A 56,028-nucleotide genomic window follows, 5' to 3' on the forward strand; every position below is an offset into this window, starting at 1 on the left:
GATCGACGGCGCGCCGGCCCGCGTCCACGGCGACACGGAGCCGCTGCATTTGGGCACCATCCACAAACGGGTGCCACGTGGTCCCGACCCGCTCGGCGGCTACGGCGTCCCGACCGGCGAGGTCATCGGCTGAGCACGGTCACGTCGTCGCCGACGCTGATGGTGCCCAGGGCGCGGGGGATGGCGTTCTGGCCGAAGATGACGCCGCGGTCGCCGTCGGGGAACGTGTGCGTCCGGTAGGTCGCCAGGGTGCGCAGCGGCTCCCGGCTCTTCACGGCCGTCTCCTGGTCGGTGGTCGTGATGACGCAGCGGGCGCAGGGCTTGACCAGCTCCAGTTCGACCTCGCCGATCCGAAGGAACCGCACGGTGTCCTCGCCCCACGCGCCGAGGCCCTCGAGCACGATGCTGGGCCGGAAGCGGTTCATCGGCAGCGGCTCGTCCAGGCGGGAGTTCAGCTCCGCCAGGGACTCCGCCGAGACGACGAGCAAGGGGAACCCGTCGGCGAACTTGACCGTGCCGCCGCCGATGCCGGTCTCACGCCGGCCGGTGAACCCTACGAGGCGGCAGTCGCGGCCGAGCGCGGCGGTGAACCAGGCGGCCGCCTCGTCGCCCTGGTCGACGCCCTGGCACGGGTCGCCGTGCACCGTGACGTCCAGCACCGGCCCGTCGGCCGGGACCGCGTGCGCGAGCGGTGCGCCCGGGCCGGTCCCGGCGAACTCCACGGTCAGTTTCACGCCGTCGTACGACGGGCGCAGCAGCGCCATCCGCGGGACCTCCCGCTGCGACAGGTGCCGCCCGTCCGGGCGGACCAGCATGAACGCGCGGTCGTGCCGGAACCCCTCCGGGAGCACCTCGGCCCCGGTCAGCGGCGTGCCGCCCGCGCTCTTCACGGGATAGACGTTCAGCTCGCGGACCACGATCGTCATGGCGGGGCTCCCTTCCGTCCCCGCCATGATCGCATTCCGGCCTCTGTCAGCTCAGTTCGGCCAGGCGCTGGAACACCCCGTCGAGGCGCTCGACGTACCGCTCCGGACGGCAGACCTCGTCGAGCCGCGCCTCGTCGAGCGTCAGCCCGGCCGCCGCGGCCTGCGTGCGCAGCGTCTCGCGGAACGGCGTCCCGGTCTCCCAGGTCTCCATCGCGGCCCGCTGGACGAGCGGGTACGCCTCGTCGTCGCGGGACATCCCCGCGCCCACGAGCTCCAGCAGGACCGTGCTCGTGTAGATCAGGCCGCCGGTCGACTCGAGGTTGGCGCGCATCCGCTCGGCGTCGACGACGAGGCCGGTGACCAGGCGGTGCGTCAGGTTGAGCATGTAGTCGAGCGCGATGGAGGCGTCGGGCAGCGCGATCCGCTCGGTGGAGGAGTGCGAGATGTCCCGCTCGTGCCACAGCGGGATGCCCTCCAGGACCGGGGTCACCTGGGCGCGGACGATCCGGGCCATCCCGGCGAGCCGCTCGGAGATGATCGGGTTCTTCTTGTGCGGCATCGCGGAGGAGCCCTTCTGGCCCTTCCCGAACGGCTCCCACAGCTCGCGTACCTCGGTGCGCTGGCCGTGCCGGACCTCCAGCGCGATCGCCTCGCACACCGTGGCCATGATCGCCAGCGCGGAGACCCACTCGCTGATGCCGTCGCGGATCACCACCTGGGTGGACACGTCCGCGGGCGCCAGCCCGAGCTCGGCGGCGACGTACCGCTCGACGTCCGGGTCGATGTTCGAGTAGGTGCCGACGGCGCCGGAGATCGCGCAGACCCCGACGGCGGCCCGGGCGCGGCGCAGCCGGTCCCGGGAGCGCGCCATCGCGAACGCGAAGTCGGCGACCCGGTGCCCCCAGACGTCGGGCTCGCCGTGGATGCCGTGGGTGCGGCCGACGCGCAGCGTGTCGCGGTGCGCCAGGCCGTGGTCGCGCAGCGCCGCGACCAGGGCGTCCGCCTTGGCGAGCAGGATGTCGGTGGCCTCCACGAGCTGCACCGCGAGAGCGGTGTCGAGCAGGTCCGAGGACGTCATGCCGAAGTGCACGTACGCCGCGGCCTCGCGGGGCTTGGTGTTGTCGGCCCACGCGGACAGGAACGCGATCACGTCGTGCTGGGTCGTCGCCTCGATCTCGGCGACCCGCTCCGGGGTCGGCGGTGGAGCGACGCGCACCGGCTCGACGACGTCCGCCGGGACGGTGCCCGCCTTCGCGTGCGCCTCGAGCACCAGGGTCTCGACCCGGCACCACAGCTCGTACTTGTGCGCGTCACTCCAGACGCGGCCCATCTCCGGAAGGGTGTAGCGCTCGATCACCCTTCCAGTGTCCCAGCCGTCAGAACAGGTAGCTCACCCAGGACCGCCAGTTCTCATTCGCGTCGACCATGCTGAACGGCCCGTCGCCGCCCTCGGAGGAGTACTCCCACCAGGCGTAGTCGAGGCCCTTGGACTTGTAGAGGGCGACCTTGTCCTTGATGTACTGGTCGTGGCCGGTGGCGCCGCCGCCGATGCCGAACTCCCCGATCCAGACCGGCAGGCTCTCGGCCTTGGCCATGTCGAGCTGGACCTGCAGGTGCGAGGCGAGCCCGGCCTTGTTCGCCGCGTTGTAGCCGGTGGTGCCGTCGGAGGGGTTCGGGACCATGCCCAGGCCGGTGGAGTTGTTGTAGCCGTTCGTGTAGCCGCTCGCGGCGGCCCCGTTGTAGTAGTCGTGGACCGACCAGATGAGGTTGCTGCGGCTGGTCGGCGTGAAGGACGAGAACGACGAGGTGGGCACCTTCGAGTCGCCGTAGGACGGCTCCAGCATGATGCCGGTGGTGCTGTCCTTGGCGCGGATCGCGTTGACGATCTGGGTGTAGTCGGACAGCAGCCGCGCGGACTTGGTGGAAGAGCGGAACGGCTCGTTGACCGGGTCGTACGCCGCGATCGCCGGCTCGTCCTTGTACCGGTTGGCGATGGTCTGCAGGAAGCCCAGGCCGTTCTCGACGACGGCGTCCAGGCCCTCGACCGAGCCGTCGTCCGTGGGCGTCACCTGGGCCCAGCCCGGCACGTGCTCCTGGCCGTCGTTGGCGCCGGACATGTGGACGCAGTCGAGGATGACGTACAGGCCGGCGGCCTTCGCCCTCGTGACCGCCGTGGCGAGGGTGGAGAACGCCGTCTCGTTCCACTCCGCCTCGGTCGGCTGGAACATGTCCCAGAACAGGACCATGCGGACCGCCGTGAAGCCCTTGGCCTTGATCGAGTCGTAGGTCGACTGTCCCCACGTGTCGGTGTCGTACGCGTCCCAGACCGGCTGGATGTTCGGGCCGATCAGCAGGTGGGTGGTCCCGGCGGAGTCGACGAACGCGTGGGACGACGTGGCGTGCAGCCGGGTGAGCGAGGCGGCGGCCCGGGTCGTCGCGGTGGAGGTGCGCGCGGCGGCGACCTGCCCACGGGCCGGGGTTCCGGCGAGGGCGGTGCCGCAGGTACCGGCCGTCATGAGGAGCGTGGCGAGGGCGAGCCCGACTGATCGGCGCATGGACCGTCTTCCCTTCAGGGGGATCAACGGATCCTAGATCAACTTCTCCGCTCCGTCAGGAGAGCCGCGACGATGATCGAAAAGAGCGCCACGCGACACCGCCGCCGTCGAAGGCGCGCGGGGTGGCCAGACGGGGGACAGTTCGTGGGCGAGCACGCCGGTGAGCTGCGTGATCGTGAAGACGAAGACCAGGTCGAAGAACAGCTCCAGGGTGGTGACCCGGTACGCCTCCTGCGGCGCCTCGGCCGTCACCGCCGAGGCGCCGCCGTGCGGCTCCATCCGCCCGTCAGACCTTGGCGGCGATGTCCGTGCGGTAGTGCGCGCCGCGCAGCCGGATGCGCTCCGCGGCGGTGTACGCCGCCGCACGGGCGGCGGCCAGGTCCGGGCCGGTGCCGACCACGTCGAGCACCCGCCCGCCGCCGGAGACCGGCAGCCCCTTGTGCAGCTTGGTGCCCGCGTGCAGGACGTACGCGCCCTCCACCGCGTCGGCCTCCTCGAGCCCGGCGATGGGGTCGTCGACGGTCGGCTTGCCCGGGTAGTTCTCCGCCGCGATCACGACGGTGACCGCCGCGCCCGGCCGCCACTCCAGCGCCGGGGCGGATCCCAGCCCGCCGACCGCGCACGCCTGCAGCAGCGAGCCGAGCGGCGTCGCCAGCCGGTCCAGGACGACCTGGGTCTCCGGGTCGCCGAACCGGGCGTTGAACTCGATCACCCGGACGCCCTTCGACGTCAGCGCCAGCCCGGCGTACAGCACGCCGGTGTAGGGCGTCTCGCGGCGCCGCATCTCGTCCACGGTCGGCTGGATGATCGTCTGGACGACCTCGTCGACCAGGCCCGGCGGCGCCCAGGGCAGCGGGGTGTACGCCCCCATGCCGCCGGTGTTGGGCCCCTGGTCGTCGTCGTAGGCGCGCTTGAAATCCTGCGCCGGCAGCAGCGGGACGACCGTGGTGCCGTCGGTCAGCGCGAACAGCGAGACCTCGGGCCCGTCGAGGTACTCCTCGATCACCACCCGCTGGCACTCGGCGGCATGCCGCTCGGCGACCGCCCGGTCCTCGGTGACGACGACGCCCTTGCCGGCGGCCAGCCCGTCGTCCTTCACGACGTACGGCGGCCCGAATTCGTCGAGCGCGGCGTTTATGCCGTCGGTGCTCTCACAGACCCGGGCGGCGGCGGTCGGGACGCCGGCCGCGGCCATGATCTCCTTGGCGAACGCCTTAGAGCCCTCGATCTTCGCCGCGGCGGCGTCGGGGCCGAAGCACAGCAGCCCGGCGCGGCGCAGGGCGTCGCCCACGCCCGCGACCAGCGGTGCCTCGGGGCCGATCACGACGAGCTGCGCCATCAGGCGCTGCGCGAGCTCGACCACGGCGACCGGATCGGTGGGGTCCAGGACATGGTTGTCCGCGAGCGCACCGGTGCCGGCGTTGCCGGGGGCGCAGTGCAGCGCGGTGACGTCGGGGTCTTGGGAAAGGGAGCGGACCAGCGCGTGTTCGCGCCCGCCCGAGCCGAGAACGAGGACTCGCACGTTCGAAGCCTATCGAGATCTGGGAGATTTTCCGGGTCCGGGACGGAAGTGACGAAGGGCCGCCGACGTTGATCCCTACAGCAGTGATTTTTCGGATGATCCGGGAACCCTGTGAACCGGTGGCCGCCGCCGGGCGTCCTTATTACCCGGTGTAACCTCAGAGCCCGTGCTCTGACGCCGACGAACCTAAGGAGGTGGTCGAAATGAGTCCTGGCGATCCTTGCGGTAACGCCGAGCCTCCTCACAGTCCGACCATCTCTACTCGGCGTCCGGCCGCCTCCGGCGCGCGCTCCCCGCTCTGATCACGGGTCGACGCGCGCCGTCGCGCGTGCGGCCGGGCCAGGGAAGGATCCCCCATGGCCATGACCAGGGTTCGCCCCGGGCGCGCCACCCGCGTCCTGTTCAAGCCGCTCGCCCGCCCCGGCCGCATCTCGGCCGGTGAGTCGATCAACCAGCGCTCCGCCCTCATCGACTGGGCCGCGTACGTCGACGGCAAGCGCGTCGACACCGACAGCCTCGCCGAGGCCGTCGAGCTGGTCCGCGCCCCCGACGATCTCCCCGAGGGCGCCGAGCCGCGCAACCGCTTCGTCTGGGTCGGGCTGCACGAGCCCGACGCCGCCGAGCTGGAGCGGCTGTCGGAGGTGTTCGGCCTGCACCCGCTCGCCGTCGAGGACGCCGTCCACGCCCACCAGCGGCCGAAGCTGGAGCGCTACGACGACGTGCAGTTCATCGTCATGAAGACGGTCGGCTACGTCGAGCGCGCCGGCACGGAGACCGTGCGCACCGGCGAGATCATGATCTTCTGCGGACCCGACTTCATCGTGACCGTGCGGCACGGCGAGCACGGCGCGCTCGCCCCCGTCCGGCGGCGTCTCGAGGACACCCCCGAGCGCCTGGCCCTCGGCCCCGCCGCCGTCCTGCACGCGATCATCGACCGGGTGGTCGACGACTACATCTCCGTCGGCGACGCCGTCCAGCAGGACATCGACGAGGTCGAAGAGAACGTCTTCTCCGCCGACGCCACCAACCAGGCCGAGCGGATCTACCGGTTGAAGCGCGAGGTCATCCAGCTCAAGCGCGCCGTCGGCCCCCTGTCCGGTCCGCTGCGCAACCTCGCGGCCCGCCGGTTCGTCCCGGCCGAGATCCGCGAGTACTTCCGCGACGTCGACGACCACCTCGCCCGCGTGCGCGAGCAGGTCGAGTCCTGCGACGAGCTGCTCACCCCGATCCTCCAGGCGCACCTGACCCAGGTGACCGTCACCGACAACCACGACATGCGCAAGATCTCCGCGTGGGCGGCGATCCTCGCGATGCCGACGGCGATCACCGGGGTGTACGGCATGAACTTCAAGTACATGCCGGAGCTGCACTGGAAGTACGGCTACCTGCTGGCCGTCGGCGTCATCGCGACGGCCTGTTTCGTCCTCTACCGCGGCTTCCGCCGCAACGGCTGGCTCTGAGCGCCGCCGATCCCACCGGCGCCGTGCCGTGCCGCCCCGTACGGGGGGCGCCGCGTCTGAGTCCGGCTCCGGCTCAGCGGCCCAGCACCGTCCGGAGGCGGTCGGGGTAGTCGGTGACGATCGCGTCCACGCCGAACGCGATGTGCCGTCGCATCTCCGCCGGCTCGTTGACCGTCCAGGGGACGACGCGCAGGTCCCGCGCGTGCGCCGCCGCGACCAGTTCCGGGACGACCATGACCCGCTTGGGGGAGATCATGGTCGCCCCGGCGTCGGCCGCGGCGGCGATCAGGCCGCCCGCCGGATCCCGCCCGGCCATCCATGACGCGTCGAGCGTGTCCGGCTCGACCAGCGCGACGCGGTCCCCGCCGGGCAGCAGCTCGCGCGCCACGCCCAGCACCCGCCAGTCGAACGCCAGCAGCCGCGACCGCTCCGCCAGGCCGTAGGACTCCAGCACCTTCACGGCCGCGACCGTGATCGTCTCGACGTCCGGCCAGGACGGGTCGGTCTTGATCTCCACGGCCAGCCGTACGTCGTGCGGGGCGACCAGCTCGCACAGCTCCGCCAGCGTCGGCACCTCCGCGCCGGGGATCGGCGTCTGCGTCGCCGCGAACCGCTTGTTCTGGATCCCCGCGTCGAGCGTCTTGATCTGCGCGAGCGTGAGCTCCCCGATCGGCCGGCCGACGTACGGGAACAGCGGGTCGCGCGGCCGGCACGGCCCCCGGTCCCGTACGGTCCCGGCGTTCAGCGCCTGGTCGTGATGGAGCACCGGGACGCCGTCCGCGGTGAGCGCGACGTCCAGCTCCAGCACGTCGACACCAAGCTCGATCGTTCTCGCGAACCCCGGGATGGTGTTCTCCGGCCACAGTCCCCGCGCCCCGCGGTGCCCTTGGATCTCCACCCGCCCCAGCGTACGGGCCCGGTTCGCCGCCTTTGTGCCGCACCGGAGGCGGCGTGGCCGCCCCAAACACTCGGCGAACGCCCGACCTCAGCGGCGACTTGCGGTGTTCGCCCTGTTTCGCGCTCGCGTTCACCGAGCATTCCGCGGTTGCGGACTGGTCATGGGGTTGTGTGCTGTTCCCGTGCGTCGAGTGGTTCGTCCCAGTGGTCCGTCACCCACGCGCATGCGGCGTACAGCGGCTCCAGCATGCTGGACCCAGCGGCGTCAGCGCGTACTCCACCCCCGGTTTCGGGCCGGTGTGCACCGTGCGGGAGACGAGCCCGTCTCGCTCCAGACGGCGCAGCGACCGGGGGCCGGGCCGGCCGGCAGGCCGTCGCCGAAGCGCGCCGGCGTGGACATCAGGTCACCGCGGTGGTCCGTGACCCGTCCCGCTACGGCGGCCTGGCGGATGGCGGTGTGAAGGTCACCGCCGGGGACGTCACCGACGCGGCCGACGTCGCCGCCCTCGCGGCCGGGCACGACGCCGCGATCAACACGGCCGCGGTGTACGGTGCGGGCACCGACCCGGACGCCTTCTTCACCGATGCCGCACACGCCCTGGTCAAGGGCTTGCGGCAGGCCGGTGTGGACCGGCTCGTCGCGGTCGGGCTGTCGGTGTTGCTGCCCGGCCTCGATGGGATCCGGCAACTGGACGCGCCCGGTTTCCCCGCCGAGTTCCGGCCCTTCTGCCTGGCCCACGCCGCCGGTCTGGAGGTGCTTCGTGGCGCAGGCGGCGCGCTGGACTGGGTGTACGTCAGCCCGGCCGGCGACTTCGACCATGAGAGGGAGCGCACCGGCCACTATGAGATCCGCGAACACGGTGACGCCGCGGCGCGCATCTCCTACGCGGACTTCGCCCTCGTCCTGCTCGACGAGGCCGAGACCCCACGGCACCACCGCAGGCACCTGGCCGTGACCTGACGACCTGGCCGCTGGCCGTACGGAAGGCTCGGTGAACGCATGAAGCGGGCGGCGATCTGCGGGATTCGCCCTGATCCACGCTCGTGTTCACCGAGCATTCCGTACCGCCACATGGGATCCCCGAGCTCAAGATGCCGTACGGGGCTGGGAATCTGTCGCGCTATGCGATGCGCCGCGCACCCGGCCCCGCCGTCACGGGGTGGCGAGGGCCTCGGTGGGGGAGAGTCGGGCGGCGCGGATGGCGGGGTACAGGCCGGCGATCCCGCCGATGACCAGCGTGGCGCCGACCCCGCCGGCCATCGCCCACGGCGGGACGACCGTCGGCCAGCCCTGCGTCACCGCGAACACCGCCGTGACGAGGATGCCCAGCGTCACGCCGCCCACGCCGCCGAGCGCCGCCAGCAACTGGGACTCGGTGAGGAACTGCAGCCCGACCTGACCGCGCGTCGCGCCCAGGGAGCGCCGCAGGCCGATCTCGGCGCGGCGTTCCAGCACCGAGATGACCATGGTGTTCGCGACTCCCACCCCGCCCACCAGGAGCGCCACCGAGCCCAGCCCGAGGAGGAGACCGGTGAACGCCTTGTCGCCGGCGTTCTGCGCGGCCAGCGCGTCGGACGGGCGGCTGACCTCGACCGCGGTCGGCGACTGGGGGTTGGCGGTGGCGGCGAGCAGGTCCCGTACGCGCTGCACCGCGTCCTTCTTCGCCCGCGTGTAGACGGTGGTCGGGTGGCCGTCGAAGCCGAGCCGCGCGACCGCCACGTCCCAGCCGACCAGCGCGGCGGAGTCCAGTTCCGGCGCGAGCGGTGCGTGGTCCAGGATGCCGACGACGGTGAACCACTGTGAGCCGAGCCAGACCTGGACGTTCGGCTGTGCGACGCCGAGGGCGTCCGCCGCGTCCGAACCGAGCACGACGGCCGGGTACCGGCTCGTGGCCGCGTTGAGCCAGGTCCCGGCGGCCACGCTCAGGCCGGCCGTACGGGGCAGGTCGAGGCGGCTCGCGAGGACGGCGATGCCGCCGGTCTCCCCGGCGTTGATGTGATCGTTGCGATAGACGTTCGTGTCGGGGACCTTGCCGGTGGCGGACGCGGACAGAACGCCGGTCATCCGGTCGATCATCGCGACCGACTCTTCGGGGAGTTCCGCGTCGGAGCCGAAGAAGTCCTTGCCGGGCGCGACGGTGAGCATGTTCGTGCCCAGCCGGTCCAGCGTGGCCTGGAGCTGTGCCCGGCTGGAGGTGGAGATCCCGACCACGCCGACCATCGCCGCGATGCCGATCGCGATCCCCAGGGCGGACAGGAACACCCGCAGCGGGCGGGCGCGCAGCCCCGCCGCGCCGGCCCGGACCACGTCCCGGGGGCCCAGTCGCGCCGGCTCTTCTCCACTCATCATGGTGCGGCCTCCACCCGTACGTCATCCGCCACGACCCGGCCGTCGCGCATCCGGATCTGGCGGGGCAGCGTCGCGGCGATGTCGCGATCGTGGGTGATCACGATGACCGTGGTGCCGCCCGCGGCCAGTTCGCGGAGCAGGTCCATCACGCCGGCGCCGGTGCCGGTGTCCAGCGCGCCGGTCGGCTCGTCGGCCAGCAGCAACGCCGGTTCGCCGACCACAGCGCGGGCGATCGCCACCCGCTGCTTCTCCCCGCCCGAGAGCTGGTGCGGCCGGTGGCCGAGCCGGTGGGCCAGGCCGACCCGTTCGAGGGCCAGGCGCGCCCGGCGCCGACGGTCCGCCAGGGGGACACCGGCGTACAGCAGGCCGTCGGCGACGTTGTCCAGCGCACTGACCCCGGCGGCGAGGTGGAACTGCTGGAAGACGAAGCCGATCCGCCGGGCCCGCAGCGCGGAGAGCCGTCGATCCGACATCGTCGACACGTCGCGGCCCTCGATGCGCACCGTGCCGGCGCTGGGCCGGTCCAGCGTGCCGATGAGGTGCAGCAACGTCGACTTACCGGAGCCGGACGGCCCGACGATCGCGGCCGCCTCACCGGCCTCGACCCGAAGCGTGACCCCGTCCAGGGCCGTGACCTCTCCCGGGTACTCCTTGCGGACCTCGCGCAGCTCCACGACCGGTTCGTTCACCACGGGTCCGCTCACTTCGGCACCCCCACGCTCATGCCCTCGGACAGGCCGGAGCCGGAGATCTCCACCTTGCCCTGGGTGAACGCTCCGGTCTCCACGGGCACCGTACGGACGCGCCCGCCCTCGACGACCTGCACGCCGTAGCCGCCGTCGGACTGGGCGAGCAGCGCCTCGATCGGGACGGCGAGGACGTTCGCGTGGCGTTCGCTGGTGAGGTACACCGCCACCGGCGCCTTGTCGAAGGAGCCCAGGGAACCCTGGTCGTCGACGGTGACGGTCACCGCGACGGTGGTGGGGTCGTCGCCGTGGCCCGCCGTGGCGACCTTGCCGACCTTGGTGATCCGGCCCTTGGTCGTTCCGCCGCCGGAGAGTTCGATCGACACCGTGGCGCCCTTCTTGGCGAGCCGCTGATACCGCACGTCGAGGGCGACGTCCACCTGCCGGGTGGTGCCGGTGTAGGTGAGCACCGGGCCGGCCGCCCGGTCCCCGATCTGTGCCTTCCGCTCGGCGACCCGGAGCGCGCCTGGCGCGATGAGGATGGATCCGGGCGCGACCTTGCCCGTCTGGTCGAGTCCGAGGTCCTTCTGCCAGCGCTTCACCGCCGCCGCGGTGGCGGCGGTGTAGGTCTTGTCGACCGTGAACCCCGTGTAGCCCAGGGCCTGGAGGTTCCGCTCGAACTGCAGGACGTCCCGGCCCTTCGTGCCGTCGGCGAGGGTCCGGTACAGCGGCAGCGACCCGTACAGCAGCGGCACCGGGTGGTCGTCGACCCGGTAGGCGGACCGGCCGCGCGACACGACGCTGCCGGGCGCGGCCAGCCAGGTCAGGACGCCGTGGCCGCCCGCGCCGGCCAGGGTGTGCATCGTGCCGTACCCGAGCGTGCCGTCCACCTTCTGGGTCTCCACCAGAGTCGTCCGTTCGATCCGCGCGGTCCCGGGCGGCAGGGAACCGCGTCCGGTGGGCGTGCCGCCTCCGCCGCCCAGGCCGGCCGCCGCCAGGCCGGCGACGCCGACCAGGGCCACGCCGGCGACGCTCAGGACCGCGAGGCGGACCCTGCTCAATTCACGCTCCGGGTCACGGCTCGGCTACTGCCGCCGCCCGGCCGGTACTGGGCGCAGGCCTTGTCGGCGTCCTTGGTCTGACTGTCGGGATCGCCGTCACCGGAGGCGCTCTGAGAGCCCTGTCCGCTGTTTCGCTTGATCAGGATGCCGCCGTCGGGATTCGGGTCGGGCATGTCGACGCCGTGCTGGCGCATGCACTTGGCGTAGGCGCGCAACTTCGCCAGATCCGCCGCACTGAGCTTCTTCGGCTTCCCGCCTTTCGGCCGAAGCCTGCCGCACTTGGCCTCGGCGGCCTTCAGCGTGTCGTCGTCCGTACTCTGCGACTTGCCGCTGCCGCCCCGCACGGCGATCCCCCCGATCCCACCGTTCCCATCGGACTGCGGGTCGGTCATGTCGACGCCGTTGGCCCGCATGCATCTCGCGAAGGCGCGCATCTTCGCCAGATCGCTCGAGGCACTGGCCTGGGCGTTCGCCGGCTTGTTCCCGGACCCGCAGGCCGGCAGGCCAAGGAGGAGCGCGGGTGCCAGGACCAGCGCCGCGACCGTCTTCTCTCGCATTCGTCGTCTCCCCACGACTCCGCCGGGCGGATCCCGGCGAAAACACGAGGAGTCAATTCCTTGACCGATAACCCGGACGTAACCGGTTCTGGTTATGCCGACGTTATGCCTGATGGGGCACGCTGTCCCGGGATGTTCGCCGAACGAGCTCTGGACGGGACGCATGCGCGTACTCATCGCCGAGGACGAGCGGATGCTCGCCGATTCGATCACCGAGGGGCTGCGGGCGGAGGCCCTCGCCGTGGACGTGGCCTACGACGGGGACGCCGCGCTCGAACTCCTCGGCGTCAACGACTACGACGTGCTCGTGCTCGACCGCGACCTGCCCGTCGTGCACGGCGACGACGTCTGCCGGGCCGTCGTGGAGTCCGGGGCGCACGTGCGGGTGCTGATGCTCACCGCCGCCGTCGCCGTACGGGCGCGGGTGGAGGGGCTCGGGCTCGGCGCGGACGACTACCTGACCAAGCCGTTCGCGTTCGAGGAACTGGTGGCCCGGATCCACGCGCTCGGCCGACGCGCGCGCCCGGCGGACCCGCCCGCGCTGCGGCGAGCCGGGATCCGGCTCGACCCCGCCCGTCGGGAGGCCTACCGGGACGGGCGCTACGTGCACCTGGCGCGCAAGGAGTTCGGCCTGCTGGCCGAGTTGCTGCGCGCGGACGGCGCGGTCGTCTCGGCGGAGCGGCTCCTGGAGAAGGTCTGGGACGAGCACACCGACCCGTTCACCAACACCGTACGGGTGACGATGATGAAGCTTCGCCGCAAGCTCGGCGACCCGCCCGTCGTCGAGACCGTCCCGGGAGTGGGGTACCGGATCAAGTGACGACACTCGCGCAGCGGTTGCAGCCGACGATCCGCGTCCGGCTCATGCTGGTGTACGGCGGGCTGTTCATCGTCGGCGGCCTCGTGCTGCTGACAGTGACCTATCTCCTCGTCAAGAACAACATCCAGCAGCACCAGTCGGCCGGCGTGACCGCCGTCAAGGTCGGCGAGGCCGACGCGGCCGACACGGTGAGCGTGAGAGCGTCCACCTCCAACCCGTTGTACACGGCCAGGGAGACGAATGGCATGCTCATCAGGGCCCGGGAGGACTCGGCGCGGCAGACGCTCGACTCGTTGCTCACCCAGGGCGGTATCGCGCTGGCGGTCGTGGGCGGGGCCGCGCTCGGACTCGGCTGGTTCTTCGCCGACCGGGCACTGCGGCCCGTCCACCGGATCACCGAGACCGCCCGGCGCGTGGCGCACAGCCGCGACCTCACCGAGCGGATCGCCTACACCGGGCCGCGCGACGACGTGAAAGAGCTGGCCGACACGTTCGACACGATGCTGGAGCGGCTGGCTCGGGCCTTCGAGGGGCAGCGAAGGTTCGTCGACAACGCCTCCCACGAGCTGCGTACGCCCCTGGCCATCAACCGGACCCTCATCGACGTGGCCGTACGCCGCCCGGACGCCGGCGAGGACGTCAAGCGACTCGGCGAGTCGCTGCTCGTCGTCGGCGATCGGCACGAACGGCTCATCGAAGGGCTGCTCACCCTCGCCGGCAGCGAGAACTCCGTCGTCGACACGTCACCGCTCGACCTCGCCGACGTGGGCGCGCACGTCCTCGACCAGGCCAAGGCCGAGACGGACGGCCGCGGCCTGACCGTGCACCGCGCCCTCGACGGGGCCCCGACCGAGGGCGACCCGGTCCTCGTCGAACGGCTCGTGCAGAACCTGGTCGAGAACGCGACCAGATACAACGTCGACGGCGGTGGAGTATGGCTGTCCACCCGGCGGAGCGAGCGGTTCGCCGAGATCGTCGTCGCCAACACCGGCCCGGTCGTCCCGGCGTACGAGGTCGAGACGCTGTTCGAACCGTTCCGGCGGCTGCGGAGCGACCGGGTGCGCTCCGACCGGGGCACCGGCCTGGGCCTGTCGATCGTCCGCGCCATCGCCACCGCCCACGGCGGTACCGTGACCGCCATCCCTCGGGAGGACGGCGGTCTCGTCGTGACGGCGCGGCTGCCGCCCGCCGGCTGAGCGCGGGGACCGGCTTAGTCGCCGCGCGAAGGCAGGCTCAGTCGCCGCGCGAAGGCAGGCTCAGTCGCCGCGCGAAGGCAGGCTCAGTCGCCGCGCCACCAGCGGACCAGGGCGTTGCTCCGCCGGGGAGCGGCGTTGCGCAGCGCCGTCGCCAGGCCGCCGGCCAGGCCCATCTCCTGACCGCCCGGGGTCGGCGGCGGCGGAACGTGAATGGGCGAGAAGCGCACCGGCAGCGAGACCAGCGCGCGCTGGGCGAACCCGGGCCGCCACTGCAGCCGACTCGCGGGGACGGCCAGCTCCATGTCCGGCAGGGCGTCGAGCACTTTCTCGATGGCGACCGAGGCGATCATGCGCGCCTCGCCCTGCGACGGGCACTTGTGCGGACCCGCCCCCCAGGCCAGGTGGGCTCGGTTGCCCGCCCGGTTCGTGGACGCGGCGGCCGGGTCGGTGTTGGCGGCCGCGAAGCCGATGACGACCGGCTGGTCCGCCGGCAGCCGTACGCCGCGCAGGTCGACGTCCTGCGTGGGGTAGCTGATCGCCCAGTTCGCCAGCGGCGGGTCGGCCCACAGGACCTCGTCGATCGCGTCCTCGACGGGCAGGCTGCCGCCGGACAGGTCGCCGGCGAACCGGTCGTCGGACAGCAGCAGGAGCAGCGCGTTGGCGATGAGGTTCTGCTCCGGCTCGGTGGCGAGGCCCACGAGCAGGGCGATCTGCTCGATCAGCTCCTCGTCGGTCAGCTGGGCCGGGTGGGCGATCAGCCACGACGTCAGGTCCTGGTCCGGTCGGGCGCGCTTGAGCGCGACCAGTTCGGCCACGGCCTTCATCATGATCTGGTTGCTGTTCGCCGTGTCGACGTTCTCGACGAAACCCCGCATCCCGACGACGATGCGGGTTCCGATGTCGGACGGGCAGCCCAGGATCTCGTTGAACACCAGAACGGGCAGGAGCAGCGCGTACTCGGCGCGCAGGTCCACCGCGCCCTTCTCGGAGAACCCTCGGATGAGCGCCTCGGCGTTGCGTTCGACGGACTCGCGCAGGATGGTCCCGTCGACCCTGGACAGGCTGTCGGCGATCGCCGTGCGCAGCCGGACGTGCGCGGCGCCGTCCGACAGGTTGCAGGCCGGCCGGTACATCATGAACGGCAGGACCGGGCAGTCGGGCGGGACGCTCTGCTGCCATCGGCCGGCGTTCTTCGGGAAGGTGACGGGGTCGCGCAGCACGTCGAGGGCGGCGCTGTACGAGATGACGAGGGACGCCGGCACACCCGGGGCCAGCTCGACGGGAGCGACCGGACCGTATCGGCGTAGCGACTCGTAGACGCGCTGCGGGCGGGCTGCGAAATCCGGACCGTACAGCGGCGTCCGTCCGGCGTGGGCGGGACATCCGGCCGCGAACGCGTCAGAACTCACGAATGCTCCCGTTCTGGAGCGCGATGAGGTACTCGACGAGAGTGATCAGCGCGCGGGTCGAGGACACCCGGTCCCGGGCGTCGCAGGTGATCAGCGGCGTCGAGGGCAGCAGGTCGAGGGCTTCGCGCAGTTCCTCCTCGGCGAAGGTCGGCGCGCCGTCGAACTGGTTGATGGCGACGGCGTACCGCAGCTTCTGCTCCTCGAGGAAGCCCATGATGTCGAAGGACTGCTCGAGCCGTCGGGTGTCCGCCAGCACGAGCGCGCCGAGGGCCCCGCGCGACAGGTCGTGCCACAGCTGCGTGAACCGGTGCTGTCCGGGAGTGCCGAACAGGTACAGCACGAGGTCGTCGGTCAGCGTCAGCCGGCCGAAGTCCATGGCGACGGTGGTCGTCTCCTTGTCGGGGACCCCGGCGAGGTCGTCGATCAAGGCACCGGCCTGCGTCATCCGCTCCTCGGTGCGCAGCGGCCGGATCTCCGACAGCGTGCCGACCAGCGTCGTCTTGCCGACGGCGAAGTGACCGACGATCAGCAGCTTGACCGAGGTCCGTACGGTCTCGCGCACATAGGTGCCATCAGAGACGAGCGCGGAGTCCATTCAGCACCTCCTGGAGAAGCCGGGTCGAGGTCTCGCCGTCGTCCGGCCCGCCGACCCGGGTCACGATGTGGCCGCTGTCGACCAGGTCCGAGAGCAGGACCTTGACGACGCTGAGGGGGAGGGAGAGGTGACCGGCGACCTCGGCCACCGAGAGGGCGCCGCCCCGGCACAGCTCCAGGACCCGGCGTTTCTCCGGGTTGAGGCCGGTCATGTCCGAGCGCGCGGCCATGACGAGTGTGACGAGGTCGAAGATGTTGCGGGTCGGGCGGGCACGCCCGCCCGTCACCACGTGCGGCCGGACCAGAGCGCGTTCCCGACGGATGGGAGTCATGCGTCCTCCCTCGTCGGAGGCGCGACCAGAGGCGCCGTGCTCTCGCTTCGCTCGCTCATGGGCCCTCCTTCGTCGGGGGAGGGACCGGAGACGCTGTGTTCTCGATTCGCTCGCTTCGCTCACTCATGGGCCCTCCTTCGTCGGGGGAGGGACCGGAGACGCTGTGTTCTCGATTCGCTCGCTTCGCTCACTCATGCCGTGATGCCGCCCGGGGTCTGTCTCGGCGGAGCGGTCAGCTCCTTGCCCAGGCGCTGGACGAGTTCCTGCAGGCGGAAGGAGATCGCCTCCATGTCGACGCGTTCCGTCGTCGAGACCGCGAGGTACGCGCCGGGACCGGCGGCGACGAGGAAGACGTATCCGTTGTCGAACTCGGTCACGGTCTGCCGCCAGGGGGTGCGCGAGTCGCCGCAGAACTCCGCCGAGCTGCGCGCCAGCGACTGCAGCCCGGACATCCCGGCCGCGTGGCGTTCGGCGTCGTCACGGTTGATGCGCTCGGAGTAGGCCATCAGCAGGCCGTCCGCGGACAGCAGGATGGCGTGCCGGGTCTCCGGCATTTTCAGGGCGTCGTCGAGCATCCAGCCGAGCTTGTTGTTCGCGTCCTGCGTCATTCGGCGATATTCCCTTCGGACTCCGGAGAACCAGTGGCGCGGCCGGCTCGGGTGCCGCGCTGCCAGGCGCCCATCCCGGCGGCGACATCCCGCGGCGGGCGGATGGAGGGCGACGACTCGATCGACGGTGCGGGCCGCTCGCCCGTGTCGGTGACGCGCCGACGCTTCGGCAGGCCGTTCGCGGTGACCGGGCGCTCCTCTCGCGTGGACGAGACCGGGCTCGGCGTGGTCGGCCGGCTGGGAGCGGGCGGCGCGGGCGGCATCGGCGGCGCGGGCGGTGCGGGGGGTCGGCTCGGCATGGCGGGAAGGCTGGGCGCGGGCGGCGCGGTCGGGAGGCTGGGCGCGGTCGGCAGGCTCGGCGCGGGCTGCTCGGCGCGTACGGGCTGCGGCTCGCTTCGTGTCGGGGCCGGCTCGGTGTCGAGCTGGGTGAGCAGCTCGCTGGGGAGGAACAGGACGGCGCGCACCCCGCCGTACGGCGAGCTGCTGTCGACGGTCACCCGGAATCCGTACCGCGCGGCGAGTACGCCGACGACGGCGAAGCCGACCTGCGGCGGGTCGCCGAGCCGGTTGATGTCCACGGAGTCCCGCCCGGCCAGCATCCGCTCGGCCCGCTGGATCTCCTCCGCGTCCATGCCGACGCCCGCGTCGTCGATCACGACGGCGACGCCGTTGTGGGCCTGCCGGAAGTTGACCTCGACGGTGGTGTTCGGCTGGGAGTGGCGGGCGGCGTTGTCCAGGAGCTCGGCGACCGCCAGAACCACCGGCTCGACCACGCGGCTGACGACGGCGACGTTCGACTGCGGCTGGACCTCGATGCGAAGGTAGTCGCGGATGCGGGAGGTGGCTCCGCGTACGACGTCGACCAGTCCGGCAGCGGACCGCTGCTGGCCCGGCCACGACCCGCAGAGCACGGCGGTGGCCTGGGCGCGCCGGCCGAGCTGGGCGTTCATGTGGTCGACCTTCATGAGACCTTCGAGGACGTCGGGGTCGTCGTGACGTTCCTGCATGGTGGAGATGGCGAGCTGCTGCTCGTTGGCCAGGCTCTGCACGGCGCGCATCATGGCCTTCACCGTGACCTTGGCCGCCTGGTCGGCCCGCTCCTTCGCGCGCTCGGCGTATTCCGAGAATGTCGCCAGGATCGCCCGAATGCCCTGTTCGGCGCTGGTTCCGGCGAAACTCGCGTTGCGCGGGCCGGGAACCGCGACCGGCTTGCCGTAAAGGGACTCCACCAGCGCAGGGACGCGGACGGTGACCAGGTAGCGCAGTTCCTCGTTACGGATGCGGGCCGTCTCCTCCAGCATGTCGGCCCGCCGACGCTGCCGTGAGGCGATCTGCCGCTCCCGTACGAGCAGCACCACGGCGACCAGTAGCCCGGCCGTGAGGCACACGAAGGCGACCGCCGTCATGTATCGCTCCTCAGATCCTCGATGCGGGAAGGGGGAAACGCGAGCGCGCCACATTTGGGGCAGTACTCATATAAGTCGCAAAGACTACAGCCCGTGATCTTGGTGTACCAGGGCATCACGAAAAAAGACCAGCCCGAAGATGGACTGGTCGCGCACGACTTGACGGCCCTGCGAGCGACAGGGCCGTCAAGTCGGCAGGTCAGACGAGGGAGCGCAGTTGAAGTGTCTGATCGCGGCCGGGTCCGACACCGATGGCGCTGATCTGGGCGCCCGACATCTCCTCCAGCGCCCGGACGTAGTCCTGCGCCTTCTTAGGCAGGTCGTCGAACGTCTTGCAGTCGGAGATGTCCTCCTGCCAGCCGTCCAGCTCCTCGTAGATCGGCTTGGCGTGGTGGAACCCGGTCTGCGTCATCGGGAGCTCGTCACAGCGCTCGCCGTCGATGTCGTACGCCACGCAGACCGGGATCTTCTCCAGGCCCGACAGCACGTCGAGCTTGGTGAGGAAGTAGTCGGTCACGCCGTTGACGCGCGTGGCGTACCGGGCGATCACCGCGTCGAACCAGCCGCAGCGGCGGTTCCGGCCCGTCGTCACGCCGTACTCGCCGCCGGTCGTGCGCAGCCAGTCGCCCGTCTCATCGAGCAGCTCGGTGGGGAACGGCCCGGAGCCGACGCGGGTGGTGTACGCCTTCAGGATGCCGATGACCTTGGTGATGCGGGTCGGGCCGACGCCCGAGCCCGCGCACGCCCCGCCCGAGGTCGGGCTGGAGGACGTGACGAAGGGGTATGTGCCGTGGTCGACGTCGAGGAGCGTGCCCTGGGCGCCCTCGAGCAGGACCAGCTTGCCCTCCTCGAGCGCCTTGTTCACGACGAGCGCGGTGTCGGCGATGTGCGGGCGCAGCCGCTCGCCGTACGCGACGTACTCCTCGATGATCGGGTCGATCTCGATGGCACGCCGGTTGTAGACCTTGGCGAGGATCTGGTTCTTGTCGCGCAGCGCGAGGTCGAGCTTCTGCCGCAGGATGCCGGGGTCGAGCAGATCCTGCACCCGGATGCCCATGCGGGCGATCTTGTCGCCGTACGCCGGGCCGATGCCGCGGCCGGTGGTACCGATCCGCGCCTTGCCGAGGTACCGCTCGCTCACCTTGTCGAGGGCCTTGTGGTGCGGCATGATCAAATGCGCGTTGGCCGAGATCAACAGCCGGTCGCAGCTCACCCCGCGCGCCTGTAGGCCGTCGATCTCCTCCAGCAGCACTCCCGGGTCGATGACCACGCCGTTCCCGATCACGGGTACGACGTCCGGGGAGAGCACCCCTGACGGAAGCAGATGCAGGGCGTAGGACTGGTCGCCGATGACGACGGTGTGCCCCGCGTTGTTGCCGCCCTGGTATCGGACGACATAGTCGACGTCGCCGCCGAGAATATCGGTGGCCTTGCCCTTGCCTTCGTCACCCCACTGGGCGCCGACGAGCACGATGGCCGGCATAGGAGCTCTCTCCCCTGGCATCGACGAAGCCCCTGGCGCAAGCAGCAGCGACAGGGGCTCTTGCGATCAGAGGGTACCCGCCGGATGACCGCGAGGAAAACGGTAGGAGCCGGTCAGGTGGCCAGAACCGCTGCCGCCGTTGGGCTGGAGTCCCGCAGGAACGTCCGGCAGCGCTCGGCCTCGTCCTCCTCGCCGATCGCCGCGGCGGCCCGGCCGAGGGCGTGCAGGGCGCGCAGGAACCCGCGGTTCGCCGCGTGCTCCCAGGGGATCGGGCCCTGGCCCTTCCATCCCGCGCGGCGGAGCATGTCGAGTCCGCGGTGGTAGCCGGTGCGCGCGTAGGCGTACGACTCGATCACGTCGCCCTTCCCGAAGGCGCGGTCGGCGAGTTCGGCCCAGGCGGCCGGGTACGCCGGGAAGCGGGCGGCGACCTCGAAGGGGTCGACGCCGGCCTCCAGGGACTGTCGGGCTTCGTCGATGTCCGGCAGCTCGGTCGGGGCCGGCCCGCCGAGAAGGTTCTGGTGCTCCATGGAGTCATCCTGCCCTTTTCGACGGCGTTCTCCTATTCCAGCGGTCGGGAAACTTCGTCGATATTGCCGCTGGGTACGGTTGCGGCATGACCGAAACCACGTTCGCCATCGGTGGAGACCTGACCGTAAATCGTCTGGCGTACGGCGCCATGCGGATCACCGGACCCGGCGTCTGGGGTCCTCCGGCCGATCGTGACGAGGCGCTCCGGGTCCTGCGGCGCGCCGTCGAACTCGGCGTGGACCTCATCGACACCGCCGACTCGTACGGCCCGTACGTCTCCGAGGAACTGATCCACGAGGCGCTGCACCCGTACGACGGAGTGAAGATCGCCACGAAGGCCGGTCTGGTCCGGACGGGGCCGAACGAGTGGCATCCGGTCGGCCGGCCGAAGTACCTCCGCCAGGAGGTGATGATGAGCCTGCGCCGGCTCGGCCTGGAGCGGATCGACCTGTTCCAGTTGCACCGCATCGACCCGGAGGTGCCGCTCGCCGACCAGCTCGGCGAGCTGCGCGACCTGCGCGAGGAGGGCAAGATCCGGCACATCGGGCTGTCCGAGGTCAGCGTCGAGGAGATCGAGCGGGCCCGCGAGATCGTTCCGATCGTCACCGTGCAGAACCTCTACAACCTGACCAACCGCCAGTCCGAGGACGTCCTGGACTACTGCGAGCGGGAGGGCATCGGGTTCATCCCGTGGTTCCCGCTGGCCGTGGGCGAGCTCGCCAAGCCGGGGAGCAGTCTCGACCACATCGCCAAGGAGCTGAACGCCACCCCGTCGCAGGTCGCGCTGGCCTGGCTGCTCCGGCGCTCACCGGTGATGCTGCCGATCCCCGGCACCGGCTCGGTGGCGCACCTCGAGGAGAACATGGGCGCCGCGAACATCGACCTGACCGACGAGCAGTTCGCCGCGCTGTCCGAACCGTCCTAAAGCGGGATCCGGTAGATCAGGCCGCCTTCCTCGCCGCGGGCGGCGACGGCGTGCGGCCACACGTTGCCGATCGCCGCCCGCGCGGCGTGGTTCTCCACGAGGACGTCGGCGCGCAACTCGGCGATCCCGCGGGCCCGCGCGAGCCCGGTCAGGTCGGTGACCAGCCGCCGGGCGACGCCCCGGCGCTGCCAGGGGTCCGCGACCAGGACCGCGAGGTCCGCGAGCCCGGGCAGCGTCGCGTCGCGCGCGTACTCGGCGATCCCCACGACCTCGGTGTCCGCCACGGCGACGAGCGCGGCGCGGTCCCAGTGGTCCACCTGGCTCAGCGCCTCCGCGTAGAAGGACGGGAGCCGCGGCGTTCCGGTGAAGAACCGGAGGTACAGGCTGCGCGCCGAGAGCCGTATCCCGAGCACGTCCTCCCGGTCGTCGGCCTCGTACGGCCGCACGCCGACCGCCGGTACGGCCCCGTCGACCACCGGTGCCGCCTTGTCGACCAGCGGCGGGGACGCGGGGCGGGCAATCAGTCTCGTCACGAAACTCATTGGATCACCTGTAGGTTTCGTGAAGCAACCCTAGGTCCCGGGAAAAGGGCCGGAGGCGAGACGCGGCCTCCGGCCCTCGCGGTGCGTCAGTGGTGGAGGTGGCCGATGTCGAGCACGGCGCCCTTCGCGGCCGTCGTGCCGATGGTGGTGTGCCACGGGGACGCGGTGTTCCCGCCGTGCGCCGGGAGGCCGAACCACAGCGAGTCCGGGGTGATCGGCTTGTCCGACACGACCGTCCAGTGCAGGTCGAGGTGGCCCGTCTTGCCGCGCTTGAGCACGATCGACTCCTTGGAGGAGGCCGCCGCACGGTGGACCGTCGTGCGGATGCTCCGGGCGCCGCCCTCCGGGCCGCTCTTCAGGAAGGTGACGTGGGTCAGGCCGTTGCGCAGGACGCAGGTCTTACCGTGGTTCTTGAAGTTCAGCGTGGCGTACCGCTGCCCCGCTCCGGCGTCGACCCGGCCGAGCGAAACGCTGAGGTTCGCGGCCTTGCACGCGGGCGTGGTGGCGGCGACGGCGGGCATGGCCGCCGCGATCGAACCGCCCGCGACGACGGCGCCCGCGACGACTGCGGTCTTGATCCGGCGACGGGTGTTGTCTCGCATCGATGCTCCCCGAGATTCGGCGGGCGCCGTTGAGGGTGCCCGCAACAATGTGTCAGGGAGTGAGATGACGGCCGAACCGGGATCGTTCGCCGATCTCCGGAAAAAATGATCAAGAAGTGGCGTCTTGGGTCTGCTGGACGATCCGGTCCGTCGGGCGCGCGCCCGGACCGGGGCGCGGCTCGACATCGGTGGGGCCCATGGCGGCCCCGCACTCCGAGCACGTCAGGGCGGGCGTCAGCCGGCCGGTGCAGCCGCGGTGGGCGAGGACGACCGGAGAGCCGTCCTCGGCGTAGTGCTGGTCGCCCCACAGCAGAAGGGACATCATCGCCGGCCACAGCCCCACGCCCTTGCGGGTCAGCCGGTACTCGTAGCGGTCGGGCCGCTCCTGGTAGCGGTGGCGCCGGAGAATGCCCTCGTCGCACAGGCGGCCCAGGCGGTCCGTCAGGACGTTGCGCGCCACGCCGAGGTCCGCCTGGAAGTCGTCGAAGCGGCGGACGCCCTCGAAGGCGTCACGGATGATCAGCAGGGTCCAGCGCTCGCCGACGATCTCCAACGCCCGGGCGATCGAGCAGTTCTGGTCGTCATATGTGCGGTAGAGCACGTTCCCAGCGTAGGCCGCCGGGTTTCGTCAAGCAACGCGGGGACGACCGCGACCGTCAGCCGTCCCCGCCCCGCGTACCCGATCTCGGTGCCGTGCGAGGGCAGGTGCTCGCAGCGGGCACCGTCAGTGGTGGAAGCTCGGGGCGTCCTCGGGGCCGAACATCGGCCCCGACTGTCGACGCAGCCACGGCAACAGGTTCTGCAGGTCCTCCACCAGACGGTCGGCCAAGTCGAAGGAGAACCCGTTGCGGCACACGATCCGCAGCACCGCGAGGTCCTGGCGGTTCGCCGGGAAGGTGTACGCCGGCACCAGCCAGCCCGACTCCCGGAGCCGTCGTGACACGTCGAAGACGTCGAACTCGGTCACGTCGTCGGTCGTGGTGAAGGCGAACACCGGAAGCTGGTCACCGCGCGTCAGGAGCCGGAAGCAGCCCATCGCCTCGATCCGCTCGGCCAGATACGTCGCCACGTCCCGGCCGGCCTGCTGGACGGCGCGGAAGCCCTCGTGACCGAGCCGCAGGAAGTTGTAGTACTGCGCGATGACCTGCGAACCGGGCCGGGAGAAGTTCAGCGCGAACGTCGGCATGTCGCCGCCCAGGTAGTTGACGCGCTCCACCAGTTCCTCGGGCAGCGCCTCCTGGTCCCGCCACAGCGCCCAGCCGACGCCCGGGTACACGAGCCCGTACTTGTGACCGGAGGTGTTGATGGAGGCGACGCGTGGGAGCCGGAAGTCCCACACCAGGTCCGGGTCCAGGAACGGGGCGATCATTCCGCCGGACGCGCCGTCCACGTGGACGGGCACCTTCCAGCCCGTACGCTCCTCCAGCGCGTCGAGCGCGGCGCAGATCTCGGCCACCGGTTCGTAGCTGCCGTCCATCGTCGAGCCCAGGACGGCGACGACACCGATCGTGTTCTCGTCGCACAGCTCCACGGCCTGTTCGGCCTCGAGGTGGAACCGGTCGCCCTCCATCGGAACCAGGCGCGCCTCCACCTCCCAGAAGTTGCAGAACTTCTCCCAGCACACCTGGACGTTGGCGCCCATGACCAGGTTCGGCCGGGCGCCCGAGGCGTACCGCTCGGCGTTGCGGCGCATCCAGCGGCGCTTGAGCGCCATGCCGGCCAGCATGCACGCCTCGCTGGATCCGGTGGTGGAGCAGCCGACGGCGGCGTCGGGGACGGGCGCGTTCCACAGGTCGGCGAGGATCGCGACGCAGCGCCGCTCCAGCTCGGCCGTCCGGGGATATTCGTCCTTGTCGATGATGTTCTTGTCGGTGCTCTCGGCGATGAGGGCGGCCGCCTCCGGCTCCATCCACGTGGTCACGAACGTGGCGAGGTTCAGGCGTGAATTGCCGTCCAGCATCAGCTCGTCGTGGATGAGTTGGTACGCGGTCGCCGGTGGCATCGGGCCGTCCGGCAGCCGATGGCGCGGAAGGACCGCCTCAAGACCGGAGACGGGGTTCGCCTGGCCGATCAGAGGGTTCACCTGCACCGGCCGTCGCCTGCCCCCGTCACCCTGGTGCAACGTCACGCGTTCACTCCCCTCGACGGAATTCTTGGGGGAGGGAGTCTTGCAGGCGGCGGATTAGCGCCGAGTATGCGTCGCCGCCGAACACCGGAGTGAGGCTCTTCGGCGTTCAGCGGCGGGCGGGTGACCGGCCGCCGGGCGATCCCTCGACCGCCGGCCGTCCCCGCCCGCCGCTCAGGGGCCCTTACTTGATCTTGGTGCCCTGGGACAGAAGGTGCTCGCACGCCTCGACGATGCGCGCGGCCATGCCCGCCTCGGCGGCCTTGCCGTACGCGCGCGGGTCGTAGGCCTTCTTGTTGCCGACCTCGCCGTCGACCTTCAGGACGCCGTCGTAGTTCTTGAACATGTGGTCGGCGACCGGCCGCGTGAAGGCGTACTGCGTGTCGGTGTCGATGTTCATCTTCACCACGCCGTACGACACCGCCTCCCGGATCTCCTCCAGCGTGGAGCCGGAGCCGCCGTGGAAGACCAGGTCGAACGGCTTCTCCTTGCCGTACTGCTCGCCGACGACCTCCTGGATCTCCTTCAGGACCTCCGGCCGCAGCTTGACGTGACCCGGCTTGTAGACGCCGTGCACGTTGCCGAACGTCGCGGCGAGGAGGTAGCGGCCCTTCTCACCGAGACCCACGGCCTCGACCGTGGCCAGGGCGTCGCCCGGCGTGGTGTAGAGCTTCTCGTTGATCTCCCCGACGACGCCGTCCTCCTCGCCGCCGACGACGCCGATCTCCATCTCCATGATCACGCGGGCCTTCGCGCACTCCTCGATGAGCTCGGCCGCGATCTGGAGGTTCTCCTCGAGCGGAACGGCCGAGCCGTCCCACATGTGCGACTGGAACAGCGGCTCCTCGCCGCGGGCCACCCGCTCCTGGGAGATCTTGATCAGCGGCTTCATGAAGCCGTCGAGCTTGTTCTTCGGGCAGTGGTCGGTGTGCAGCGCGATCTGCACGGGGTACTTCTCGGCGACCACGCGGGCGTACTCCGCGAGCGCCGTGGCGCCCGTCACCATGTCCTTCACGGTGGCGCCGGAGAGGAACTCCGCGCCGCCGGTCGAGACCTGGATGATCCCGTCGCTCTCCGCCTCCGCGAATCCGCGCAGCGCGGCGTTCAGCGTCTGGCTCGAGGTGACGTTGATCGCGGGGTAGGCGAAGCCCTGACGCTTTGCCCGATCGAGCATCTCCGCGTATACCTCAGGGGTTGCGATGGGCATGGCTCTTCCTTCCTTGGGCATGGCTCCCGGCCGGCTCGACTCCAGTATCCCGAAATCCGCGTGCGGCCCGGACATGGCACGCCTACCGGTACGCTCAGGCCGTGGCACTCGCCGTGAACATCCTGGATCCCAAGTCCCTCATCGCGACGTTCGGACTTGTCGGCATCCTCGCCGTAATCTTCGCCGAGACCGGCCTGCTCATCGGGTTCTTCCTGCCCGGTGACACGCTGCTCGTCACCGCGGGCGTCTTCACCACGACGGCCGCCGCCCACCACGCCGGCATCTCGCCGCTGCCGCTCCCGGTGCTCCTGATCGGCGCGCCGATCTGTGCGATCGCCGGCGCCCAGGTCGGGCACTTCCTCGGCGCGAAGTACGGCCGGAAACTCTTCGACCGGCCCGACTCACGGTTGTTCCGGCAGGACCACGTCGAGAAGGCCGAGCACTACTTCAACAAGTTCGGCCCGGCCAAGGCGGTCGTGCTGGCCCGCTTCGCCCCGGTCGTGCGCACCTTCCTCAACCCGCTCGCCGGGATGCTGGAGATGTCCGCGAGCCGGTTCTTCGTCTTCAACGTGATCGGCGGAGTCGTCTGGACCGAGACGATCATCCTGCTCGGCCGGTTCCTCGGCGACCGGGTCAAGGGGATCGACAAGTACATCCTCCCCGTCGTCGCCGTCGCCGTGCTCCTGTCGGTCATTCCGGTGATCCGCGAGATCATCAGAGGGCCGAAGAAGACCGGGCAGAGCGGTGACGGCCGAAAGACGGCGATGCCATCTGGCCGTCACCGTCGCTGACGGTCCCGGTTATCGCTAACCTCCCCCTGTGGGACGTCACCGATCAGACCCCATGGGTCTCGCACGCATAGCCATCGCGGTCCTCGCCGTCAGCTTGGCGCTGGGCCTCGTGATCGTCGGTGGCGTGTCGCTCTGGGGGGCGCTCACCAAGGACGCGTCCAAGACGGCGTCCACCGCGCCCGATCCGTCGTCCAGCGCCGCGGCGCCCAGCGACACGGCGAAGTCCAAACGGAGCGCGCCGAGTGCCCAGTCAGGCAACGAGATCGACGTCCAGTGCCTGGCCGCCCAGTGCCAGATCTACGTCGCCGGGCCCAGCGCCACCGACCCCATCTGGCAGGGCGCGCTCGTCCACGGTGAGCGCAAGAACTACACCGGCACCCGGCTGCTCCTGAAGGTCGACGACGCGAGTACGGTCAGCGTCGTCGTGAACGGGCGGCAGCAGGCCAGGGGTCGGCACGGCCAGCAGCGCACCTACTACGCGCCGGCCAGGCAGCGGTAAGGACGCGGGCCGACCGCCCCGGTGGCACGGTCCAGCCGAGGCCGGCGGCCCCTGCTCGGCCGGGCCCTCAGCCGAGCCCGAGGTCGTCCAGGGTGAACACCGAGCGGTACGGCAGGCCCGACTCGGCGATGCGCGGACCCGCGCCGCGCTCGACGATGGTGGCCACGCCGACGACCTCGGCGCCGGCCTCGCGCAGCGCCTCCACCGCGGTCAGCACCGAGCCGCCGGTCGTGGAGGTGTCCTCGACGGCGAGCACCCGCCGCCCGGCGACATCGGGCCCTTCGACGCGCCGCTGCAGCCCGTGCGCCTTGCCCGCCTTGCGGACGACGAACGCGTCCAGGTGCCGGCCGCGCGCGGCGGCGGCGTGCAGCATCGCGGTGGCGACCGGATCGGCGCCGAGCGTCAGGCCGCCGACGGCCTCGTAGTCGAGGTCCTCGGTGAGGTCGAGCATCGCCCGCCCGACGAGCGGCGCGGCGTGCCCGTCGAGGGTCACGCGACGCAGGTCGACGTAGAAGTCGGCCTCCTGGCCGGACGACAGGACCACCCTGCCGTGGACCACTGCCTTGCTCTTGATCTCGGCCAGGAGATCGTCACGATCCTCTACCATAAAGCGAAACTCTACTCTTGGCTTCCTCCCCCTCATGAACGAGGGGATTCCTACGGCTCGCACCGTGGGTTTTCCTGCTTCAGCGCCGACGGCCTGGACGGAGTACTCCGCCCGGGTCTTACACCGGCTCCACAGGCCGACACCGCCAGCCCGGCGGCCAAGATGTTTCTGGCTGCGTTGACGTCCCGGTCATGGACCGCACCGCAGCCGCACGTCCAGGATCGGACGTTGAGGGGCATCGTTTCGGTCAAAGTGCCGCAGACCGAGCACAGTTTGGACGAGGGGAACCATCGGTCGACCGCGATAACTTCGCGGCCGTACCAGGCGGCTTTGTACTCCAGCATCCTCCGGAACTGGCTCCATGCGGCATCGGAGATGGCACGGGCAAGCTTGTGGTTCTTCAGCAGATTCCGGACGGTCAAATCCTCGATCACGACCACTTGGTTTTCGCGGACGAGTCGGGTGGTGAGCTTGTGCAGAGTGTCACGGCGCCGGTCGGCGATTCGGGCGTGGACGCGCGCGACCTTGCGTCGGGCCTTGGCCCGGTTGGCGCCATCTCCTTCGGCCTTGCGGGACAGCTCCCGCTGAGCGCGGGCTAGCCTGGCCCGATCCCGGCGCTCATGCCGCGGATTAGTGATCTTTTCCCCAGTGGAAAGGGTCAAAAGATGGTCCAGCCCGGCATCAACGCCGATGGCGGTGCCGTGGCTCGGCAGTGGCGTGATGCCGGGGTCCTCGCACAGCAGGGAGACGAACCAGCGCCCGGCCGAATCTTGGGAGATCGTTACGGTCGAGGGCTTTGCGTTCGTGGGCAGAGGTCGGGACCAGACGATGTTCAACGGCTCGGCCATCTTAGCGAGGGTTAGTTTTCCGTCGCGGAACCGGAACGCGCTGGTGGTGTATTCGGCGGACTTTCGGGACTTCTTCCGGCTTTTGAAGTGCGGGTGTCTCGCCCGTTTGGCGAAAAAGTTGGTGAATGCTGCTTGCAGGTGCCGCAGCGCCTGCTGGAGAGGAACTGCGGCCACCTCGTTGAGGTAGGCGAGCTCCTCGGTTTTCTTCCATGCCGTCAGCATCGCCGAGGTGGCGTTGTAGTTGATGCGTTCTTGGTGCAGGGTCCAGGCCTGAGTGCGGGCCTGCAGTGCCAGGTTGTAGACCTTCCGGACGCATCCGAACGTGCGCGACAGCTCCGCTGCCTGCGCGGCGGTCGGATAGAAGCGGTACTTGAAAGCCCGCTTGGCGCCAGTGGTCATGGCTCACAAATTAACACGTCATTTTGTGGCCGGGGGTCGTGGATGCTGAATTGCCTTGGCGACTATTCGGCTATCCTTGTCTTGCTCCGCAAAGGTCCGATTCCTCCCCGCCCTGAAGGGCGGGGCTCCCCCGGAGAATCCACATGACACCCGGCACCCTCGTCCTGCTGCACAGCCCGCTGACCACCGCGTCCGCCTGGGGCGCCCTGCCGGAGGCCCTCGGTTCGTACGACGTCGTGGTGCCGGAGATCATCGACGACGACCGGCCGCCGTACGCGGGCCGCTACGTCGCCCGCGCGGCGCTGGAGATCACCAGGGCGGGCGTGCGGCCGCCCGTCGTCCTGGTCGGGCACGGCGGGGCGGGCCCGCTGCTGCCGCCGGTCGGCGCGGCGCAGCGCGCGGCGCATCGCCTCGTCGGCGGGTACGTCTTCGTCGACGCGGAGCTTCCGCCGCCGGCGGGGTCGAGCCGCCTGGACCAGGCGGGGGCGTTCGGACCGGAGTTCGCGGAGGCGCTGAAGGGCGGCGGGCGGTTCCCCGACGAGGAGCCGCAGGCCGGGGTGACCGCTCGCCGCCGCGACGACGGGTTCTTCGCCGAGCCGCTGCCGATGCCGCAGGACTGGCCCGACGCGCCGTGCGGTTACCTGCGCACGTCCGACGCGTACGAGAGGCAGGCCGCGCAGGCGAGGATGCGCGGCTGGACGGTCGCCGTGAGCCCCGGCGGGCACTTCGCCGCCGTCACCGATCCCCGGGCGACGGCGCGTGCCCTCACCGAGTTGATCGCCTCCCTCTGAGCCCGCGCCGGGAAGCCGGCCGGGCCCGGATCGGGGATCCCCGACACGCGGAACGCGCGAGCCGGAAGGGCCTGTCCGCAAGGGGGGATCACTGTGTCCACCGGGGCAGGGACGCGAGATGTTCTCCCTGAATTTAGCGGGTGGTACCGTCGCCCATCGGGCATCCGGCCCCGGTGGTCTTCCCAAGTCAGCCGTGTCGCGGCGCTCCCCGTCATACAGTGGCGAGCGACCGAGTCAACGCTGACACGCGGGAGGAGTGCGGCCGCCCGGGTTCGGAAAGCCACATATCCCCCATAATCTCGAGGAGCGGCCAATCACCGGATCGGCCCACGCCGACGACGGACTTCACTACCCTGTGGTGCCCGAGGTCGCTCGCCGGCTCGAAAGCCCACCCGTGGGTCACTGATAAGGGTCTCGTGCCGAGAAAGGGGCGGTGTCGCGTGGATCGCTGTGCGCTGTTCGTAGATGCCGGCTATCTGCTGGCGGACGGCGCGATGGCGGTGCACGGAACCCGCCGTCGTGAGTCCGTGTCGTGGGACTTCGCCGGGCTGCTGCAACTTCTCGGCAACCTCGCCCGAGAGCGCACCGGGCTGCCGCTGCTGCGCTGCTACTGGTACGAGGCGACGGTCGAGGGCCGCCGCACGCCGGAGCACGACGCGCTGGCCGACCTGCCGGGCATCAAGCTCCGGCTCTCCCGGATCCGCCCGGGCCGCCGCGAGGGCGTCGACACCGAGATCCACCGTGACCTGATGACGCTCGCCCGCAACGGCGGGGTCGCCGACGCCGTCATCGTCAGCGGCGACGAGGACCTCGCCCAAGTGATCGCCGACGCGCAGGACCTCGGCGTGCGGGTCACCGTCGTGCACGTGGCCGTCGACGGCAACTGGACGATCTCCCGGGTGCTCCGGCAGGAGTGCGACGACCTCATCGAGATCGCCGCCGGTCACCTCCGGCCGTACGTCAACCTGCTGGCCGGGGTGGACACCTCGTCCGCGCCGCTGGCCAACGGCCAGTCCAACGGCTCGGGCGGCGCGCTGGCCCCGCTCCGGCCGTCCCCGCAGCACGGCGCCGCGCCGCCGAGCACGCCGATCACCGCGCCGCCGTCCCTCGGCCCCTCCGCGGGCAGCAGCACCTCGTCGAGTCTCGGCCGCCACTCCGGTGACGTTCAGCCGAGCACGCCCACGCCGCCGCTCCGCTCGGTGCCCACTCACTCGGCGCCGACGCCTTCCGCGCCGACGGTCGGCTCGTCGCCGACGGCCGGCGGCAACACCAGTGGCCCCCTGTACCCGCAGCAGCCGGTGGGCCCCTACACCGGGCCGCAGCAGATCACGCCGACGCCGGTCCAGCAGTCCGCCCCGACCCTGGCCGACGCCGTGAAGGCGGCGCACAAGGAGGGGCAGGAGTTCGGCGAGTCGGTGGCCCGCGACGCGCCCGCCCTGTGGCTGGAGGCGGTGCTGGCCCGCAAGCCGCGGATGCCCTCGGATCTGGAGGCGCGACTGCTGCAGGGCTCGTCCCTGCCGATCGACTTCCTGCTGCACGACGAGGTACGCCACGCGCTGCGACGCGGATTCTGGGACGCGCTGGAACGCTCGCGGCGCAACTGAGCGCGGTAACGTCTGTACCGGCCGGGCCGGTCCGGCCCGGTTCTGGTCGGGGGATGATCCCAAATGACCAGATTCGCAGCAGGTAGGCCGGGTAGCGTCTAGAAGGTGACGCATGTGACCGAAGACGACCTCGATGACCTCGAGTTCGAGACTCTCCGCACCGGTGATCACGCCGCTGCGGCGACACGGTTCATCGAACTGGCCGATACGGCCTCAGGTGGCGTCTCCCGCGCCAGCCTGTTGCTGCGTGCCGGTGAACAGTGGCAGCACGCCGACGACCACGAGAAGGCCGCGGAGGCGTACCGCCGCGCGCTCGAGGACGGCGGGGAGACCTACGGCGACCCGCGCATCTACCTCGCCGGCGCGCTCTTCGAACTCGAACGCACCGACGAGGCCCGGGCCCTGATCGACCAGGTACGCGCCGACAACCCGAAGGACCCGGAGATCTTCCGCGCCGTCGCCGAGCTGCTGCACGAGCAGGGTGACCTGGTCGGCGCGCACGACTGGTCCACCGAGGGCGCCGACATCGCCCGGTCGACCGACCAGGACGCCCTCGAGGGACTGCTGCGGATCCGCTACCGCTGCCGGCTCGACCTCGGCCGCCCGGAGGACGAGTACGACGCGCTGCTCGACGACCTGCTGAAGAAGACCGACGAGGCGCCCGACGAGCAGTTCCGCTGACGCTCCGAACGCCCTGGTTCAGGTCAGCTCGGCGCGGCCGAGTTCGCGGAGCCGGTCCTCGGCGGCGGCGGAGTCCCAGCGCACCGTGGCCGTTCGCCCGTCGACGTGCACGGTCGCCAGCGCGTTGTCGAACCAGGGCCCGTCGGTGAGCCGCCACCGCAGCGGCGGCCGCCGCACTCCGGCGAGCCGCGCCAGCGCCCGTACGGGCAGGTCGCCGAGGCGCCGGGAGGCCGCGCGGTTGGCCATCCGGAACCGGCCGACGAGGGGATTGCGCAGCGGCGAGCACACGACCTGGGAGATCGGCGTGCGGGTGCCGCGCACCCGCGCGAGGTAGGAGAAGTGGACGTCGCCGGAGACGAGCGTGATGCTCGCGGGCGGGCGCGGCCCGTTCGCGACGTCGAGCAGGGTGTTCGCCACCGCGCGGAACGACGCCTGGAACGCCGCCCAGTGCTCCAGGTCCGCGCCCTGCCGGATCCGCTCTCCGAGGTTCGCCGCCCATCGGCCCCACGCGCCGCCCGCGACCGCCTCGTTCCACGACTCGATGTCGTGGACGGCCTTCGGCAGCAGGAAGGGCAGCGACGTCACGACGATGAGGTGGTCGACGTCCGCGCGCAGCCGCTCGTCCAGCCAGGCGAACTCCGCGTCGTCGAGCATGGCGCGTTCGCCGTCGCGCAGCACGCGCCCGCACCGGCTGTCCACCACCACGAGCCTGGTCCGTCCGTGGTCGTGGACGTAGCTCCACCGGACCCCCGCCGGCTCCCGGTCGGCGCGCTCGGCGAACTCGTCCACGACCGGGCCCGCGTCGCCGTCCGCCGCCAGCACCGCCTGGTAGACCGGGTCCGCGGCGCGCTCCGCCGGTGACAGGTTGCCGAGGTGCTGGTAGACCCAGTACGCCCCGAGCCCGCCGGTGATCCGCTTCGCCCACCAGTCCTGGGCGCGCATCTGCCGCCGCCACGTCTCAGAGGTGTTCCAGTCGTCGCGGATGTCGTGGTCATCAAAGATCATCGAGCTGGGCACCGTGGCCAGCAGCCACCGGACCAGGGGGTCCGCGCCCCAGGCGAGCCGGTACAGCTCCGCGTACTCCTCGAAGTCGGCGATCTCGGCGTACGGCGGCCGCTCGATGTCGCGACGGGCGGCGATGAACTCCCGGATCTCCGGCCCCGTCTCGTCGGCGTACACCTGGTCGCCGATCAGCAGCAGTTCGTCCGGCGGCTCCTCGCCCGCCAGCAGCCGGCGCGCGTACACCGACAGCATGTCGAAGCCGTGCGTCTCCACGGAGGCCGGCGCCACCCGGCACGACCCGACCGCGAACCGCCGCGCGCCGTCGTCCGTACGCGTGCGGATGCGGCCGGGCGCGGCCCCGTCCTCCGGCCACGCGTGTTCGCCGTCGAGGAGCACCTCGTACGGGGTGTCCGTGCCGGGCTCCAGCCCCTCGACGTCGACGAGCGCGTAGTGGTGCCCGTGGACGGTGAAGGTCCGCGCCGCGGCGCCCAGGACGCGGACCTCGCACGGCCGGTCGGTCTCCACCCACACCGTCGCGGTACGAGGGCCGACGTGGCGCAGCATGGGTCCGAGGACAAGTCGTGTCATGACTGTACGGACTATCGCGACTCGGCCGCCGCGTCCACCGGGGGCCGGGTCCCACGGAGGTCAGCGGCCGGTCGGACGCCGTTCATCCCGATGTGATCAACTATGCCGCGTAGTAGCACAGATGATCTTCTGTTATCCGAGGGAAATCTCTCCATGATGCAACGCGTCACCCGCCGAGCCGCTCGCCGTATCGCCACGGCCGTGGTCCCGGCCGCGGTCGTCGGAACCCTGGCGGTCCCCGGCTCCGCGTACGCCGTCACGTCGGCCCCCGCGGCCCGTACGGCCGCCACCTGCCCGCCCGCGGCCACGGCGGTCGGCTACAGCGACGCACTGAACAAGGCCACGTTCAACGGGATCGGGGTCGGCGGGCTGTCGGCCATCGCCTACGACCGGCGCACCCGCGGGTATGTGACCGTGGAGGACCACAGCGGCACCCAGGCCGCCCGGCTCTTCTTCTTCCGCGACACCGCCGCGCCCAAGGTCACCGACACCCTCGTGCTGACCAAGCCGGACGGCACCCCCTACGACGGGACCAACTTCGACGGTGAGGGCCTCGTCGTCCTCCCGAACGGGAACTTCTTGGTCAGCTCGGAGACCGAGCCGTCGATCCGCGTCTTCGACCGTAAGGGCAGGGAGCGCGCCTCGCTCGAGGTCCCGGCGCGCTTCCAGGTCGCCCCGGCCGGCGAGGCGACCGTCAACGCCACCCTCGAGGGCCTGAGCATGTCGCCGGACGGACGTTACGTCTACGCCGCGATGGAGGGCACGCTCAGCGGGGACGTGCCGGCCACCGGCGAGGGCGTCTGGCGGCGCGTCCTCGTGTACCGGGCGCACGGCGACGGTTACCGGCTCACCCGCCAGATCGGCTACCGGGTCGACCCCGGCAACCGGATCGCCGACGTCGCCGCGTACGGCGACGGGCGGCTCCTGGTCCTCGAGGCGGCCTGGGACGCGAACAAGGGCAACACCATCCAGCTGTACGCCGTGCGCGACGCGGACCGGGCCCCGGACGTGAGCAAGGTCGCCAACCTCTCCGCCGCGCCGTCCCGTGACGTCGTGCGCAAGGAGCTCGTCTCCGATCTGGTCCACTGCCCGACGCTGGGCGCCACCAGCCCCGAGCCGCAGACCAACCCCCTGCTCGACAACTACGAGGGACTCCAGGTCGACACCTCCGCCGGCCTCCGCCGGGCCCGGATCCACCTCATCAGCGACGACAACTTCTCCGCGACCCAGGTCACCCGGGTGCTGACCCTCACCGCCCGCCTCCCCTGACCCACCGCCGAGGTGCCGCCCACCCGGGCGGCGCCTCGGCCTCCCGGACGCCGGCCTGCGGTCGTGTCCGCAGAACGGGCACGAGCTTCTCGGCTTGCAGCCTCGAGCTTGTTCTGCGGCGCATTGCAATGCGGACCCCGAGAAATCGGAGATTCAGCTTCAGGTCCAGGGCGGCCCCGGGAGGCGAGCCATACGGTTCGTTCGTGATGAACGTTTGGGTCAAGTCTCAACGAGACGGGCTGGTCCGCGCCGCCGACATCATCCGGGTCCAGGGCGATGAGAAGTCCATTCAGCTATGGCACCGTGCCGCCGGCGATCCGACGCCGTCGTCCGTCACCGTCTGCGAGGTACCACGGCGGACACCCGAACTTCCCGGCGACTTCGCCGAACAGTTGACGCTCGTGATCGCGCAGTACGAGAAGGACTTCGCCCTGATCGAAGCCGTACAAGGGTCAGCCGGATGGGGCTGGATGATCAGGGACGCCTCCACCGTGCGCCCCCGGTACTACCCCACCTCGATTCCCTCCGGCGCCGGCGAGTCATACGGACCGGAGCAGGCGGCGGGGCCGGTCGAGACATCGACCTGGGGATCGGACCCGCTCGACCAGGAACGGCCGCCGAGCACCGGACCGGGTACCTGGCGGCCGTGAGCGGAACGGCCGGATCTCTTCGCTCATCAGGTCTCCTCGGTGTGCGGAGCCTGCGGCGGGGCGTCCGCCGTCGACACTGCCGACGCTAGACCGCGTGTAGGTCGGAACCTCTCCTAGACTCCCGCCGTGACCGCAGCTCGCCTCCTGACGTTGCTGTCCCTGCTGCAGACTCCGCGCGAGTGGCCGGGCAGCGAACTCGCCGAGCGCATGGGCGTCAGCCCGCGCACGGTCCGCCGCGACGTCGAGCGGCTGCGCGACCTCGGCTATCCGGTCGAGGCCACGATGGGCCCGGCGGGCGGCTACCGCCTCGTCGCGGGTACGGCCATGCCGCCGCTGCTCGTCGACGACGAGGAGGCGGTGGCCATCGCGGTCGCCCTGAGCACCGCCGCCGCGCATCCGGTCGGCGGCATGGCGGAGGCGTCACTGCGGGCCCTCACCAAACTGGAACAGGTGCTGCCATCGCGCCTCCGGCAGCGGGTGGGCGCCCTGGGCGCCGCCACCGTCGCGCTGCTGGGCGAGGCCGGTCCGAGCATCGACCCGGACGACCTCACGACCGTCGCCGTCGCCGCGGCGAGCCGCCGGCGGCTGCGGTTCGCCTATCGGTCCCGCGAAGAGGCCGAGGCCGGCGGTGCCGACAACGACCGCCTCGTCGAGCCGTACCGGCTGGTCGCCGCCGGACGCCGCTGGTACCTCGTCGCGTACGACCTTGGCCGCGACGACTGGCGGATCTTCCGCATGGACCGGGTCCGGCGACCGCGGCCGACGGGCGTGCCGAACACCCCGCGTCGGCCGCCCCAAGAGGACGCCGCCGCCTACGTCACCGGCAAGCTGTACTCGCTCGTCCCGACCTACCGGGCCCTGGTGACCCTCCACCTGCCGGCCGACGACGCTCCGGCAGGCCGGCTCGGTGAGATCGAACCGATCGACGCCCGGACCTGCCGCCTGCGCACCCACGCCGACACACTCGACTGGCTGGCGCTGCGGCTCGCCATGCTCGGCTGCGAGTTCACCGTGCACGAACCGCCGGAACTCATCGAACACCTGCGATCCCTCAGCGCCCGCGTCCTCCGCGCCACCGCCGTCCCGGCGACGGCTCGGGACACGCGCAGCTCAGAGCTCAACGACGGCGAACGTCCTCCACCACCTGCCAGACGCCCGTCGACGGGTTGAGAACATGTCCCTCCCCTGGCGGGTCGAGCGCCTTCCCCCATGAACAGGCGTCACTCACATAGGCGGCTTACTCCTTGAAATCCAAGCCCGCTTTGTCGTAATCCCGTGCGTGGCGGCGCAGCAGCGGAAGCAGCGAACCATATGACGGGCAGGCGGCCGTGTGCTGATCGAAGTGCAGCAGCAGCCACAGCTCGAAGCACGGATTGGAGACCGCCACGCCGATTCCCTGCCGTCTGGCGAGAGACACCGCGTCCTCGATGTCCTGAAACTCGTCGACGTCGAAGACACACCACACGTCATCGAAGTCGTCGGGAGCCTGGCGCTTCAGCTTGTACGCGTGCTTCACGACGGCGCTCGGAGAGCGGGGGTTGGTCTTGATGACCACTCGGACGGCGGGATTCCGTTCCGCGATCGTTAACCCCGGAAGTACTGCTTCTCGGTCTCTCGTCCGCCACCGACGGTGTCTCCGCTACCCCCACCGGCGGCCCCACTCCCGCCTGACCCACCCCGCCCGCGGCAGGCGGCTTCGATGGCGAGCCGGCCTGCGCAGCCGGCGACATCACGCCCGTTCCTGGCCGATTTCGACTGGGAGGTCCGTCGGGGCCGGTGCGGTCAGTCGGCGCGTGGGCCACAGACAGGCGGCGGCGGTGAGCATGCCCGCCGTGATGATCACCAGCAGCAGGCGGTAGTCCACCACGGACACCAGGGCGGCGCCGGCGGCGATGGAGATCGTCTGGGGCCCGCTGACCAGCGTTTCGGCCACTGTCGAGACCCGGCCGACCAGCGGTCCGGGCGTACGCCGCTGTATCACCGTCGTGAATCCGACGACCATCGTCGCCAGGCCCCAGCCGGTGATGACCATGCCGATGAGGATGATCGGCAGCGACGGGGCGGCCTTCAGGCCATCGCCCAGTCCGACCGCCGCCATGCCGATCGCGATCGCCGTCAGCTCGCCGACCCTCGCGATGAGTCGGGCGGCCCGCAATCCTCCGGCGATGGCGCCGATGCCCTGAGCGCAGGTGAGCACGCCGACGAACTCCGGCGGCCGGTGCAGGCCCTGGTCGATGACGGCGAAGATCGCCGACTCGGTGACGCCGATGAAGAGGAAACCGATGCCCATGGCGAGCGCCATGCGGCGTAGCGCCGTGTCCGTCCTGATGTGGGCCAGGCCCGCCGTCAGCTCCCGCAGCCAGTGCGGGCCCGAGCGTACGGGCGGCTCCTCGCGCAGCCGCATCCGGGCGATGACGGCCGCCGCGATCAGGAACGTGACGGCGTCGATCGCGGCGACGGCCGCGCCGCCTAACGTGGCGAACAGCGCCGCACCCGCGAGCGGGCCACCCAGCCGGAGGCCCTCCTTGACGGTCTGCAGCGTGCCGTTGGCGTCGGCCAGCAGGTCCTCGTCGAGCAGGTCCTTCAACAGGCCGCCCAGCGCGGCGGCGATCGTCACCGACGAGATGCCGTACAGCGCGGCGACCACGTAGATGATCCAGACGTCCGCGGCGTCGCGTACGGCGAACAGCGGGAGCAGCATCAGCGCCGAGGCGACGTTGGCGACGACGAGGAAGGGGCGGCGCCGGAAGCGATCGACCACCCACCCGCCGAGCGGAGCCAGGACGTACGGCACCGCCATGAAAAGGGTGACCAGTCCCGCCGCTCCGTTCGAGCCGGTGAGGCTCTTGACCCAGATGGCGTACACCAGCACCATCAGCGCGTCGCCGACCATGCTCGCGGCCAGGCCGGTGAAGAGCAGCCGGAAGGCCGGGATCCGCAGGACGGCACGCATCAGTCTTCGGCGTACGGTTCGGCGGGCACGGCCCAGGCGAAGATTCGGACACGGCGTGCCCCGGGGGGACGTTCGGCTGGATCCCGGCGTTCCCGGTGGCGGGTGACGATGCCGATGAGGGCCTCGTTGAGCTCTTTCAGCTCTTCCGGGGTGAGCCAGTCGATGTTCTGCACCCAGTTCGCGGCGTCCTGCCATTCGGGCGGGTCGGTGCGCCGCCACGCCAGCCAGTCGCGCAGCCCCGCGAACTCCTGCTCGACGTATTGCGCGCTGAGCGCGTCACTCGCGGCGGCCAACTCGCCGGACTCGTCACCGTCCCCCCACGACAACGCGCGCGGCACGGGTCGCCAAGGACGATGCCGGCCCTTCCCGCCGCCGGCCTCTTCGACGAAGCCGTACTTGGCGAGCTGGCGCAGATGCCAGGAGCAGTTGGCCGGGCTTTCGCCGACCATCTCGGCCAGCTCGGTGGCGGTCGCGGTGCCGCGTTCGTACAGGGCCTGGCACAGCCGCATGCGTACGGGGTGGGCGAGCGCCCGCAGCTCGCGCGCGTCGCGGAGCTTCCTCTCTGTCCCGTCCATGCGAGGGACAATACAGGTGAAAAGGAACTTTCGAAAGACTCTTTCGACGATCATGGGCTCCAGCCGCAGGGCGCTGCTGTGTCACCCACGTCGGAGGCCCTCTCCGCGTCGCCGTAGGCGAGAGGTCGAGTACCAAAAGCTCGGGTAAGGCGCCGTCGCGACGCCCAGATGCGGCTTTCGTTGGGTTTCAGGAGTCGATCCCCGAGCGTTCACCGAGCATTCGGTCCGGCCCCCTCGCGGGGCGGGTCGGCGGGGCGAACGGAGGCAGAAGGCGCCCCGCTCCGGCTCGGGGTCCGGTTCCGTTTCCGAGCATTCGGCTCACCGGAATCGGCAATGCACCGGACAGGCCGTACGACCGAGGGGCCCGGCTTGCGCGTGGGCCCCTCGGTGGTTGCGCCGGCCACGTCTACCCGGACGGTCCGGTAGGCGTGCCACAGGGGCATGCCGGGTTACTTCGAAGGAGATCACCATGTCGGGATACCTGGGCCCGCAGGCCGGTCGGCAGCAGCCGCAGCCGCAGCCGCAGCCGCAGCCGCAGCCGAAGCCGAAGCCGAAGCCGAAGCCGCGGACCGACCAGACGAAGACGCAGAGCCCGCCGCCGAAGGCCGCCGGCTCCGACGAGTAGTCGCGACGAGTAGTCCTTCAAACCGGCCGCTGAGTCGGTCGGTGTCGAGCGGCCCCCTGATGGGGGCCGCTCTTCTGCCGTCAGGCGACGGTGGCGGACGGCTTGACGGTGAGGGTGTCGGAGCCGAGGTCGGTGTCGACGATGACCTCGTCGCCGTCGCTGATCTCGCCGGACAGGAGCTCCTTGGCGAGCCGGTCGCCGATCGCGCTCTGCACGAGGCGACGGAGCGGGCGGGCGCCGTACGCCGGGTCGTAGCCGGTGAGGGCGAGCCACTCGCGGGCGGCGTCGGTGACGGTGAGCGTCAGGCGACGGTCGGCGAGGCGGCGGGCCAGCCGGTCGATCTGCAGGTCGACGATCTTCGTGAGCTCCTCGGTCGACAGGGCGTCGAAGACGATGACGTCGTCGAGCCGGTTGAGGAACTCGGGTTTGAAGCTCGCCCGCACGGTGTTCATGACGGCGTCACGCTTGGCTCCGTTGTCCAGGGCCGGGTCGACCAGGAACTGCGAGCCGAGGTTCGACGTCATGATCAGGATCGTGTTGCGGAAGTCCACCGTGCGGCCCTGGCCGTCGGTGAGCCGGCCGTCGTCGAGCACCTGGAGCAGGACGTCGAAGACCTCGGGGTGGGCCTTCTCCACCTCGTCCAGCAGCACGACGCAGTACGGCCGGCGGCGGACGGCCTCGGTGAGCTGGCCGCCCTCCTCGTACCCGATGTAGCCGGGAGGCGCGCCGACGAGGCGGGCGACCGAGTGCTTCTCGGCGTACTCGCTCATGTCGATGCGGACCATCGCCCGCTCGTCGTCGAACAGGAAGTCGGCGAGCGCCTTGGCCAGCTCGGTCTTGCCGACGCCGGTCGGGCCGAGGAACAGGAACGACCCGGTCGGCCGGTCGGGGTCGGAGACGCCCGCCCGCGCCCGGCGTACGGCGTCGGACACGGCGCGTACGGCGTCGGTCTGGCCGATGAGGCGGCGGCCGAGCTCGTCCTCCATGCGGAGCAGCTTGGCGGTCTCGCCTTCGAGGAGCCGGCCGACGGGGACGCCGGTCCAGGACGACACGACCTCGGCCACGTCGTCGGCGCCGACCTCCTCCTTGACCATCGTCTCGCGGGTCTCGGCGGCCTCGGACGCCTCGGCGAGCTGCTTCTCCAGCACGGGGATCTCGCCGTACATGAGACGGGCGGAGGTCTCCAGGTCGGCGTCGCGCTGGGCGCGTTCGGCCTGGCCGCGCAGATCGTCGATGCGCTTCTTCAGCTCACCGACCTTGTTGAGGCCGGCCTTCTCCCGCTCCCAGCGGCCGTTCAGGGCGTTCAGGCTCTCCTGCTTGTCGGCCAGCTCCGCGCGGAGGCGTTCGAGGCGGCGCTTGGACGCCTCGTCGGACTCCTTCTCGAGGGCCAGCTCCTCCATCTTGAGCCGGTCGACCGAGCGCTGCAGCTCGTCGATCTCGACGGGCCGCGAGTCGATCTCCATGCGGAGCCGGGAGGCGGCCTCGTCGACCAGGTCGATGGCCTTGTCCGGCAGGAAGCGCGCGGTGATGTACCGGTCGGACAGCGCGGCGGCGGACACGAGGGCGGCGTCGGAGATCTGCACCTGGTGGTGCGCCTCGTACCGGCCCTTGAGGCCGCGCAGGATCGCGATGGTGTCCTCGACCGTCGGCTCGCCGACGAGGACCTGCTGGAACCGACGCTCGAGGGCCGGGTCCTTCTCGATCCGCTCGCGGTACTCGTCGAGCGTGGTCGCGCCGATCATCCGCAGCTCACCGCGGGCCAGCATGGGCTTGAGCATGTTGCCCGCGTCCATGGCGCCCTCGGCCGCGCCCGCGCCGACGACGGTGTGCAGCTCGTCGATGAACGTGACGATCTGGCCGTCGCTCTGCTTGATCTCGTTCAGGACCGCCTTGAGGCGCTCCTCGAACTCGCCGCGGAACTTCGCGCCCGCGACCATCGCGCCCAGGTCGAGGGAGACCAGGCGCTTGTTCTTCAGGGTCTCCGGCACGTCGCCGGCGATGATCCGCTGGGCCAGGCCCTCGACGACCGCGGTCTTGCCGACGCCGGGCTCGCCGATCAGCACGGGGTTGTTCTTCGTACGGCGGGACAGCACCTGTACGACGCGGCGGATCTCGGTGTCGCGGCCGATGACCGGGTCGAGCCTCCCGTCGCGGGCCTGTGCCGTCAGATCGACGCCGTACTTCTCCAGCGCCTGGTAGGTCTCTTCGGGGTTCTCGCTGGTGACGCGCGCGTGGCCGCGGACCTTCTCGAACGCCTCCAGCAGGGCGTCGGGGGTCGCGCCGTTCTCCTTCAGGAGGGTGGCGACGGGGCCGCCGTCGGTGGCCAGGCCGACGAGGAGGTGCTCGGTGGAGACGTACTCGTCCTCGAGCCGCTTGGCGCGGTTGGCGGCGGTGTTGATCACCTTCAGCAGCGGCCGGGAGGTGTCCGGCGCGTTGACGGTCGACCCGGCGGCCTTCGGCAGCGCGGCGATCTGCTCCTCGGCGCGGCGCCGGACGGCCTGGGGGTCCGCGCCGACGGCCTCGAGCAGGGGCCCGGCGATGCCGTCGGACTGGCCGAGCAGCGCGACCAGCAGGTGCACCGGCTCGACCAGGGGGTGGCCCTCGGTCGAGGCCCGCCGGACCGCGACCGAGACGGCCTCTTGGCTTTTCTGGGTCAGCTTGTAATCCACTTACTCCTCCCCCCGTGATCGCCACAGCACCACGCTGGTCTGCCGGATCGGCACGAGGTCCGCTCCAGTGTCAGAACCGTGGCCACTCTTCAACTTGACGAGCCGGGCCGCGACGGCGCGCGTGGACTCCAGCTCGTTGGACAGCTCCTCGACCATCGCCCGGAGGCGTGCCACCTCGGTGCGGAGTGCGTCGGACTCACGCTGCAGGTCGAGGATGTGCTTGATGCCGGCGAGGTTGATGCCCTCTTCCTGGGAGAGCCGCTGGATCTCCCGGAGCATCACGATGTCCCGCATCGAGTAGCGGCGCCCGCGCCCGGCCGTACGACCGGGGGACACGAGGCCCAGCCGGTCGTACGTGCGGAGGGTCTGCGGGTGCAGCCCGGACAGCTGAGCCGCCACCGAGATGACGTAGACCGGACTGTCGTCGCCGAACGGATCCATGACCGTCACCCCTCTCTCGCCAGCCCCAGCAGCTCGCTGCGCAGGTCGTCACCGTTGTTGCTCGCGCGGATCTTCTCCAGCGCCTCCCGGGTGTCCTCGTCGACGTGTTCGGGCACCTGCACCTCGACGGTCACCAGCAGGTCGCCCTTGGTGCCGTCGCGGCGCGTCGCACCCTTGCCGCGGACGCGGAACGTACGGCCGTTCGGGGTGCCCGCCGGGATCCGCAGGGTGACCGGCTGGCCGCCCAGGACCGGCGCCTTGATCTCCGCGCCCAGGGTGGCCTCGGGGAAGGTCACCGGGACGGTGACGGTGAGGTTGTCGCCGGAGCGGCCGAACACCTTGTGCCCCCTCACGTGCACGACGACGTAGAGGTCACCGCTGGGCCCGCCGTTCTCTCCGGGCGCGCCCTTGGCCTTGAGCCGGATGCGCTGGCCGTCGCCGACCCCGGCGGGGATCCGCGCCTGGATCGTGCGGGTGCTCTGCGCCCGCCCGCTGCCGTGGCAGGTGGTGCAGGGGTCGTCGACCACGAGGCCACGGCCGTGGCACTCGTGGCAGGGCTCGGAGAAGGCGAACCCGCCGGCGTTGCGGCTCTCCTGCCCCGTGCCCTCACAGCGCGGGCACACGCGGGGCACCGTGCCGGCCTTGGCGCCGGTGCCCCGGCAGGTGGGACAGGCCGCTTCGCTGGTCAGCCGCAGCGGCACCGTCTTGCCGTCGAGGGCCTCGCTGAAGCTCAGCGTGACCTCGGTCTCGACGTCGGTGCCGCGGCGGGGCCGCCGGGCGGACTGCCCCCGGCGGCCGCCGCCGAAGAGCCCGCCGAAGAGGTCGCCGATCCGCTCGCCGGTGCCGGTGGTGCCCCCGGTCTGGCCGCCGAAGAGGTCGCCCAGGTCGAAGCCGAAGCCGCCCTGGGCGCCGCCACGCGGCCGAGGGCCGCCGAAGAGGCTGCGCGCGTCGTCGTACTCCTTGCGACGCTTCTCGTCCGACAGCACGTCGTAGGCCTCGGAGATCTCCTTGAACCTCTCCTCGGACTCGGCGTCGCCGCGGTTGGCGTCCGGGTGGTACTGACGCGCCAGCTTCCGGTAGGACTTCTTGATCTCGTCCTGCGTCGCGGTCTTCGGAACACCGAGGACCTTGTAGTAGTCCTTCTCGATGAAGTCCTTGGTGCTCACCGGCGTCCCTTACCTCTTTCGCTGTGGGTCTTCGTCTCAGTCCTCGCCGGCGCCGTCGCCACCGGGCTCGGCGTCCGACTTCGCGCCGTCGGCCGCACCCGCCGTCTCCGGCTCCGGCTCCGGCACGGCCTCCGCGTCCGAGCCGAGGTCCGCGGTCGGCTCGGCGACGGCCACCCGGGCGGGCCGGAGGGTCCGCTCGCCGATGCGGTACCCCGACTGCAGAATCTGTACGGCCGTCGGCTCGGTGACCTCGTCGGAGTAGGAGTGCATCAGAGCCTCGTGGACGTTCGGGTCGAACGGCTCCCCGGCCTCCCCGAACGACTCGAGCCCGAGCTTGCCGACGATGCCCTCCAGGGACTCGGCGATCTGCTTGAACCCGCCGGTCAGCTCCTCGTGCTCCCGGGCGCGGCCGATGTCGTCGAGCACCGGAAGCAGCTCGCCGAGGACGTACGCGAGGGCCTGCTCGCGTACGGCCGCACGGTCGCGGTCGACCCTCTTGCGGTAGTTGGAGTACTCCGCCTGCAGCCGCTGAAGGTCGGTCGTGCGCTCGGACAGCTCCTTCTCGAGCTTGGCCGCCTTGTCGGCGTCCGCGCCGGAGGGCGCTTTCGCGGTGGGGGACTCGGGAGCCGGCGTGGCCGCCGGCTCCCGAACCTCACCGGTCTCGGGATCGATGCGCCGCTTGTCGCGGATCACCGGGCCCTGGCGCTCCTCGGCGTCGTCGCGACGCTCCGTCACGCTTCCTCCTCGAGTACCAGTTCGTCACGGTGTGCGGGGGACGCCCCGGTCACGCCGCGCCGCCCTTGGTGTCCTTTTCGTCGTCCACGATCTCGGCGTCGACGACCTCGTCGTCCTTCGCCTGCTCGCCCGCGGCCTGGCCGTCGGCCGGCCGGCCCTCGGCGCTCGCCTGGTTCTGGGCGTACATCGCGGCGCCCATCTTCTGGCTGACCTGGGCCAGCTTCTCGGAGCTGCTGCGGATCGCGTCGACGTCCGTACCCTCGAGGGCCTTCTTGACCTCGTCCAGCGCCGACTGGACGTCGGTCTTCACGTCGGCCGGGATCTTCTCGTCGTTCTCGCGGAGGAACTTCTCCGTCGAGTAGGCGAGGGTGTCGGCGTTGTTGCGGGTCTCGGTCTCCTCGCGGCGCTTGCGGTCCTCCTCCGCGTACTGGTCCGCCTCGCGCATCATGCGGTCGATGTCGTCCTTGGGCAGGGCCGACCCGCCCGTGATGGTCATCGACTGCTCCTTGCCGGTGCCGAGGTCCTTGGCGCCGACGTTCACGATGCCGTTGGCGTCGATGTCGAACGTGACCTCGATCTGCGGGACACCGCGCGGCGCCGGCGGCAGGCCGGTCAGCTGGAAGGTGCCGAGCTTCTTGTTGTACGCCGCGATCTCGCGCTCGCCCTGGTAGACCTGGATCTCCACGGACGGCTGGTTGTCGTCGGCGGTGGTGAACACCTCGGACCGCTTGGTCGGAATCGTGGTGTTGCGCTCGATGATCTTGGTGAAGATGCCGCCCTTGGTCTCGATGCCCAGGCTCAGCGGCGTGACGTCGAGCAGCAGGACGTCCTTGACCTCACCCTTGAGCACGCCGGCCTGCAGGGACGCGCCGACCGCGACGACCTCGTCGGGGTTGACGCCCTTGTTGGCCTCCTTGCCGCCGGTCAGCTCCTTGACCAGGTCGGCGACGGCGGGCATCCGGGTGGAGCCGCCGACGAGAACGACGTGGTTGATCTCGTTCACGCCGATGCCGGCGTCCTTGATGACCTGCTGGAAGGGGCCCTTGCAGCGGTCGAGCAGGTCCGAGGTCATCTTCTGGAACTCGGCGCGGGTGAGCTTCTCGTCCAGGTGCAGCGGACCCTCGGACGAGGCCGTGATGTACGGCAGGTTGACGCTCGTCTCCGAGGAACTGGACAGCTCGATCTTCGCCTTCTCGGCGGCCTCGCGGAGCCGCTGCAGCGCCATCTTGTCCTTGGACAGGTCGACGCCGTGGGCGTTCTTGAACTTGGTGACCAGCCACTCGACGACCTTGTTGTCCCAGTCGTCGCCGCCGAGGTGGTTGTCGCCGTTGGTCGCCTTGACCTCCACGACGCCGTCGCCCACCTCGAGGAGGGAGACGTCGAAGGTGCCGCCACCGAGGTCGAAGACGAGGATCGTGGCCTCGCCCTCCTTCTCCAGGTGGTAGGCCAGCGCCGCCGAGGTCGGCTCGTTGATGATGCGCAGGACGTTGAGGCCCGCGATCTGGCCGGCCTCCTTGGTGGCCTGCCGCTGGTGGTCCGAGAAGTACGCCGGAACGGTGATCACCGCGTCGGTGATCTTCTCGCCGAGGTAGGCCTCCGCGTCGCGCTTGAGCTTCTGCAGCACGAACGCGCTGATCTGCTGCGGCGTGAAGTCCTTACCGTCGATCGTGGTCTTCCAGTCGGTGCCCATTTCGCGCTTGACCGACCGGATGGTGCGATCGACGTTGGTCACCGCCTGGCGCTTGGCGACCTCGCCGACCAGGACCTCGCCGTTCTTGGCGAAGGCGACGACGGACGGCGTGGTCCTCGACCCCTCCGCGTTGGCGATGACGGTGGGCTCGCCACCCTCCAGGATCGCGACGACCGAGTTGGTCGTTCCAAGGTCGATACCGACCGCACGTGCCATGAGTTGGTTCCTCCGACTGTGAGCTTGCTAAGCCGATGAAGCTGAGTCCAGCAGACGCAAGGTTGCCAAACCGCTCCCATAGTGTCAAATGACTTGAGTCCAGCTGACTCAACTTTGCTGACTGGTACAACGAGCGGCGCCCCCGCACTTGTTCCCGTCCACGCCGAAATCTCGGGATCCTCCGTGAGAACTCGGTGAGAACCGGTGCGATCCGCGCGGCGCCCTGGACACTCCTCTGACAGCGGGACCGGGCGCCGCGCGCCTGGGGAAGGGGGCTTGACACGTGACCGACCTGACGCGGGTCGTCGGTGAGATCGACGAGAACCCTCCGCCGACACGGGAAGAGACCGACGAGAACCCTTCGGCCGATGGGGAGCTTTCGCCGGATGGGAAGCCGTCGTCCGACGGGAAGCCGTCGCCGGCACGGGACGAGACCGCGTCCCCGTCCGGGCGTCGGCGTGGCCCGTCCCGCATGGGCGTGGGGGTCCCCCTGGCGCTGGCCGCCATCGGCGTGGCCGTCGCGGTCGCGCTGTCGGTCGGGTCGGCGACGCCCGAGCCACGGCGGCACGCGCCGACCGGACGCGACCTCCTCCTGGCGACGGCCACCGCCGTGGACAGCCGGACGGACACGACGACCGGCCGCTACTGGCACGTGGTCAAGACCGGCCGGTACGCGCTCCCCGCCGGGAGCAGCGTCGGCAAGGACCCCATCGAGGTCCGCGTGCGGGATGAGATCTGGATCGCCGGGCGCGGCGGAGGGCGGAGCGTCGCGTACCGGCAGTGCCTCGGCACCCGTCCCCTCACACCGGCCGAACGGACCGCGCACCTGGACCGGCCCTCGCAGGCGTGGCCGGCGGACTCCGCGGCGGCGCCGATCTGCACCGCGGGCTCCGGACCCGCCGTGCGGAACGCCGACCTCACGGCGGCCACCGACTACCGCCTCGCGGACGTCGCCGTGTCACCGACCTGGCTGGACCACCTCTCCACCGAACCCGCCGTCCTGCGCCGGCAGGTCGAGGCCAAGCTCGCGACGGCGCACCAGGGCGGCCTGGGCGTGTACGGCCACGTCGTGCTGCCGCAGTTGACGACCGACCTGCCGCTCCGTCCGGAGGTCCGCGCGGCGGTGCTGCGGATGATGGCCGGGCTGCCGGGCGTACGGGCGGAGGGCACGGTGCGGGACGCGCTCGGCCGCACCGGAGAGGGCGTCGCGATCGGCGGGCTCGGCCTCACCACGACGGAGCTGCGCTGGATCGTCGACCCGCGCGGCGGCGGCGTCCTGGGCGTGCAGGAGGTCGCCACCGGTCGCGGCCGCCACCCGGCCGGGGCGGTGGTCGCCGAGAAGGCGTACGCGTCGGCGGCCTGGACGAACGACGCTCCGGGCGGCTGATCAGGCCCTAGGTGTAGATGTAGTAGAGGCCGGAGGGTTGGAGGGCCTTGAGGAGCGCCGAGGCCCGCAGCGTGTGGGCGCCTCCGGTCGGCCGCCACGGGTCGAAGACGGTGATGGTGCCCTTCTTCCGGTCGTAGCCGTACGCGACGATCAGGTGCCCGACCTTGCGGCGGGACCCGATGCCCCTGTTCCAGGGCAGTCGTTCCCACCAGACCGCGACGAGAGGTGCGCGCCGCAGGACACCGACGTCGTACGACACCTCCTTCATGATGAATTCCGTGCCGCTGCCCGACCAGCCGTCGAACGTGAGCGAGTAGGGCGTGTCGCGCAGGTATCGCGTGAGGGCGGTCATGGCATTGTCGCCGGTGGTGCCCTTCGGGTACTTCGTCTTCATCTTCCGGGCCAGGACCGATTGCCGGACCTTGATGTGGAACGTCGACAGGCTCATGACCCCGGCGGCGGGCGCACAGTTGTACGACGTCGCCTGGTACTCCTTCGCCATGGTGAGCCGGTGGGACACCGGCGGGACCGCGACGGCCGGGGCCGTCGACGCGCTCGGCGTGGGCGCCGGCGCCGACGCCGCGGCGATGGGGCGGGTGCGGTCGGCCGAACGCCGGGTCTCCCCGGCACCGGTGGTGCACCCCGCCAGGGCCAACGCGGTGGCCGCCGAGAGCCCGGCGACCCACCGACCACGCACCACCCTGTGCAAGTTTGCTCCCATGCGACGGATCGGTGGCCAAATGATGGCACGCTTCGCCATTCGCGGCATTGATTTCTTCAAGGGGGAACGTCCGGAAAACCGCGATACGGCGACCCGCAGGGAGCCGTGAGCAGATCGGCAGCAAGGACCGCACGTTGACGACCGGTCGACAGGCCGGCGTACGCCATGTGAACAAAGCGATCGCCCCGCTGAAAGGCGCGGTGTTCACCTTGCTGGGGCCGGCCTGTTGTGAACGGTCGGCTCTTGCAAGAGCACGACCGGCACAACCCAGAGCAGAAGAAGCAGAGGGGCGCGGCTCAGCCGCGTCTTTCTCACACACTCAGGAGCACCCTGATGAGGAACAGGCGCACGATCACCGTCACGGTCCGATCCGGGGACCGCAAGGAGGCCGACGCGATCGGCCACAGCGCGATGGGCCAGGTCCACGGCGGCCTCTCCTCCGGAGAGACCGTCACCAGCACGACGCACCGGACCCTGCGCGGCGGCAAGGGCGCGAAGCTGACCTTCCGGGTCGAGCGGCGCCGGCGCTGACGCCGACCGCCGGCCGTCGCCCGCGATCAGCGCGGGTGGCGGCCGGTACGCGGGCCGGAGGCGTCACCGATGCGCCCCCGCGTGATCGACGCCACGACGCCGGTCTTCCCGGACGACCGGGGCAACTTCGGCAAGCCGTACGGGACCTGCCCGAGACCGAGGACCGGGTGCGGCCCCATGAGCACCGTGATCTGCCCGCGCTGCGCGTACAGGGGCGTCGACCACGTCGCCGCGTCCGCCCGACCCCCGGGCGGCGACCCACCGGCTACGCGGCACCCTGCCCAAGACGACGGAACGATGGGCGAACACGGCACGTGCCCACGTTCGGGAAAGGGGATGGGGATCCGCCGTTGCGGGGGAGAAGAGGTGACCGTCATCCACGCCCATAGATAAGGCATCAGATGAAGGAGCCCCCCATGGTCGCTCCCCCCGACGCCGGATCGGATCTCCTGACCGACGCGTCGGTGATCGAGCGGTCCTGGCAGGACCCGGAGCGATTCGGCGTGATCTTCGACGCGTACTTCGCGGAGATCCATCGGTACGTCGGACGCCGGCTCGACGTCGAAGTGGCCGACGACATCGCGGCGGAGACCTTTCATGTCGCGTTCCGGCGGCGGAAGAGGTACGACCTGGCCCGGGACAACGCCCGGCCCTGGCTGTACGGCATCGCGACCAATCTCATCGCCAAGCATCGGCGTACGGAGGCGCGGAGGTTCCGCGCCCTGGCGCGTCTCGGCGACGACGGTCCGGCCGGCGGCCACGAGGACCGGGTCGCGGCCCAGGTGAGCGCGGAGCACGAGCGGGGCCGCCTGGCGCGGGCCGTCGGCGCCCTGTCCGCCGACCAGCGCGACGTGCTCCTGCTCGTCGTCCTGGCAGATCTCACCTACGACGAGGTCGCGCAGGCGCTGGACATGCCGTACGGCACGGTCGCCTCGCGGTTCAGCAGGGCTCGGAAGAAACTGCGGAAGGCGCTGGGCGGGGTCGATCCCATGCTCGATCAGGAAGGACCCACCGATGGATGAACTCCAGGCCGTACGAGCGCTGTTCCCCGAGACCCCGCCGCCGGATGCCCGAGTGACCGCCCAGGCCCGGCGGTGGGCGACCGGGGCCGCGCGGCACCGCCTGCCACGGCTGCGCTGGGCGCTGCCCGGCCTCGGCCTGGTCGCCGCGGCGACCGCGGTCGCGCTGGCCGTGGGCTCGACCGGCGGTGGGCCCACACGGCCCGCCCCGACCTCCTCGCTGCCGCTCGACGGCAAGGCGGTGTTCCTGGCCGCGGCGGAGAAGGCCGAGAACCAGCCGATGGGCGGCTACTGGTACTCCGACCAGGTCTCCGGGGCGTCGTACCTCATCAAGGGCGGGTACGCCGTCATCGGCGCGCACAGCGAGACCTTCGAGTGGACCAGTGCCGCGAAGGGGGACGGCGGCCGCTTCTACGGGCGGGACCTGCCCATGCGACCGGCGACCCCGGAGGACGAGGCCGCCTGGCGCCGGGCGGGGGCGCCGACGAGCGTCCGCGTCATGTCCAACGGCCACCCCATGACGTACACCCGGGAGGCGGGTCGCTGGCAGGAGGACAAGGGCGGGCGGCGGCCCGGCGGCCGTTTCCTCGTCGGCCGCGGCGAGGGGTTGACCATGCAGGAAGTGCTCCGGCTCCCCACCGACCCGGAGACGCTGACCAGGCGGTTCCTCGCCTTCGCGCCGAGACGGCGGGCGGAGGGACCGCCGGGCGGGGGGAACCCGGGACCGGCTCCGATCAGCAACGCGTACCAGCTCGTCCTGGCGGCGAATCTCCTCAAGGACGCGCCACTGCCGCCGAAGGTACGCGCCGGGGTGATGCGGGCGCTCGTCGCCCGGCCCGGCGTGCACACCATCGAGACGGCGACCGACGCGCTGGGCCGTCAGGGAGTCGCGCTCGCCGTCGACCAGCCGTCGTGGGGCTGGCGACCCGGGCCCGGCGGGAAGCTCGTCCGGAAGGACGACGGCTACCGGACCCAGGAACAACTGATCTTCGACAAGGAGACCGGGGCCCTCCTGGCCGAACAGTCGGTCCTCCTGACACCCGGTGGTGAGTACCGGAGCCGCAAGCCGGGATTCGTGATCGATTACCTGCTGATGCGGAGCTCCGGCTGGACGGAGCGCAAGCCGTCCCCGCCGTCGGCCCTGCCGTTCCGGTAGCCGATCGCGGCTGGTCACGTACGCGTCCCGTGCCTCGTCGAGGTGCGGGACGCTCGTGTTGTCGGCGTACGGCCGCGAGAGGCCGGGCGGTGGTGACCAGGAAAGCTACTGCTCGGTAGAATCCGGAGTCCCATGTCGATGGCTGTCAGTTGCCGGCCGTACGCTGATTGCCAACGCCGTACCCCAGGAGGACGGAACATTGGTTCTCAGGTTGATCATCGGCCTTGCCGCAACGGTGGTCGCGCTGGTGTTCGCGGTTCGGCGGGTCCTGTTCCTCTACAGGCTCGCGACGAACGGCCAGCCGGCTCCCGAACGCATCGCGCTCGCCAAGGCGAGCGTCGGTGAGGACGTCAAGCTCCAGGCCGTGGAGGTCTTCGGGCAGCGGAAGCTGCTCAAGTGGACCGTGCCCGGCCTCGCCCACTTCTTCGTCATGTGGGCGTTCTTCATTCTCGCCACGGTCTATCTCGAGGCGTACGGCGCGCTGTTCTTCGGGCTCGACTTCCACATCCCGCTGATCGGCAAGTGGGGCGTGCTCGGCTTCCTGCAGGACTTCATCGCCGTCGCGGCGTTCCTCGGCCTGATCGTCTTCTCGATCATCCGGTTGAAGAACTCCCCGAAGAAGCTGGACCGCAAGTCCCGCTTCAAGGGCTCGCACCTCGGCGGCGCCTGGCTCGTCCTGTTCATGATCTTCAACGTGATCTGGACGATGTTCCTGTTCCGCGGCGCGGGCGTCGCGACGGGCAACTTCCCGTACGGGAACGCGGCGTTCATGTCGCACCTGGTCGGCAACGGCCTGAAGGGGCTGGGCCACGACGCCGGCGAGGTGCTGGAGTCGGTCGGCCTGCTGCTGCACATCGGCGTGATGCTGGCCTTCCTGATCATCGTGCTGAACTCCAAGCACCTGCACATCTTCGTCGCCCCGCTCAACGTCCTGTTCAAGCGCCGCCCGGACGGCCTGGGCGCGGTGCAGCCGATGATGAGCGACGGCAAGCCGATCGACTTCGAAGAGGCCGACCCGGACGAGGACACCTTCGGCCGCGGCAAGATCGAGGACTTCACCTGGAAGGGCTACCTCGACTTCGCCTCCTGCACCGAGTGCGGCCGCTGCCAGTCGCAGTGCCCCGCCTGGAACACCGGCAAGCCGCTGTCCCCCAAGTCCCTCATCATGGACCTGCGCGACCACGCGCTGGCCAAGGCGCCGTACATCTTCGCGTCCGAGGAGGAGCAGGCGAACCTCCCCGAGGACGTCCTCAAGGAGGCGGGCCGGCCGCTGGTCGGCGGCGCGGACGTGAACGGCGTCATCGACCCCGACGTGCTGTGGTCCTGCACCAACTGCGGCGCCTGCGTCGAGCAGTGCCCGGTGGACATCGAGCACATCGACCACATCGTCGACATGCGCCGCTACCAGGTCATGATCGAGTCGAGCTTCCCGTCCGAGGCCGGCGTGATGCTCAAGAACCTCGAGAACAAGGGCAACCCCTGGGGCATGTCCGAGATGAAGCGCCTCGACTGGATCGAGGAGCTGGACTTCGAGGTGCCGGTCGTCGAGGAGAAGATGCCCGAGGACACCGAGTACCTCTTCTGGGTCGGCTGCGCGGGCGCCCTCGAGGACCGTGCCAAGAAGACCACCAAGGCCATCGCCGAGCTGCTGCACATCGCGGGCGTGAAGTTCGCCGTGCTCGGCCCGATGGAGGCCTGCTCCGGTGACCCGGCGCGCCGCCTGGGCATGGAGTTCGTCTTCCAGATGCTCGCCCAGCAGAACGTCGAGACCCTCAACGAGGCCGGCGTCAAGAAGATCGTCGCGTCCTGCCCGCACTGCTTCAACACGCTGGCCAACGAGTACCCGCAGCTCGGCGGCACGTACGAGGTCGTGCACCACACCCAGTTGCTGTCGCACCTCGTCGAGACCGGAAAGCTCACGCCGGTCACGCCGATCGAAGAGAAGATCACCTACCACGACCCGTGCTTCCTCGGCCGGCACAACAAGGTGTACGCCCAGCCGCGCGACATCATGGCCCAGGTGCCGGGCGTGCAGACGCAGGAGATGCACCGCTGCAAGGAGCGGGGCTTCTGCTGCGGCGCCGGCGGCGCGCGGATGTGGATGGAGGAGCGCATCGGCAAGCGCATCAACACCGAGCGCGTCGAGGAGGCGCTGGAGACCGACCCGGACACCGTCTCCACGGCCTGCCCGTTCTGCCTCGTCATGCTCGGCGACGCCATCAACGAGAAGAAGAACAGCGGTGGCGCCAAGGAGTCCCTCGAGGTCGTCGACGTCGCTCAGCTGCTGATCAAGTCGGTCAAGGGTGAGGCGGAGCCCGAGCCCGCTCCGGCGGCCGCCGAGTAGGCGTCCCGCCCGCGTCAAGGGCCCGTCACCGGGTGAGCCGGTGCCGGGCCCTTGGTATGTCGCGGCATGAATAAAGGCGGTGCCATCTCGGGGGAGCGGGGATTTGAGATGGCACCGCCCTAACGTTCCCCATCAGGTGTGACGAAGGCCACAGAGGCGGACGTCAACCAAACTGATCGGTAACGCGTCGTCCGAAACTATCGGCTTTGCTGATAGTTGGCCACCGTTTGTGGAAAGAATCACGGGCGGTCCCGGCGCAATCACCGGGACGGCCCGTGCCGTACGTCAGAGCGCAGGCGGCCGGATCAGGAGGTCAGCCGCTTGACGACGTCCGGATGCTGCTTCTCCCACTCGGCGACGCCCTGCGCGGGCGTGTCCTTGTACTTGTTGATCACCAGGTCCTCGAGCGGGAACAGCTCGGCGTCGGACATCGTGAAGTTCTTCAGCCAGCCGGTCAGCTGCGGGAAGTCCTTGGCGAAGCCCGCACGGCCGAGCACGTGGACCTGCTCCGCCGAGCCGAAGGCGTTCTGCGGGTCGGCCAGCGGCTTGATCGGGAACTTGTTGTACGCCCAGTGCGGCTTCCACAGCGTCACCACGATCGGCTGGTTGCTCTTCGCGGACCGGTCCAGCTCTGCCAGCATCGCCGCCGTGCTGCTCTGCAGCAGCTTGTAGTCGCCGAGCCCGTAGCCGGGCAGCACCTTGTTCTTGACGATCTTCATCTCGCCGGCGCCCGGCTCGATGCCGACGACGCGGCCCTTGTAGCGGGCGCTCTGCCCCTTCAGGTCGGCCACGGAGTTCGCCGGGTCGTTCTTCAGGACGGCCAGCTGCATGCTCGCGTTCTTGTACCAGACGCCGATGTCCTGGAGCCTGTCCTTGTACTTGTTGTAGTAGTCCGCGTGCGTCGCGGGCAGCCACGCGTCGAGGAACAGGTCGATGTCGCCCTGGCCGAGCCCGGCGAACAGCGGGCCGGCGTCGACCTGCTTGAGCGTGACCTGGTAGCCCTTCTTCTCCAGCTCCGACTTCCAGAGCTGGGTGACGGCGATGTCCTCGTCCCACGGGATGTAGCCGATCGTGATCGGCTTGCCCTTGGTGCCGCCGCCGGAGCCCATGACGCCGAGCGTGGTCGCCAGCAGCGCGAACACCACGACGCCGGACAGGGCCAGCGCCGGACGCGGACGGTACCGCAGGACGGAGGACACGCCCCCGTGCGCGGCCCGCTCGGCGTGCCGCCGCGCGGCCGGCGCCAGACGCTGCCCGAGGGCCCCGGTCATGCGGTCCAGGATGATCGCCAGCAGCACGACCGCCAGGCCGGCCTCGGCGCCCGCCCCCAGGTTGTACTGCGTGATCGCCCCGAAGACGTTGGCGCCGAGCCCGGCGGCGCCGACCATGCCCGCGGTCACCACCATGGACAGCGAGAGCATGATGACCTGGTTGACCCCGGTCATGATGGTGGGCAGCGCCAGCGGCAACTGCACCCGGGTGAGGATCCGCGACGACGGCGTGCCGAACGCCTCGGCCGCCTCGACCATCTCCCGGTCGACCTGCCTGATGCCGAGCTCCGTCAGGCGCACCCCCGGGGGAATGGCGAAGACCAGGCACGCGGCGATGCCGGGGACCTCCCCGAGCCCGAAGAACGAGATCGCCGGGATCAGGTAGACGAAGGCCGGCATGGTCTGCATGAAGTCCAGCACCGGCCGGGCCACCGCGCCGACCGCGGACACCCGCACGCAGAGGATGCCCAGCGGGATTCCGATGACGAGGGCGGCGACGCTGGAGACCAGCACCAGCGTGAGCGTCTGCATGGCCGCGTCCCACTGCCCCAGCCCGTCGATCACCATGAGGCCGGCGAAGGTCAGGACGCCCGCGAGCAGACCGCGCAGCCACCAGCACAGCATCGCGATGACGGCCGCCAGCGCCAGCGACGGCGGCGCGGTCAGCAGGTGGTCCATCCCGTGGACGACGCCGCCGACCACGTCACTGATCGCGTTGAAGACCGGCCTGCCATGCCTGGTGAGGAAGTCGACGGCGTCGGTGACCCAGGCACCGAGGGGGATCCTAGGCATCGGCGGCCACCTCCCGAGTAGCGGTCTCCTCCGGCGGAGCGGTCTCCTCCCGCACGACGGGCATCTCCCCGGTGTTGCCCATGTGGCCCAGCGCGGCGAGCAGCGTCACTCGCGGGATCACGCCGATGAGCTTGTCGTTCCGGTCGGTGACGGGCACGGGCAGCGGGCTCTCCGCGCACGGCAGGAACAGGTCGGCCACGGGAGTGTCCGGGTCGAC

56 protein-coding genes (1 of these 56 only partly in view) are annotated in these 56,028 nt (G+C 70.7%); 19 read left to right on the forward strand and 37 right to left on the reverse strand.

Annotated elements, in window-relative coordinates:
- Positions 1-122: 122 nt before the first annotated feature.
- Genes AB0K82_RS32540 through purD form a run of 5 tightly spaced genes read right to left on the reverse strand, consistent with a single transcriptional unit; the run spans position 123 to position 5,003 of the window.
- The gene (locus tag AB0K82_RS32540; protein WP_364404421.1) at positions 123-926 is read right to left on the reverse strand and encodes an MOSC N-terminal beta barrel domain-containing protein; all 804 of its coding nucleotides are present in this window, start codon (positions 924-926) and stop codon (positions 123-125) included.
- Positions 927-972: 46 nt separating this feature from the next.
- Positions 973-2,283 (reverse strand): adenylosuccinate lyase, encoded by a 1,311-nt coding sequence (gene purB / locus AB0K82_RS32545; protein ID WP_364404423.1) that lies wholly within the window; start codon positions 2,281-2,283, stop codon positions 973-975.
- 19 nt (positions 2,284-2,302) lie between these two features.
- A complete protein-coding gene (locus AB0K82_RS32550) occupies positions 2,303-3,481 on the reverse strand; it encodes a cellulase family glycosylhydrolase (RefSeq protein ID WP_364404425.1) in 1,179 nt (392 codons plus the stop codon).
- Positions 3,482-3,514: 33 nt separating this feature from the next.
- Complete coding sequence (locus tag AB0K82_RS32555; RefSeq protein ID WP_364404427.1) at positions 3,515-3,760, reverse strand: low temperature requirement protein A; 246 nt, start codon at positions 3,758-3,760, stop codon at positions 3,515-3,517.
- 7 nt (positions 3,761-3,767) lie between these two features.
- Positions 3,768-5,003 (reverse strand): phosphoribosylamine--glycine ligase, encoded by a 1,236-nt coding sequence (gene purD / locus AB0K82_RS32560; RefSeq protein WP_364404429.1) that lies wholly within the window; start codon positions 5,001-5,003, stop codon positions 3,768-3,770.
- Between the two features lie 356 nt (positions 5,004-5,359).
- On the opposite strand from purD, the gene corA reads away from it, so the two are divergent.
- Positions 5,360-6,463 carry a magnesium/cobalt transporter CorA gene (corA, locus tag AB0K82_RS32565; protein WP_364404431.1) on the forward strand — a complete coding sequence of 368 codons (1,104 nt, stop codon included), beginning with the start codon at positions 5,360-5,362 and terminating at the stop codon, positions 6,461-6,463.
- A gap of 73 nt (positions 6,464-6,536) precedes the next feature.
- Here corA and AB0K82_RS32570 read toward each other — a convergent pair whose 3' ends face one another.
- Both AB0K82_RS32570 and AB0K82_RS32575 read right to left on the reverse strand, forming a co-directional pair.
- Positions 6,537-7,361, reverse strand: a complete 825-nt coding sequence (locus tag AB0K82_RS32570) for a glycerophosphodiester phosphodiesterase family protein (protein ID WP_364404433.1) — start codon at positions 7,359-7,361, stop codon at positions 6,537-6,539.
- 211 nt (positions 7,362-7,572) lie between these two features.
- Entirely contained in the window at positions 7,573-7,665 is a 93-nt protein-coding gene (locus tag AB0K82_RS32575; protein ID WP_364404435.1) for a hypothetical protein, read from the reverse strand.
- Positions 7,666-7,772: 107 nt separating this feature from the next.
- On the opposite strand from AB0K82_RS32575, the gene AB0K82_RS32580 reads away from it, so the two are divergent.
- Positions 7,773-8,321: an NAD(P)H-binding protein gene (locus tag AB0K82_RS32580; protein WP_364404437.1), complete on the forward strand. Its 549-nt coding sequence runs from the start codon at positions 7,773-7,775 to the stop codon at positions 8,319-8,321.
- Between the two features lie 192 nt (positions 8,322-8,513).
- Here AB0K82_RS32580 and AB0K82_RS32585 read toward each other — a convergent pair whose 3' ends face one another.
- Genes AB0K82_RS32585 through AB0K82_RS32600 form a run of 4 tightly spaced genes read right to left on the reverse strand, consistent with a single transcriptional unit; the run spans position 8,514 to position 12,014 of the window.
- Entirely contained in the window at positions 8,514-9,710 is a 1,197-nt protein-coding gene (locus tag AB0K82_RS32585) for an ABC transporter permease (protein WP_364404439.1), read from the reverse strand.
- The gene (locus tag AB0K82_RS32590; protein WP_364404556.1) at positions 9,707-10,399 is read right to left on the reverse strand and encodes an ABC transporter ATP-binding protein; all 693 of its coding nucleotides are present in this window, start codon (positions 10,397-10,399) and stop codon (positions 9,707-9,709) included. The genes AB0K82_RS32585 and AB0K82_RS32590 overlap by 4 nt, the downstream gene beginning before the upstream one ends.
- 11 nt (positions 10,400-10,410) lie before the next feature.
- On the reverse strand, positions 10,411-11,457 hold the full coding sequence (locus AB0K82_RS32595) for a peptidoglycan-binding protein (protein WP_364404441.1): 1,047 nt from the start codon (positions 11,455-11,457) through the stop codon (positions 10,411-10,413).
- Complete coding sequence (locus tag AB0K82_RS32600; protein ID WP_364404443.1) at positions 11,454-12,014, reverse strand: hypothetical protein; 561 nt, start codon at positions 12,012-12,014, stop codon at positions 11,454-11,456. Before AB0K82_RS32600 ends, AB0K82_RS32595 begins: the two co-directional genes overlap by 4 nt.
- 163 nt (positions 12,015-12,177) lie before the next feature.
- Between AB0K82_RS32600 and AB0K82_RS32605 the strand changes: the two genes are divergently transcribed.
- Together AB0K82_RS32605 and AB0K82_RS32610 are read left to right on the forward strand one after the other, a co-directional pair.
- A complete protein-coding gene (locus AB0K82_RS32605) occupies positions 12,178-12,834 on the forward strand; it encodes a response regulator transcription factor (RefSeq protein ID WP_364404445.1) in 657 nt (218 codons plus the stop codon).
- Complete coding sequence (locus AB0K82_RS32610) at positions 12,831-14,030, forward strand: HAMP domain-containing sensor histidine kinase (protein ID WP_364404447.1); 1,200 nt, start codon at positions 12,831-12,833, stop codon at positions 14,028-14,030. Before AB0K82_RS32605 ends, AB0K82_RS32610 begins: the two co-directional genes overlap by 4 nt.
- An 83-nt stretch (positions 14,031-14,113) precedes the next feature.
- Here the strand turns inward: AB0K82_RS32610 and AB0K82_RS32615 are convergent, their stop codons facing one another.
- The 7 genes from AB0K82_RS32615 to AB0K82_RS32645 all read right to left on the reverse strand — a co-directional run bounded on the left by AB0K82_RS32615 (position 14,114) and on the right by AB0K82_RS32645 (position 20,389).
- On the reverse strand, positions 14,114-15,439 hold the full coding sequence (locus AB0K82_RS32615) for a cytochrome P450 (protein WP_364404449.1): 1,326 nt from the start codon (positions 15,437-15,439) through the stop codon (positions 14,114-14,116).
- Positions 15,429-16,034, reverse strand: a complete 606-nt coding sequence (locus AB0K82_RS32620) for an ATP/GTP-binding protein (RefSeq protein ID WP_364404451.1) — start codon at positions 16,032-16,034, stop codon at positions 15,429-15,431. Before AB0K82_RS32620 ends, AB0K82_RS32615 begins: the two co-directional genes overlap by 11 nt.
- Positions 16,012-16,365, reverse strand: coding sequence for a DUF742 domain-containing protein (locus tag AB0K82_RS32625; RefSeq protein WP_364404453.1), 354 nt, complete (start codon positions 16,363-16,365; stop codon positions 16,012-16,014). The genes AB0K82_RS32620 and AB0K82_RS32625 overlap by 23 nt, the downstream gene beginning before the upstream one ends.
- Positions 16,366-16,556: 191 nt before the next feature.
- Complete coding sequence (locus tag AB0K82_RS32630) at positions 16,557-16,973, reverse strand: roadblock/LC7 domain-containing protein (protein ID WP_364404455.1); 417 nt, start codon at positions 16,971-16,973, stop codon at positions 16,557-16,559.
- Entirely contained in the window at positions 16,970-18,379 is a 1,410-nt protein-coding gene (locus AB0K82_RS32635) for an ATP-binding protein (protein WP_364404457.1), read from the reverse strand. Before AB0K82_RS32635 ends, AB0K82_RS32630 begins: the two co-directional genes overlap by 4 nt.
- 199 nt (positions 18,380-18,578) lie before the next feature.
- Complete coding sequence (locus AB0K82_RS32640; protein ID WP_364404459.1) at positions 18,579-19,862, reverse strand: adenylosuccinate synthase; 1,284 nt, start codon at positions 19,860-19,862, stop codon at positions 18,579-18,581.
- Positions 19,863-19,975: 113 nt separating this feature from the next.
- Entirely contained in the window at positions 19,976-20,389 is a 414-nt protein-coding gene (locus AB0K82_RS32645) for a DUF3151 domain-containing protein (RefSeq protein WP_364404461.1), read from the reverse strand.
- A gap of 86 nt (positions 20,390-20,475) precedes the next feature.
- Between AB0K82_RS32645 and AB0K82_RS32650 the strand changes: the two genes are divergently transcribed.
- Complete coding sequence (locus tag AB0K82_RS32650) at positions 20,476-21,315, forward strand: aldo/keto reductase (RefSeq protein ID WP_364404463.1); 840 nt, start codon at positions 20,476-20,478, stop codon at positions 21,313-21,315.
- Here AB0K82_RS32650 and AB0K82_RS32655 read toward each other — a convergent pair.
- The 5 genes from AB0K82_RS32655 to fbaA form a co-directional block, all read right to left on the reverse strand.
- Positions 21,312-21,848 carry a GNAT family N-acetyltransferase gene (locus AB0K82_RS32655; protein ID WP_364404465.1) on the reverse strand — a complete coding sequence of 179 codons (537 nt, stop codon included), beginning with the start codon at positions 21,846-21,848 and terminating at the stop codon, positions 21,312-21,314. The two genes, AB0K82_RS32650 and AB0K82_RS32655, sit on opposite strands and share 4 nt — an antisense overlap.
- A gap of 95 nt (positions 21,849-21,943) precedes the next feature.
- Entirely contained in the window at positions 21,944-22,459 is a 516-nt protein-coding gene (locus AB0K82_RS32660; RefSeq protein ID WP_364404467.1) for a DUF4232 domain-containing protein, read from the reverse strand.
- 109 nt (positions 22,460-22,568) lie between these two features.
- The gene (locus AB0K82_RS32665) at positions 22,569-23,060 is read right to left on the reverse strand and encodes a helix-turn-helix domain-containing protein (protein ID WP_364404469.1); all 492 of its coding nucleotides are present in this window, start codon (positions 23,058-23,060) and stop codon (positions 22,569-22,571) included.
- A gap of 123 nt (positions 23,061-23,183) precedes the next feature.
- Entirely contained in the window at positions 23,184-24,587 is a 1,404-nt protein-coding gene (locus AB0K82_RS32670) for a glutamate decarboxylase (protein ID WP_364404471.1), read from the reverse strand.
- 181 nt (positions 24,588-24,768) lie between these two features.
- Positions 24,769-25,791, reverse strand: coding sequence for a class II fructose-bisphosphate aldolase (gene fbaA, locus AB0K82_RS32675; RefSeq protein WP_364404473.1), 1,023 nt, complete (start codon positions 25,789-25,791; stop codon positions 24,769-24,771).
- A gap of 101 nt (positions 25,792-25,892) precedes the next feature.
- Between fbaA and AB0K82_RS32680 the strand changes: the two genes are divergently transcribed.
- Both AB0K82_RS32680 and AB0K82_RS32685 read left to right on the forward strand, forming a co-directional pair.
- Entirely contained in the window at positions 25,893-26,582 is a 690-nt protein-coding gene (locus AB0K82_RS32680) for a DedA family protein (RefSeq protein WP_364404475.1), read from the forward strand.
- A gap of 52 nt (positions 26,583-26,634) precedes the next feature.
- Positions 26,635-27,081, forward strand: a complete 447-nt coding sequence (locus AB0K82_RS32685; RefSeq protein ID WP_364404477.1) for a hypothetical protein — start codon at positions 26,635-26,637, stop codon at positions 27,079-27,081.
- Positions 27,082-27,148: 67 nt separating this feature from the next.
- On the opposite strand, the gene pyrE is transcribed toward AB0K82_RS32685, so the two are convergent.
- Both pyrE and AB0K82_RS32695 read right to left on the reverse strand, forming a co-directional pair.
- Positions 27,149-27,688 carry an orotate phosphoribosyltransferase gene (pyrE, locus tag AB0K82_RS32690; RefSeq protein WP_364404479.1) on the reverse strand — a complete coding sequence of 180 codons (540 nt, stop codon included), beginning with the start codon at positions 27,686-27,688 and terminating at the stop codon, positions 27,149-27,151.
- Between the two features lie 50 nt (positions 27,689-27,738).
- Complete coding sequence (locus tag AB0K82_RS32695; RefSeq protein ID WP_364404481.1) at positions 27,739-28,935, reverse strand: RNA-guided endonuclease TnpB family protein; 1,197 nt, start codon at positions 28,933-28,935, stop codon at positions 27,739-27,741.
- 143 nt (positions 28,936-29,078) lie between these two features.
- Between AB0K82_RS32695 and AB0K82_RS32700 the strand changes: the two genes are divergently transcribed.
- From AB0K82_RS32700 to AB0K82_RS32710, 3 genes are all read left to right on the forward strand, one after another.
- Complete coding sequence (locus AB0K82_RS32700) at positions 29,079-29,726, forward strand: hypothetical protein (protein WP_364404483.1); 648 nt, start codon at positions 29,079-29,081, stop codon at positions 29,724-29,726.
- Between the two features lie 440 nt (positions 29,727-30,166).
- The gene (locus AB0K82_RS32705) at positions 30,167-31,330 is read left to right on the forward strand and encodes an NYN domain-containing protein (protein ID WP_364404485.1); all 1,164 of its coding nucleotides are present in this window, start codon (positions 30,167-30,169) and stop codon (positions 31,328-31,330) included.
- A gap of 114 nt (positions 31,331-31,444) precedes the next feature.
- Complete coding sequence (locus AB0K82_RS32710) at positions 31,445-32,011, forward strand: tetratricopeptide repeat protein (RefSeq protein ID WP_364404487.1); 567 nt, start codon at positions 31,445-31,447, stop codon at positions 32,009-32,011.
- Between the two features lie 18 nt (positions 32,012-32,029).
- Here AB0K82_RS32710 and AB0K82_RS32715 read toward each other — a convergent pair whose 3' ends face one another.
- Positions 32,030-33,601, reverse strand: a complete 1,572-nt coding sequence (locus AB0K82_RS32715) for an alkaline phosphatase D family protein (RefSeq protein ID WP_364404489.1) — start codon at positions 33,599-33,601, stop codon at positions 32,030-32,032.
- Positions 33,602-33,754: 153 nt separating this feature from the next.
- Between AB0K82_RS32715 and AB0K82_RS32720 the strand changes: the two genes are divergently transcribed.
- The 3 genes from AB0K82_RS32720 (at position 33,755) to AB0K82_RS32730 (ending at position 36,690) form a co-directional block, all read left to right on the forward strand.
- Positions 33,755-34,870: an esterase-like activity of phytase family protein gene (locus AB0K82_RS32720; protein ID WP_364404491.1), complete on the forward strand. Its 1,116-nt coding sequence runs from the start codon at positions 33,755-33,757 to the stop codon at positions 34,868-34,870.
- Positions 34,871-35,073: 203 nt separating this feature from the next.
- Positions 35,074-35,520 carry a hypothetical protein gene (locus AB0K82_RS32725; RefSeq protein ID WP_364404493.1) on the forward strand — a complete coding sequence of 149 codons (447 nt, stop codon included), beginning with the start codon at positions 35,074-35,076 and terminating at the stop codon, positions 35,518-35,520.
- A 126-nt stretch (positions 35,521-35,646) separates the two neighbouring features.
- Positions 35,647-36,690: a YafY family protein gene (locus AB0K82_RS32730; RefSeq protein WP_364404495.1), complete on the forward strand. Its 1,044-nt coding sequence runs from the start codon at positions 35,647-35,649 to the stop codon at positions 36,688-36,690.
- 67 nt (positions 36,691-36,757) lie between these two features.
- On the opposite strand, the gene AB0K82_RS32735 is transcribed toward AB0K82_RS32730, so the two are convergent.
- From AB0K82_RS32735 to AB0K82_RS32745, 3 genes are all read right to left on the reverse strand, one after another.
- On the reverse strand, positions 36,758-37,102 hold the full coding sequence (locus AB0K82_RS32735; RefSeq protein WP_364404558.1) for an RloB family protein: 345 nt from the start codon (positions 37,100-37,102) through the stop codon (positions 36,758-36,760).
- Between the two features lie 147 nt (positions 37,103-37,249).
- Positions 37,250-38,473, reverse strand: a complete 1,224-nt coding sequence (locus AB0K82_RS32740) for an MFS transporter (RefSeq protein WP_364404496.1) — start codon at positions 38,471-38,473, stop codon at positions 37,250-37,252.
- Positions 38,473-39,048 (reverse strand): helix-turn-helix domain-containing protein, encoded by a 576-nt coding sequence (locus AB0K82_RS32745; protein WP_364404498.1) that lies wholly within the window; start codon positions 39,046-39,048, stop codon positions 38,473-38,475. Before AB0K82_RS32745 ends, AB0K82_RS32740 begins: the two co-directional genes overlap by 1 nt.
- 469 nt (positions 39,049-39,517) lie before the next feature.
- Here AB0K82_RS32745 and AB0K82_RS32750 point away from each other — a divergent pair, with 469 nt between their 5' ends.
- Complete coding sequence (locus tag AB0K82_RS32750; RefSeq protein ID WP_364404500.1) at positions 39,518-39,673, forward strand: hypothetical protein; 156 nt, start codon at positions 39,518-39,520, stop codon at positions 39,671-39,673.
- A gap of 80 nt (positions 39,674-39,753) precedes the next feature.
- Here AB0K82_RS32750 and clpB read toward each other — a convergent pair whose 3' ends face one another.
- Genes clpB through dnaK form a run of 5 tightly spaced genes read right to left on the reverse strand, consistent with a single transcriptional unit; the run spans position 39,754 to position 46,590 of the window.
- A complete protein-coding gene (clpB, locus tag AB0K82_RS32755) occupies positions 39,754-42,342 on the reverse strand; it encodes an ATP-dependent chaperone ClpB (RefSeq protein WP_364404502.1) in 2,589 nt (862 codons plus the stop codon).
- Positions 42,343-42,783, reverse strand: coding sequence for a helix-turn-helix transcriptional regulator (locus tag AB0K82_RS32760; RefSeq protein ID WP_364404504.1), 441 nt, complete (start codon positions 42,781-42,783; stop codon positions 42,343-42,345). It lies immediately after the preceding gene.
- Between the two features lie 5 nt (positions 42,784-42,788).
- Positions 42,789-43,949, reverse strand: a complete 1,161-nt coding sequence (gene dnaJ / locus AB0K82_RS32765; RefSeq protein ID WP_364404506.1) for a molecular chaperone DnaJ — start codon at positions 43,947-43,949, stop codon at positions 42,789-42,791.
- 36 nt (positions 43,950-43,985) lie between these two features.
- Positions 43,986-44,684, reverse strand: a complete 699-nt coding sequence (gene grpE, locus AB0K82_RS32770) for a nucleotide exchange factor GrpE (RefSeq protein WP_364404507.1) — start codon at positions 44,682-44,684, stop codon at positions 43,986-43,988.
- Positions 44,685-44,733: 49 nt separating this feature from the next.
- Positions 44,734-46,590 (reverse strand): molecular chaperone DnaK, encoded by a 1,857-nt coding sequence (gene dnaK, locus AB0K82_RS32775; RefSeq protein ID WP_364404509.1) that lies wholly within the window; start codon positions 46,588-46,590, stop codon positions 44,734-44,736.
- Between the two features lie 283 nt (positions 46,591-46,873).
- On the opposite strand from dnaK, the gene AB0K82_RS32780 reads away from it, so the two are divergent.
- On the forward strand, positions 46,874-47,977 hold the full coding sequence (locus AB0K82_RS32780; RefSeq protein WP_364404510.1) for a hypothetical protein: 1,104 nt from the start codon (positions 46,874-46,876) through the stop codon (positions 47,975-47,977).
- A gap of 7 nt (positions 47,978-47,984) precedes the next feature.
- Here the strand turns inward: AB0K82_RS32780 and AB0K82_RS32785 are convergent, their stop codons facing one another.
- Positions 47,985-48,677 (reverse strand): C39 family peptidase, encoded by a 693-nt coding sequence (locus AB0K82_RS32785; protein WP_364404512.1) that lies wholly within the window; start codon positions 48,675-48,677, stop codon positions 47,985-47,987.
- A 354-nt stretch (positions 48,678-49,031) separates the two neighbouring features.
- Here AB0K82_RS32785 and AB0K82_RS32790 point away from each other — a divergent pair, with 354 nt between their 5' ends.
- From AB0K82_RS32790 to AB0K82_RS32805, 4 genes are all read left to right on the forward strand, one after another.
- A complete protein-coding gene (locus AB0K82_RS32790) occupies positions 49,032-49,229 on the forward strand; it encodes a hypothetical protein (protein ID WP_364404514.1) in 198 nt (65 codons plus the stop codon).
- A 416-nt stretch (positions 49,230-49,645) separates the two neighbouring features.
- Complete coding sequence (locus AB0K82_RS32795; protein WP_364404515.1) at positions 49,646-50,251, forward strand: RNA polymerase sigma factor; 606 nt, start codon at positions 49,646-49,648, stop codon at positions 50,249-50,251.
- The gene (locus AB0K82_RS32800) at positions 50,244-51,404 is read left to right on the forward strand and encodes a CU044_5270 family protein (protein ID WP_364404517.1); all 1,161 of its coding nucleotides are present in this window, start codon (positions 50,244-50,246) and stop codon (positions 51,402-51,404) included. The genes AB0K82_RS32795 and AB0K82_RS32800 overlap by 8 nt, the downstream gene beginning before the upstream one ends.
- A gap of 199 nt (positions 51,405-51,603) precedes the next feature.
- Positions 51,604-53,748: a (Fe-S)-binding protein gene (locus AB0K82_RS32805; RefSeq protein WP_364404519.1), complete on the forward strand. Its 2,145-nt coding sequence runs from the start codon at positions 51,604-51,606 to the stop codon at positions 53,746-53,748.
- Positions 53,749-54,053: 305 nt separating this feature from the next.
- Here AB0K82_RS32805 and AB0K82_RS32810 read toward each other — a convergent pair whose 3' ends face one another.
- Both AB0K82_RS32810 and AB0K82_RS32815 read right to left on the reverse strand, forming a co-directional pair.
- Positions 54,054-55,811, reverse strand: coding sequence for an ABC transporter permease/substrate binding protein (locus AB0K82_RS32810; RefSeq protein WP_364404521.1), 1,758 nt, complete (start codon positions 55,809-55,811; stop codon positions 54,054-54,056).
- Positions 55,804-56,028 carry the end of a glycine betaine/L-proline ABC transporter ATP-binding protein gene (locus tag AB0K82_RS32815; RefSeq protein ID WP_364404522.1) on the reverse strand. 1,011 nt of this gene lie beyond the right edge of the window, so 225 of the gene's 1,236 nt are visible here — the last part of the coding sequence; its start codon lies off the right edge, out of view — the gene reads right to left on this strand; its stop codon occupies positions 55,804-55,806. The genes AB0K82_RS32810 and AB0K82_RS32815 overlap by 8 nt, the downstream gene beginning before the upstream one ends.

Source organism: Actinoallomurus sp. NPDC052274 (assembly GCF_040679475.1).
Taxonomy (GTDB): domain Bacteria; phylum Actinomycetota; class Actinomycetes; order Streptosporangiales; family Streptosporangiaceae; genus Actinoallomurus; species Actinoallomurus liliacearum.

Excerpts from the sequence above, each read along its gene's own strand:
- AB0K82_RS32540 (WP_364404421.1), bottom strand. The coding sequence starts at position 926 with ATGACGATCGTGGTCCGCGAGCTGAACGTCTATCCCGTGAAGAGCGCG.
- AB0K82_RS32550 (WP_364404425.1), bottom strand. The coding sequence starts at position 3,481 with ATGCGCCGATCAGTCGGGCTCGCCCTCGCCACGCTCCTCATGACGGCC.
- AB0K82_RS32555 (WP_364404427.1), bottom strand. The coding sequence starts at position 3,760 with ATGGAGCCGCACGGCGGCGCCTCGGCGGTGACGGCCGAGGCGCCGCAG.
- corA (WP_364404431.1), top strand. The coding sequence starts at position 5,360 with ATGGCCATGACCAGGGTTCGCCCCGGGCGCGCCACCCGCGTCCTGTTC.
- AB0K82_RS32585 (WP_364404439.1), bottom strand. The coding sequence starts at position 9,710 with ATGATGAGTGGAGAAGAGCCGGCGCGACTGGGCCCCCGGGACGTGGTC.
- AB0K82_RS32600 (WP_364404443.1), bottom strand. The coding sequence starts at position 12,014 with ATGCGAGAGAAGACGGTCGCGGCGCTGGTCCTGGCACCCGCGCTCCTC.
- AB0K82_RS32605 (WP_364404445.1), top strand. The coding sequence starts at position 12,178 with ATGCGCGTACTCATCGCCGAGGACGAGCGGATGCTCGCCGATTCGATC.
- AB0K82_RS32620 (WP_364404451.1), bottom strand. The coding sequence starts at position 16,034 with ATGGACTCCGCGCTCGTCTCTGATGGCACCTATGTGCGCGAGACCGTA.
- AB0K82_RS32625 (WP_364404453.1), bottom strand. The coding sequence starts at position 16,365 with ATGACTCCCATCCGTCGGGAACGCGCTCTGGTCCGGCCGCACGTGGTG.
- AB0K82_RS32630 (WP_364404455.1), bottom strand. The coding sequence starts at position 16,973 with ATGACGCAGGACGCGAACAACAAGCTCGGCTGGATGCTCGACGACGCC.
- AB0K82_RS32635 (WP_364404457.1), bottom strand. The coding sequence starts at position 18,379 with ATGACGGCGGTCGCCTTCGTGTGCCTCACGGCCGGGCTACTGGTCGCC.
- AB0K82_RS32640 (WP_364404459.1), bottom strand. The coding sequence starts at position 19,862 with ATGCCGGCCATCGTGCTCGTCGGCGCCCAGTGGGGTGACGAAGGCAAG.
- AB0K82_RS32645 (WP_364404461.1), bottom strand. The coding sequence starts at position 20,389 with ATGGAGCACCAGAACCTTCTCGGCGGGCCGGCCCCGACCGAGCTGCCG.
- AB0K82_RS32650 (WP_364404463.1), top strand. The coding sequence starts at position 20,476 with ATGACCGAAACCACGTTCGCCATCGGTGGAGACCTGACCGTAAATCGT.
- AB0K82_RS32660 (WP_364404467.1), bottom strand. The coding sequence starts at position 22,459 with ATGCGAGACAACACCCGTCGCCGGATCAAGACCGCAGTCGTCGCGGGC.
- fbaA (WP_364404473.1), bottom strand. The coding sequence starts at position 25,791 with ATGCCCATCGCAACCCCTGAGGTATACGCGGAGATGCTCGATCGGGCA.
- AB0K82_RS32685 (WP_364404477.1), top strand. The coding sequence starts at position 26,635 with ATGGGTCTCGCACGCATAGCCATCGCGGTCCTCGCCGTCAGCTTGGCG.
- pyrE (WP_364404479.1), bottom strand. The coding sequence starts at position 27,688 with ATGGTAGAGGATCGTGACGATCTCCTGGCCGAGATCAAGAGCAAGGCA.
- AB0K82_RS32695 (WP_364404481.1), bottom strand. The coding sequence starts at position 28,935 with ATGACCACTGGCGCCAAGCGGGCTTTCAAGTACCGCTTCTATCCGACC.
- AB0K82_RS32700 (WP_364404483.1), top strand. The coding sequence starts at position 29,079 with ATGACACCCGGCACCCTCGTCCTGCTGCACAGCCCGCTGACCACCGCG.
- AB0K82_RS32715 (WP_364404489.1), bottom strand. The coding sequence starts at position 33,601 with ATGACACGACTTGTCCTCGGACCCATGCTGCGCCACGTCGGCCCTCGT.
- AB0K82_RS32720 (WP_364404491.1), top strand. The coding sequence starts at position 33,755 with ATGATGCAACGCGTCACCCGCCGAGCCGCTCGCCGTATCGCCACGGCC.
- AB0K82_RS32740 (WP_364404496.1), bottom strand. The coding sequence starts at position 38,473 with ATGCGTGCCGTCCTGCGGATCCCGGCCTTCCGGCTGCTCTTCACCGGC.
- AB0K82_RS32745 (WP_364404498.1), bottom strand. The coding sequence starts at position 39,048 with ATGGACGGGACAGAGAGGAAGCTCCGCGACGCGCGCGAGCTGCGGGCG.
- AB0K82_RS32750 (WP_364404500.1), top strand. The coding sequence starts at position 39,518 with ATGTCGGGATACCTGGGCCCGCAGGCCGGTCGGCAGCAGCCGCAGCCG.
- AB0K82_RS32760 (WP_364404504.1), bottom strand. The coding sequence starts at position 42,783 with ATGGATCCGTTCGGCGACGACAGTCCGGTCTACGTCATCTCGGTGGCG.
- dnaK (WP_364404509.1), bottom strand. The coding sequence starts at position 46,590 with ATGGCACGTGCGGTCGGTATCGACCTTGGAACGACCAACTCGGTCGTC.
- AB0K82_RS32790 (WP_364404514.1), top strand. The coding sequence starts at position 49,032 with ATGAGGAACAGGCGCACGATCACCGTCACGGTCCGATCCGGGGACCGC.
- AB0K82_RS32795 (WP_364404515.1), top strand. The coding sequence starts at position 49,646 with ATGGTCGCTCCCCCCGACGCCGGATCGGATCTCCTGACCGACGCGTCG.
- AB0K82_RS32800 (WP_364404517.1), top strand. The coding sequence starts at position 50,244 with ATGGATGAACTCCAGGCCGTACGAGCGCTGTTCCCCGAGACCCCGCCG.
- AB0K82_RS32810 (WP_364404521.1), bottom strand. The coding sequence starts at position 55,811 with ATGCCTAGGATCCCCCTCGGTGCCTGGGTCACCGACGCCGTCGACTTC.